This is a genomic window from Clostridium pacaense, from assembly GCF_020709765.2.
In the GTDB taxonomy this organism is placed as follows: domain Bacteria; phylum Bacillota; class Clostridia; order Lachnospirales; family Lachnospiraceae; genus Enterocloster; species Enterocloster hominis.
The window spans coordinates 173,015-230,685 of record NZ_JAJFEB020000008.1 but is presented as its reverse complement, the minus strand read 5'-3'; the positions used below and the strand labels follow the sequence as shown (position 1 = coordinate 230,685).

The 57,671-nt window shown below is 48.1% G+C and carries 49 protein-coding genes (1 of these 49 cut by a window edge); 40 read left to right on the top strand and 9 right to left on the bottom strand.

Features of this window, described 5'->3' with window-relative positions; translation table 11 throughout:
* Positions 1-183: 183 nt before the first annotated feature.
* A complete protein-coding gene (locus tag LK536_RS45055; protein WP_227796189.1) occupies positions 184-1,740 on the bottom strand; it encodes a PRD domain-containing protein in 1,557 nt (518 codons plus the stop codon).
* Between the two features lie 203 nt (positions 1,741-1,943).
* Between LK536_RS45055 and LK536_RS45050 the strand changes: the two genes are divergently transcribed.
* From LK536_RS45050 to LK536_RS44980, 15 genes are all read left to right on the top strand, one after another.
* Positions 1,944-3,524: a PTS transporter subunit EIIC gene (locus LK536_RS45050; RefSeq protein ID WP_227796190.1), complete on the top strand. Its 1,581-nt coding sequence runs from the start codon at positions 1,944-1,946 to the stop codon at positions 3,522-3,524.
* Positions 3,525-3,532: 8 nt separating this feature from the next.
* The gene (locus tag LK536_RS45045) at positions 3,533-4,912 is read left to right on the top strand and encodes a class-II fumarase/aspartase family protein (RefSeq protein ID WP_227796191.1); all 1,380 of its coding nucleotides are present in this window, start codon (positions 3,533-3,535) and stop codon (positions 4,910-4,912) included.
* Complete coding sequence (locus LK536_RS45040) at positions 4,899-5,366, top strand: PTS sugar transporter subunit IIA (RefSeq protein ID WP_227796192.1); 468 nt, start codon at positions 4,899-4,901, stop codon at positions 5,364-5,366. The genes LK536_RS45045 and LK536_RS45040 overlap by 14 nt, the downstream gene beginning before the upstream one ends.
* 21 nt (positions 5,367-5,387) lie before the next feature.
* Complete coding sequence (locus LK536_RS45035) at positions 5,388-6,155, top strand: HAD family hydrolase (protein WP_227796193.1); 768 nt, start codon at positions 5,388-5,390, stop codon at positions 6,153-6,155.
* Positions 6,145-7,509, top strand: coding sequence for a class II fumarate hydratase (fumC, locus tag LK536_RS45030; protein ID WP_227796194.1), 1,365 nt, complete (start codon positions 6,145-6,147; stop codon positions 7,507-7,509). The genes LK536_RS45035 and fumC overlap by 11 nt, the downstream gene beginning before the upstream one ends.
* Positions 7,510-7,524: 15 nt before the next feature.
* Positions 7,525-8,688, top strand: a complete 1,164-nt coding sequence (locus LK536_RS45025) for an NAD(P)-dependent malic enzyme (protein ID WP_227796195.1) — start codon at positions 7,525-7,527, stop codon at positions 8,686-8,688.
* A 299-nt stretch (positions 8,689-8,987) separates the two neighbouring features.
* A complete protein-coding gene (locus tag LK536_RS45020; protein ID WP_227796196.1) occupies positions 8,988-9,455 on the top strand; it encodes a PTS sugar transporter subunit IIA in 468 nt (155 codons plus the stop codon).
* On the top strand, positions 9,452-9,736 hold the full coding sequence (gatB, locus tag LK536_RS45015) for a PTS galactitol transporter subunit IIB (protein WP_227796197.1): 285 nt from the start codon (positions 9,452-9,454) through the stop codon (positions 9,734-9,736). The genes LK536_RS45020 and gatB overlap by 4 nt, the downstream gene beginning before the upstream one ends.
* A 35-nt stretch (positions 9,737-9,771) precedes the next feature.
* Positions 9,772-11,124: a PTS galactitol transporter subunit IIC gene (locus tag LK536_RS45010; protein ID WP_227796198.1), complete on the top strand. Its 1,353-nt coding sequence runs from the start codon at positions 9,772-9,774 to the stop codon at positions 11,122-11,124.
* 102 nt (positions 11,125-11,226) lie between these two features.
* A complete protein-coding gene (locus LK536_RS45005; protein WP_227796199.1) occupies positions 11,227-11,853 on the top strand; it encodes an HAD family hydrolase in 627 nt (208 codons plus the stop codon).
* A gap of 75 nt (positions 11,854-11,928) precedes the next feature.
* Positions 11,929-14,022: a BglG family transcription antiterminator gene (locus LK536_RS45000; protein WP_227796200.1), complete on the top strand. Its 2,094-nt coding sequence runs from the start codon at positions 11,929-11,931 to the stop codon at positions 14,020-14,022.
* 128 nt (positions 14,023-14,150) lie between these two features.
* Entirely contained in the window at positions 14,151-15,209 is a 1,059-nt protein-coding gene (locus tag LK536_RS44995) for a galactitol-1-phosphate 5-dehydrogenase (protein ID WP_227796201.1), read from the top strand.
* A 2-nt stretch (positions 15,210-15,211) separates the two neighbouring features.
* Positions 15,212-16,165, top strand: coding sequence for a 1-phosphofructokinase (gene pfkB / locus LK536_RS44990; RefSeq protein WP_227796202.1), 954 nt, complete (start codon positions 15,212-15,214; stop codon positions 16,163-16,165).
* 23 nt (positions 16,166-16,188) lie between these two features.
* Positions 16,189-17,043, top strand: a complete 855-nt coding sequence (gene gatY / locus LK536_RS44985) for a tagatose-bisphosphate aldolase subunit GatY (RefSeq protein WP_227796203.1) — start codon at positions 16,189-16,191, stop codon at positions 17,041-17,043.
* Between the two features lie 17 nt (positions 17,044-17,060).
* Positions 17,061-17,942, top strand: a complete 882-nt coding sequence (locus LK536_RS44980; protein ID WP_227796204.1) for an aldose 1-epimerase family protein — start codon at positions 17,061-17,063, stop codon at positions 17,940-17,942.
* Positions 17,943-18,025: 83 nt separating this feature from the next.
* Here LK536_RS44980 and LK536_RS44975 read toward each other — a convergent pair whose 3' ends face one another.
* Entirely contained in the window at positions 18,026-19,132 is a 1,107-nt protein-coding gene (locus LK536_RS44975) for a DNA alkylation repair protein (protein WP_227796205.1), read from the bottom strand.
* A 433-nt stretch (positions 19,133-19,565) separates the two neighbouring features.
* On the opposite strand from LK536_RS44975, the gene LK536_RS44970 reads away from it, so the two are divergent.
* Positions 19,566-21,902, top strand: a complete 2,337-nt coding sequence (locus tag LK536_RS44970) for a PAS domain-containing hybrid sensor histidine kinase/response regulator (protein ID WP_227796206.1) — start codon at positions 19,566-19,568, stop codon at positions 21,900-21,902.
* A gap of 314 nt (positions 21,903-22,216) precedes the next feature.
* Here the strand turns inward: LK536_RS44970 and LK536_RS44965 are convergent, their stop codons facing one another.
* On the bottom strand, positions 22,217-22,990 hold the full coding sequence (locus LK536_RS44965; RefSeq protein WP_227796207.1) for a LytTR family transcriptional regulator DNA-binding domain-containing protein: 774 nt from the start codon (positions 22,988-22,990) through the stop codon (positions 22,217-22,219).
* A 199-nt stretch (positions 22,991-23,189) separates the two neighbouring features.
* On the opposite strand from LK536_RS44965, the gene LK536_RS44960 reads away from it, so the two are divergent.
* The gene (locus tag LK536_RS44960; protein WP_227796208.1) at positions 23,190-24,287 is read left to right on the top strand and encodes a GGDEF domain-containing protein; all 1,098 of its coding nucleotides are present in this window, start codon (positions 23,190-23,192) and stop codon (positions 24,285-24,287) included.
* Between the two features lie 274 nt (positions 24,288-24,561).
* Here the strand turns inward: LK536_RS44960 and LK536_RS44955 are convergent, their stop codons facing one another.
* From LK536_RS44955 to LK536_RS44935, 5 genes are read right to left on the bottom strand one after another with little or no spacing between them, the layout of a single operon-like run.
* Positions 24,562-25,923: a DUF4340 domain-containing protein gene (locus tag LK536_RS44955; protein WP_165443057.1), complete on the bottom strand. Its 1,362-nt coding sequence runs from the start codon at positions 25,921-25,923 to the stop codon at positions 24,562-24,564.
* The gene (locus LK536_RS44950) at positions 25,920-27,284 is read right to left on the bottom strand and encodes a GldG family protein (RefSeq protein ID WP_227796209.1); all 1,365 of its coding nucleotides are present in this window, start codon (positions 27,282-27,284) and stop codon (positions 25,920-25,922) included. Before LK536_RS44950 ends, LK536_RS44955 begins: the two co-directional genes overlap by 4 nt.
* Positions 27,285-27,296: 12 nt before the next feature.
* Positions 27,297-28,001, bottom strand: coding sequence for an ABC transporter permease (locus tag LK536_RS44945; RefSeq protein ID WP_227796210.1), 705 nt, complete (start codon positions 27,999-28,001; stop codon positions 27,297-27,299).
* On the bottom strand, positions 27,982-28,953 hold the full coding sequence (locus LK536_RS44940) for an ABC transporter ATP-binding protein (protein WP_227796211.1): 972 nt from the start codon (positions 28,951-28,953) through the stop codon (positions 27,982-27,984). The genes LK536_RS44945 and LK536_RS44940 overlap by 20 nt, the downstream gene beginning before the upstream one ends.
* Positions 28,946-29,851 (bottom strand): AraC family transcriptional regulator, encoded by a 906-nt coding sequence (locus LK536_RS44935; RefSeq protein ID WP_227796212.1) that lies wholly within the window; start codon positions 29,849-29,851, stop codon positions 28,946-28,948. Before LK536_RS44935 ends, LK536_RS44940 begins: the two co-directional genes overlap by 8 nt.
* Positions 29,852-29,971: 120 nt before the next feature.
* On the opposite strand from LK536_RS44935, the gene LK536_RS44930 reads away from it, so the two are divergent.
* From LK536_RS44930 to LK536_RS44865, 14 genes are all read left to right on the top strand, one after another.
* On the top strand, positions 29,972-31,084 hold the full coding sequence (locus tag LK536_RS44930; protein WP_008719061.1) for a mannonate dehydratase: 1,113 nt from the start codon (positions 29,972-29,974) through the stop codon (positions 31,082-31,084).
* On the top strand, positions 31,077-31,847 hold the full coding sequence (locus LK536_RS44925; RefSeq protein WP_227796213.1) for an SDR family NAD(P)-dependent oxidoreductase: 771 nt from the start codon (positions 31,077-31,079) through the stop codon (positions 31,845-31,847). The genes LK536_RS44930 and LK536_RS44925 overlap by 8 nt, the downstream gene beginning before the upstream one ends.
* 52 nt (positions 31,848-31,899) lie before the next feature.
* Positions 31,900-32,976 (top strand): C4-dicarboxylate TRAP transporter substrate-binding protein, encoded by a 1,077-nt coding sequence (locus LK536_RS44920; protein WP_025485964.1) that lies wholly within the window; start codon positions 31,900-31,902, stop codon positions 32,974-32,976.
* A 109-nt stretch (positions 32,977-33,085) separates the two neighbouring features.
* Positions 33,086-33,586, top strand: coding sequence for a TRAP transporter small permease (locus tag LK536_RS44915; RefSeq protein ID WP_008719056.1), 501 nt, complete (start codon positions 33,086-33,088; stop codon positions 33,584-33,586).
* Complete coding sequence (locus LK536_RS44910) at positions 33,586-34,875, top strand: TRAP transporter large permease (RefSeq protein WP_025485965.1); 1,290 nt, start codon at positions 33,586-33,588, stop codon at positions 34,873-34,875. Before LK536_RS44915 ends, LK536_RS44910 begins: the two co-directional genes overlap by 1 nt.
* 18 nt (positions 34,876-34,893) lie before the next feature.
* The gene (gene uxaC / locus LK536_RS44905) at positions 34,894-36,291 is read left to right on the top strand and encodes a glucuronate isomerase (protein WP_008719052.1); all 1,398 of its coding nucleotides are present in this window, start codon (positions 34,894-34,896) and stop codon (positions 36,289-36,291) included.
* A gap of 28 nt (positions 36,292-36,319) precedes the next feature.
* The gene (locus LK536_RS44900) at positions 36,320-36,982 is read left to right on the top strand and encodes an RraA family protein (protein WP_025485967.1); all 663 of its coding nucleotides are present in this window, start codon (positions 36,320-36,322) and stop codon (positions 36,980-36,982) included.
* Between the two features lie 268 nt (positions 36,983-37,250).
* Positions 37,251-38,234 carry a LacI family DNA-binding transcriptional regulator gene (locus LK536_RS44895; RefSeq protein WP_008719049.1) on the top strand — a complete coding sequence of 328 codons (984 nt, stop codon included), beginning with the start codon at positions 37,251-37,253 and terminating at the stop codon, positions 38,232-38,234.
* A 262-nt stretch (positions 38,235-38,496) separates the two neighbouring features.
* Complete coding sequence (locus LK536_RS44890; protein WP_227796214.1) at positions 38,497-39,729, top strand: ABC transporter substrate-binding protein; 1,233 nt, start codon at positions 38,497-38,499, stop codon at positions 39,727-39,729.
* Between the two features lie 126 nt (positions 39,730-39,855).
* Positions 39,856-40,650, top strand: coding sequence for an ABC transporter permease subunit (locus tag LK536_RS44885; RefSeq protein ID WP_506092165.1), 795 nt, complete (start codon positions 39,856-39,858; stop codon positions 40,648-40,650).
* 23 nt (positions 40,651-40,673) lie between these two features.
* Positions 40,674-41,504, top strand: coding sequence for a carbohydrate ABC transporter permease (locus tag LK536_RS44880; protein ID WP_227796216.1), 831 nt, complete (start codon positions 40,674-40,676; stop codon positions 41,502-41,504).
* A gap of 13 nt (positions 41,505-41,517) precedes the next feature.
* Entirely contained in the window at positions 41,518-43,011 is a 1,494-nt protein-coding gene (locus tag LK536_RS44875) for a glycoside hydrolase family 32 protein (protein ID WP_227796217.1), read from the top strand.
* Positions 43,012-43,052: 41 nt separating this feature from the next.
* Positions 43,053-44,582: a right-handed parallel beta-helix repeat-containing protein gene (locus tag LK536_RS44870; protein ID WP_227796218.1), complete on the top strand. Its 1,530-nt coding sequence runs from the start codon at positions 43,053-43,055 to the stop codon at positions 44,580-44,582.
* 46 nt (positions 44,583-44,628) lie between these two features.
* On the top strand, positions 44,629-45,606 hold the full coding sequence (locus LK536_RS44865) for a carbohydrate kinase family protein (RefSeq protein ID WP_227796219.1): 978 nt from the start codon (positions 44,629-44,631) through the stop codon (positions 45,604-45,606).
* Positions 45,607-45,648: 42 nt separating this feature from the next.
* Here the strand turns inward: LK536_RS44865 and LK536_RS44860 are convergent, their stop codons facing one another.
* The gene (locus LK536_RS44860; RefSeq protein WP_227796220.1) at positions 45,649-46,455 is read right to left on the bottom strand and encodes a helix-turn-helix transcriptional regulator; all 807 of its coding nucleotides are present in this window, start codon (positions 46,453-46,455) and stop codon (positions 45,649-45,651) included.
* A gap of 225 nt (positions 46,456-46,680) precedes the next feature.
* Between LK536_RS44860 and aguA the strand changes: the two genes are divergently transcribed.
* From aguA to LK536_RS44815, 9 genes are all read left to right on the top strand, one after another.
* On the top strand, positions 46,681-47,787 hold the full coding sequence (gene aguA, locus LK536_RS44855) for an agmatine deiminase (RefSeq protein WP_227796221.1): 1,107 nt from the start codon (positions 46,681-46,683) through the stop codon (positions 47,785-47,787).
* 15 nt (positions 47,788-47,802) lie between these two features.
* The gene (locus LK536_RS44850; protein WP_227796222.1) at positions 47,803-49,203 is read left to right on the top strand and encodes an MATE family efflux transporter; all 1,401 of its coding nucleotides are present in this window, start codon (positions 47,803-47,805) and stop codon (positions 49,201-49,203) included.
* A 22-nt stretch (positions 49,204-49,225) separates the two neighbouring features.
* Positions 49,226-50,734, top strand: a complete 1,509-nt coding sequence (locus LK536_RS44845) for an amidohydrolase (RefSeq protein WP_227796223.1) — start codon at positions 49,226-49,228, stop codon at positions 50,732-50,734.
* 58 nt (positions 50,735-50,792) lie between these two features.
* The gene (gene ptcA / locus LK536_RS44840) at positions 50,793-51,821 is read left to right on the top strand and encodes a putrescine carbamoyltransferase (RefSeq protein WP_034577690.1); all 1,029 of its coding nucleotides are present in this window, start codon (positions 50,793-50,795) and stop codon (positions 51,819-51,821) included.
* Between the two features lie 17 nt (positions 51,822-51,838).
* On the top strand, positions 51,839-52,780 hold the full coding sequence (gene arcC, locus LK536_RS44835; RefSeq protein WP_130789683.1) for a carbamate kinase: 942 nt from the start codon (positions 51,839-51,841) through the stop codon (positions 52,778-52,780).
* A gap of 337 nt (positions 52,781-53,117) precedes the next feature.
* Positions 53,118-53,903 (top strand): helix-turn-helix domain-containing protein, encoded by a 786-nt coding sequence (locus LK536_RS44830; protein WP_506092164.1) that lies wholly within the window; start codon positions 53,118-53,120, stop codon positions 53,901-53,903.
* A gap of 65 nt (positions 53,904-53,968) precedes the next feature.
* Positions 53,969-55,537, top strand: coding sequence for a GH39 family glycosyl hydrolase (locus LK536_RS44825; RefSeq protein WP_227796309.1), 1,569 nt, complete (start codon positions 53,969-53,971; stop codon positions 55,535-55,537).
* Positions 55,538-55,757: 220 nt separating this feature from the next.
* Positions 55,758-57,080 carry an MFS transporter gene (locus LK536_RS44820; RefSeq protein ID WP_227796225.1) on the top strand — a complete coding sequence of 441 codons (1,323 nt, stop codon included), beginning with the start codon at positions 55,758-55,760 and terminating at the stop codon, positions 57,078-57,080.
* Between the two features lie 15 nt (positions 57,081-57,095).
* Positions 57,096-57,671 carry the 5' portion of an alpha/beta hydrolase gene (locus tag LK536_RS44815; RefSeq protein ID WP_227796226.1) on the top strand. The gene runs 228 nt beyond the window's last position, so only the first 576 of its 804 coding nucleotides appear in the window; it begins with the start codon at positions 57,096-57,098; the stop codon falls past the right edge of the window.

Sequence of the window (57,671 nt, the reverse complement as noted above, 5' to 3'; positions counted from 1 at the left end):
CCATCCTGAGCAGCCAGGCACAGGAGAAAAGCCGGGCCATCAGCACCAACGTCAAGTATTTCTATCAGGACCAGCCCGGCTGTGCTGCTGCTTCGGCCAATGTGAAACTGGAAGAACTTAAAAATAGATGTATTGGCTCTGGGAGATGGCTCTCCTGGGGCCTTTTTGTACAGATTACTAAAATTACTCCAGAAAGAAGTCATCATATTCCTGGAGCAGATATTGTTTCAGTTGTTCTTTATCCATGTTCCGGATTTCTTCAATAAAATATGCCGTCTTTATCTTACGTTTGGAAGTAGAGAAGCCCAGGCTGAAAAGGAGTTCAATATCTTCTTTTGTCAGATAGAAATGCAGCTTTAGGCAGGGATAGTCCAGTTCCGCCAACATCGAGGCAATACGGTTGGAGAATACGATGAGATAATCATATTCCATTTGTTCAACCAGATATATTTCATTAATATTAATGATACCGGCCAGCAGTACATCTACCTGGAGCTTTAGCTTTTCCATGAAGAAACCTACTTTCTCCACAGATGAATTGGTTACGATGACCAGGCGCTTTTGATTGCGGCCCCGAAGCTTATTCCGATTGATGTATTTCCGGAAGATAAGGGTCAGAGTTGAGGTCTGAAAATGGCTGAGCGTTATACCATAGGATTGTTCAAAGGGTATGGACGCTTTGCGCACCACGTCATAGAGATGATTGTATTGCTGCCGTGTTTCTTCCAGTTTATTGTCATAAAACGAGAAATGATATGCGTTTCGGATGATACATTTATGGAGGTAGGCAAATACATCCTCGGGAACATTGTGGTCATCACTGATCCATGTGAGGATTTGTTTCTGTACCCGCCTTATCATTTCGAGGGAAATTGACAGAAGCTGTTCATCGTCAGGGGGCAGGACACGGGTAGTGAAATCCAGGGAGGAAATCAACTGGTCAAGGAATTCATCTTCCTGCGGAGATTCCAGGAGGTGGTGAGCCGTGACCGTTACGGGCAGGGAGACGGGTACTTCAAGGAGATGCCCCGCGTTCAGCCGGAAATAGGAGCAGCTTACATAAATATACAGGAATTTTACGGAGGTGTAGGATATCCTGTAATGAAAGGTTCCGGTGAGATGCTGCAAAAGTGATTTTGCTTGCTGTATATCTTCCTGTGCTTTCACAATATAATATTCGGCAATCATGGACTGCCATGGATTATTGGCTTTTCGCAGGGTCAGGTTGAAATCCCGGTCTACTTCGATATAGTTATGCAGGATATTGCATACGCACATACGGAACCGTATCTCGCTTCCTGCTATGGAGATTCCTGTTTTGGGGATGACCTGTGTCATAAGTCCCTGTTCCCGCAGCCATTGAGACAGCGCCCTGCTGTCCTTTTTTTTGGTAGACATGCTGATATGGAGGGAATCGTAGAGCCGCGACAGGTTGATGGCAGGATTTAAAAAACCATAGACGGCCATGATATCCAGCCGCTCATCCTGTGATGGAACGTAGTCATCCAGTGACAGGGACTGGATAAAATCCATGTAGGCCTGATAGCTCATCTGAAATACGGCACAGTTATTTTCTATCAGAATTACCTTGTTTGGAGGAAGATATTCATTTACCGCAGAAATACTGCGTTTGATGCTGCTGACACTTCTTCCAAGGGAGCGGGCACAGTCTGCCAGCGTAATAGAATGCTTTTCCTGAATCAGGGATGCAGTCTGCAGATCGTTAAAATGTATTCCCATGGTATGTTCCTCCTTGGTATGTACATAAATGCTGTCGTATCTGATTCCAGTATACCACAAACGCTTGATTTTAAGGGGTATTTTTTGAACTTAAACCAGTCGGAAATATAGCCTTGAAGGCCCATGAAGGCTATTGTATAGTATAATTAATCCCTGGCCAGGGCAGTGATTCTGATAATAAGTGATGATTTGGAGGTGGATGTATGAGTAAGAAAAAATCTTCTGGAACGTTTAAGGATGGAATCCAGACATTCGGGCGGTCCCTGCTGCTGCCCATTGCCCTGCTGGCGCCCATTGGCATGCTGATGGGACTTAGCAATGCCCTGTGCCAGAGTTATATGCTGGATAAGTTCCCATTACTGGCCAATGGAACCTTTCAGGCTGTTATAAAAAGCCTGAAGACAATTACAAGTATGATATTTGACAATATTCCGATTCTGTTTGCCATGGGGGTTTCCTATGGGATGGCGAAACATGAAAAAGGAATCGCGGTATTTGCATCAGTGGTAGGGTATCTGACATTAAATATCACGATGAATGTTTACCTCACCTTGACAGGCACCATGGCGGATCCCTCTGTCATGAGCCAGGCCGGACAGGGGGTGGTCCTGGGGGTGCAGACCGTAAGGCTGGATGCCATGGGAGGATTGTTGGCAGGTTTGATTGCCGCATGGGCCGCGGACCGGTTTTATAAGGTAGAGTTTCCGCTGGCTTTCGCGTTTTTCGGCGGTAAGAAGTCCGTACCGATTTTAACGGTACTGTTCATGATTCCGGTTGGCTTTATCGTCCCGGTTATCTGGACCCTGTTCACTAAATTTCTGATTAGTATATCGTTTGTTTTTATGAATGACTATTTTGGGGTTGGCGCTTACTGGGTTGCCCACCGGGCGCTCATACCGTTCGGGCTTCATCATGTGCTGGCGGCTATCCTCCGCTTTACAGAGGCTGGAGGAACTTACATGATTCACGGACAGGAGTATGTGGGAATTCTGCCTGCGCTGAATGAAATCCTCTTTAACCTTGGGCCGTCGGATCCCGCCTGGGCTGAATTTATGCCGAAATTATGCGGATATATGGGTGGCGGTCATATGCTTACCACGCTGTTTAGGGTACCTGCGATCGGCCTTGCCATGTATAAGACGGCATTTGCAAAGAATAAGAAGATTGCAAAAGGTGTTATCGTGACCGTTGTTTTGACTGCGTTTCTTGGAAATATTACAGAGCCGCTGGAATTCTCATTCCTGTTTATTGCCCCGCAGCTCTATGTGGTTTATTGTCTGCTGTGTGGCGTTATGGCGCTTCCTCTGCAGCTTTTACAGGTGTCAATCGGCTACATAAGAGGAACCATCTTTGATTTTGGGATTTTTGGCCTGTTATATGAGAATACACACTGGGTTCAGCTGGTGATTCTGGGTATTGTGAATTTCATCGTGTTTTATTTCGTGTTTAAATTTGCCATTGAAAAGTTCAACCTGGAGACGCCAGGGCGTGAATCGTTTGAACTGAGCGAGTCGGCCGGCACGCTGTTAAAGGAAAAGAAATATCCGGAGATTGCGGAAATCGTGCTGGAAGGCCTGGGCGGAAAGGATAATATAGTGAAGGTGGAGAACTGCATTTCAAGGCTTAGGGTGGATCTCAACAATCCGGAAAAGGTAGATCAGATAAAACTGAAGGAATCCGGATGCGCGGGTATTTTCTTCCCATCAAGCAACCATATCCATGTGGTGTTCGGTCCTCATGTGGAGTTTGTGAGGAACGCGGTTGATAAATTGATGAAGGGATAAGTGATAGGATGAGAGCACTGTACGATTCAAAAAGTAAAGGAAATGACAGGGGAATCAAGGCTCTGCTTACCAGTGAGGCCAGGCTTGAATCCTGGCTGGCCGTGGAGGCGGCCCTTGCAGAGAGCCAAGCGGAGGAGGGATTTATTCCCAGGGAAGCGGCAGAGGATATCATAGAGAACGCAAAGCTTCATAAACTTGATCTTGCTGAGATGGAACGGATTAAGGATAAGGTAGGCCATGGCTTTGTCCCATTTGTTAAGGTTCTGGTTCAGGCATGTGGGTCCGTGGGCGGTAAATATGTCCATTACGGAGTCACCACACAAAATATCCAGCAAACTGCTCAGTTGTACTTAGTTTACAAAGTTCACAGGATATATAAGTCATTCATTTCAGATATCCTGGAACATCTGTCGCTTCTGGCCCGTACCCACGCGGATACCGTGATGGCCGGGCGCACCCATGGACGCCACGCCACCCCCATCACTTATGGCTATAAGGTTTCCGTATGGATCAGTGAACTGTTGAATGCCGCGGAGCGTCTGGAGGAATGTGAAAAACGTGTATTCCAGGTCATGATGGGTGGAGCCGTGGGAACCTTCAGCGCCATGGGAGAGGTGGGGCAGCGTGTCCAGGAAAGGGTGGCAAAAAAGCTGGGGATGTACTCCATGGCTGTTCCATCCAGGAGTATTTTCAGCCATAAGGAAGAGTATATTATGAATCTGGCGCTCTTATGCAATGCCCTGCACAAGATGGCGGAGGAAGTATATTACACCGGCCTGGAGGAATTTGGGGAGGTTAGTGAAGCCTTTCAGGAAGGAACAATAGGGAGTTCTACCATGCCGCAGAAAATCAACCCCAAGCTGGCAAAGGGAATCATTGCTAATTCCCAGAAGCTGTACTCTATGGTTGCCACGGGGTTATTCTGCGGAGTAAGAATGTTTGAGGGAGATTCCAGCTCCTATATGCTTTTTGATGGGATGCTGGAGGAGGCGGTGGAACTGACGGCGGAGGTGCTGATGCGCGCCGAAGAGCTGACGCGTACCCTTCATGTGGATAAAGAGCGTATGTACCGTAACGTGATGCTTAATAAGGGGCTGGACAACAGCGAGTGTGTTATGATGCAGATTGCCTCAAAGCTTGGAAAGGATAAAGCCCATGAACTGATGTATGGCAAGGCCATGGAGGTGGAACTGGAGGGGAAGGATTTCCTTACGGTTTTAAAAGAGGATCCGGTCCTGTCGGAATGCTTTACCGGGCAGGAACTGGAAGCGATGATTAAACCGGAACATTATACAGGTCTTGCCGCGGATATTGCCAGGGCTTCGGCAGCGCGCGCGCTGGAGATGGCTGCAAAGATTAAGGAGGAGAATAAGGATGGGGTTATTTAACCGTAAGAAGAAAGAGGAATTTATATCGCCGATGAAAGGAAAGCTGCTTTCCATGGAACAGGTTCCGGACCCGGCATTTGCCCAGAAAATCATGGGAGATGGAGTTGCCATTGAACTCACCGGCAAAGAGGTGGTTGCGCCTTTCAGCGGAACCGTGGCAGCGGCGTTTCCCACCGGGCACGCATTTGGCATCCGAACCGGGGATGGGATGGAAATTCTGCTTCACATCGGCATTGACACTGTGAATCTGGAAGGCAGGGGGTTTGAGGTGGCTGTCCGGGCCGGAGATACTGTAAAGCAGGGAGACCTCCTTGTGAAAGTGGATACGGATTATATAAAGAGCCAGGGCAAGTCTGTGGTCTCACCCATTATATTCACCAGTGGTGAACAGGTGAAGCAGCTAAAGACAGGTATGGTTGATACTGGAGAGGAACATATTATAAAAATCATGTGACATGTCTGGGTTGGGGGTGAGATGGTGAAACTGCTGGTTTCGGATTTTGACCGCACTTTGTATGTTGGGTCGTGTATTTCCCGCAGAACTCTTTTGGCTGTCAGAACATGGATGGAACAGGGAAACCTATTTGCCGTGGCAACGGGCAGGGATGAGGAGTCAATCCGCTGCAAACTGGGGAACTATGGGCTGGAAGCGGATTATCTGATCTGCAACAACGGAGCCAGGATTGCGGCGTGGAAGGGAGATCTGTTGTTTCATGACGAGATAGACATACGAACCGTGAGGGAGATTGTGGCGGATTTGGAGAGGCGTTATGATACGACTCTTGCCCTGACCATAGGGAAACACAGAATACAGGTGGGGAAATGCGGTGACACAGTTTTGTACCCGGAATTGGAAATCTGTGTCAGACCGGAAGATTGCGCAAAAATCCAGGGAGGCGTCTTGCAGATACATAAGAGGTTTGAGGACCGCACCAGGGCGGCGGGGGCGGCTGATATGCTTATGAAGTCTTATCCTGATGTTTCGGCCATGGCGAACGAATGGAATCTGGATATTGTCAGGAACGGAGTGGATAAGGCCCAGGCTATCATATATCTGCTGTCAGAGACAGCGTTAGAAACGGATGTGGTGGTGATTGGAGATTCCCTGAATGATGTGGGAATGATCCGTAGGTTTAAAGGATACACCCTGGAGCATGCCGGAGAAGAAGTAAGGCTGCAGGCGGCGCATGTATGCAGGGACGTGGCCGCCTGTATTGAACAGGAGACAGAATATGGAATATAGAATTGAAACGGATTCAATGGGGGAGATACGGGTGCCGGCAGATGCCTGCTGGGGAGCACAGACAGAACGTAGCCGTAATCATTTCAAAATTAGTACTGAGAAGATGCCGGAGGAAATCATCAGGGCCTTTGCTATATTAAAGAAAGCATCGGCCAGGGCCAATTATTCTCTGGGACGCCTGGATGACAGGAGATACGGACTGATAGCCAGGGTATGTGATGAAATTCTTAACGGCAGGCTGGCGGACCAGTTTCCGTTATCTGTATGGCAGACAGGAAGCGGTACCCAGACCAATATGAATTTGAATGAAGTGATTGCCAACCGTGGAAACGCACTGGTGAAAGAGCGGCTGCTTCATCCCAACGACCATTGCAACATGTCTCAGAGCTCCAATGACACGTTCCCCACAGCCATGCATATCGCGGCTGTTACAGGGATTGAGGAAGGGCTTTTCCCGGCACTGGACCAATTGGTACGGATTTTTAAAGGGCTGGAGCAGGAGAATAAGGATGTGATTAAGACCGGCAGGACCCATCTGCAGGATGCAGTCCCCATGTGGTTTTCGCAGGAAATCAGCGGTTGGAGGCATATGGTTGAAAAGGACCGGGATATGATAGAAAAAAGCATGGATGGGTTAAGGGAACTGGCTATTGGCGGGACTGCTGTGGGAACCGGACTGAATGCGCCGCCCGGATTTGATACGGCAGCAGCAGGGGCGATATCGGAACTGACCGGAACCAGGTTTTGCGCGGCAGAAAATAAGTTCCATGCCCTTACCAGCAAGGATGCCCTTGTATTTACCCATGGCGGTTTAAAAGCCCTGGCGGCTGATATGATGAAGATTGCCAATGATATAAGGTGGCTTGCCAGCGGGCCGCGCTGTGGTCTTGGAGAGATAAAGATACCGGAAAATGAACCCGGAAGTTCCATTATGCCCGGAAAGGTCAATCCTACCCAGTGCGAGGCCGTAACCATGGTGTCCGTCCAGGTAATGGCCAATGATGTAGCGGTGGGTATGGCGGCGTCACAGGGAAACTTCGAGCTTAACGTGTTCATGCCAGTCTGCATCCATAATTTTATGCAGTCGGTCAGGCTGCTTACGGATTCCATCCATTCATTTTCTATCCATTGCGCCATCGGCATTAAGGCAGACAGGGAGAAAATGAAAGAAAATGTAAACAGGTCCCTGATGCTGGTAACCTGCCTTAATCCTTACATTGGATATGAAAATGGCGCCCGTACTGCAAAGAAGGCATATGAGGAAGATATTTCGTTAAAGGAAGCATGTTTAAGCCTGAGATATCTGACAGAAGAATCATTCGATGAGATTGTCCGGCCGGAAACAATGTGCTGACAGTGGGAGGGATATATGGATTATAGGGAATTAAGTTTAAAGCTGCATGAGGAACATAAAGGCAAGATTGAGGTGGCTTCAAAGGTTCCGTTGAGAGACAGGGAGGATTTAAGCATTGCCTACACCCCGGGTGTGTCGGAGCCGTGCAGGAGGATTGCGGCTGACAGGAAGGAAGCGTACAGGTATACTTCAAAAGGAAATACGGTGGCGGTTGTGACGGACGGAACCGCGGTCCTGGGACTGGGGGATATTGGGCCCGAGGCTGGGCTTCCAGTGATGGAGGGAAAGGCAATTCTGTTCAAAGCGTTCGGAAATGTGGATGCATTTCCAATCTGCCTTGATACAAAGGACACGGAGGAAATCATACGGACTGTAAAGTTAATCGCTCCGGGGTTCGGAGGAATCAATCTGGAGGATATATCCGCTCCGCGGTGCTTTGAAATTGAGCGGCGGCTTCGGGATGAACTGGATATTCCTGTTTTTCACGATGATCAGCATGGAACAGCGATTGTAGTGTGCGCGGGTCTCATTAATGCTTCTAAAATGGTTGGAAAAGACAGGAAGAAACTGCGGGTAGTCATCAGCGGAGCAGGCTCCGCCGGAATATCCATCTGCCGCCTGATGATGAAATTCGGGATTCGTGATGTGGTTCTTGTAGACAGGCAGGGGGCTGTCTGCCCGGGGGAGGATTGGATGAACATGGAACAATGCCAAATGGCGGAAATCACCAATCCTCACAGGGAAAAAGGGGAGCTTTCCGATATTATAAAAGGAAAGGATGTCCTGATTGGTGTTTCAGCGCCTGGAATTGTGACGGCAGACATGGTAAGTACTATGGCGGATGACGCTATTGTGTTTGCCATGGCAAACCCGGTTCCAGAGATCATGCCGGAGGAAGCGAGGAAGGGAGGGGCCAGGGTGATTGCCACAGGAAGAAGTGATTACCCGAACCAGATTAATAATGTACTGGTATTTCCAGGTATCTTCCGCGGCGCCCTGGACGCCAGGGTGAGCGATATAACGGAAGAAATGAAGATGGCGGCGGCAGAGGCAATCGCGTCCATTGTCAGTGATGAGGCACTGGATGAGGAGTATATCATTCCCGATGTTTTTGATAGAAGAGTAGCTGACGCTGTTGCGGCCGCGGTTATGGAGGCGGCGAAGAGAACAGTGCGGTAGTTTAGATAACAAGCCCCGGAAGATGACTTTCAGGGGCTTTTGTTGATTTTCATGCATGATATATATTTGCACGTGTAACTGAAAACCGGCGGCGGGAAGGGCTTATCCAGGTCCTTGATAAAAGTAGGAAAGGTGTGAAAAACGGGCTGATAGCCCGTTTTTTCTTACTATATATTTCTTTTCAAAAATCCATGAAACAGTTTTGACTGTTTTATTTTTTTGGAAGATGATAAGATTATGTCATCAGAAAGAGATAAGATAAACAGATACAGATAAGAAACACAGAGAGGAGTGGCAAGATGATTTGGAATGAGTTGGACAGCAGGCTGATTACCGTTTCCATGGATGTGGATTCTAAGGATGGGATTATGGAAAACATGGGCAGCCGGTTTGTAGAGCTGGGATATTGCAGGTCCAGTTACATTCAGGCGCTTAAGGACAGGGAGATGGAGTTCCCTACAGGCATCGATATTGATGGTGTGGGGGTTGCCATGCCTCATACAGATGTCAGCCATGTGAACCGGGCGGGGATTGGCATTGCAACACTGAAAAAGCCGGTTGCCTTTGTCCATATGGCGACGGATGATACGCCGGTTCCGGTCAGGGTGGTATTTATGCTGGCGGTGGATGATCCGCAAAAGCATCTGGAAAAGATACAGGATATACTGGCTGTAATACAGGATAAAAAAACACTGGAAATAATCATGACGGCAGAAAGACCGGAAGATGTAATCAATATCATAAAAGAGAAGGAGAATGGAAAATGAAAAAGAAAGTAATCGTAGCATGCGGCGGGGCAGTGGCAACTTCAACAATCGCAGCGAACAAGGTGGTGGAACTGGGGAAGAAGAACGGTATCGATATTGATATCTGCCAGGTAAGGATATCTGAGATAGAGTCCAACCTTTCGGGGGCAAGTCTGATTGTCACCACATCCAAGGTTAAGAGGGATTATGGGGTCCCGCTGATTACCGGAATGCCATTTATCTCGGGAATCGGCGTGGACAAGACAGAAAAGGCAATCCTTGATGTCCTGAAGGCTGATTGAAGGACATACTGCCAGTTTGTGCACAGGAGGGAATTATGGGAATTTTTGGAGATATGATTCAGTACATAATTGACATGGGAGCTTCTGTCATGCTCCCAATTGTAATCGCGATATTAAGTATGATTGTAGGGGTAAAGGCAGGGAAGGCAATCCGCTCCGGACTTATGATTGGTGTTGGTTTTGTAGGGCTTTCCCTGATTGTGGACATGATGAACGCCCAGTTAGGACCGGCGGCCAAAGCCATGTCGGAGAATTTCGGCCTTACCCTGAGCGTGGTGGATATCGGATGGCCGGGCGCATCCCCCATGACCTGGGCCTCCAACATCGCCACCGTGGCCATCCCCATCGCCATTGCTGTGAACCTGGTCATGCTGTTCCTGAAGCTGACAAAGACAGTCAATATAGATATATGGAATATCTGGCACATGACCTTTACAGGAGCCATCGCCTATACGGTTACGGGAAGCTTTGCAATCGGCATCCTGGGCGTGGTGGTACACGCGGCTGTTTCATACAAATTCGGTGATTTGTGGGCACCCCTGATGGAAGATTATTTTGAACTTGACGGCATCACGGTTCCTCATGGTACGGCGGCGTATATGGCTCCGGTTGCCTGTGTGTTTGAGTATTTTCTGGATAAGATACCGGGAATCAATAAGATTGACATTTCCGCGGATACACTCCAGGAAAAGGTGGGAGTACTGGGAGAACCCATTGTCATCGGAGGCCTTTTGGGCGCAATCGTGGGATTCCTGGCCGGATACAGTCCGCAGGAAGCGCTGCCTCTGGGTATCAAGATGTCAGCTGTCATGGTGCTGATGCCTAAGGTGGTAAAATGTATCATGGACGGTCTGCTTCCTTTATCAGAGAGGGCGAAGCAGCTGTTATCAGAAAAATTTGGGGACTCGGATTTTTATATCGGTCTGGATCCGGCCATCCTGCTGGGAGATGCCCAGGTGGTCACCACAGGGCTCATCTTCATCCCCTTGACGATACTCATTGCAGTTATCGTTCCGGGAAATAATGTACTGCCTTTTGGTGATTTGGCTACCATCGGATTTTTCATTGCCATTGCATGTGCGGTACATAAGGGAAATATATTCAGGACTCTTATATCAGGCAGCGCCATTATGTATATGACCATTTGGATTGCCAATCAGACCATACCGTGGGTGACAAAGTTAGCCGAGACAACCAACATGACCAACGGCGTGAACCAACTGGCGGCGCTGGACCAGGGCGGCTGCCCCATCACTTACATATTCACACAGATTTTTGAGCGCAGCAATCTGATAGGAATGGCAGTGATTGCAGCCATCTATGCCATATGTATGGTATTTGCAGTCAGGCTGTCCAGGCAGAGGGCCAACGCATTGGATGCAGGGTAAAGAAATAGAATGATGGAAACAGGTAAGAAGGGGATGAAAAATCTGCTTCTTATCTGTATCGTTTGGAAAAATGAAATACAGCTATGCTTCAGGGGAGATTTGATGAAAAGATATGTGATATTTGATATAGACGGCACACTAAACCGGACGGATTTATATGCAGTGGAGGCATACCAGAAAGCGCTTGCCAAGAGAAACTGGAATATTGGGCGGGAAGAAATCATTTCCTGTATCGGTTTGAGCCCATCAGCAATCGTTAACAGGCTGTTCGGCAGTCTGGAAAATGATGAACTGGAAACCTGGAGAAGGGATATCCGGGAGTATGAATCTATACTGATGAAAGACAGAGCCAGGCCCTTTGACGGCGTGGAACAGACTTTGGCCGCGCTTAAGCAGGCGGGATACGGGCTTGCCATCTGCTCCAATGCATTTGCAGGTCACATAGAATCTGTACTGACCGCCATCGGACTTTGTCAGTATTTTGATACAATCGGTTCGTTGAATCTGGGGGCGGATAAGATAGAGGTAATCAGGAAATTGTCACACCACACAGGATGGGATAAGGCATGCATGGTGGGAGACCGCATATTTGACATCCAGGCTGCAAGGGCCAATGGTATTCCCTTCATCGGATGCGAATATGGTTATGCTCCGGAGGAGATACAGGATGCGGATGTTGTCGTACGGGAAGCGGCAGAAATCTATGGTGCGGTGGAAACATTGATTTGAATGCAGATGGGATTGGCGCTGATATGGGATGCTGATTAATATCCATATGGCTAATTGTAATTAGAGGGGGATACAATGAACAAACGGACAAAGGATATTGTGGGTGAACTGCTGAAGACGGAAAAGCCTCTGACCATCGCTGGTCTGGCAAAGAAATTCAAGGTGTCGGAACGCACCATCCGTAACGATTTAAACAGTATTAATGACTGGCTTGACCAGAATGGTTTAAGCCTGATCACACTGGGAAGCAGCGGCAGGATTGACTATAAACCGGAGATGGAGGAGGTACAGAAATTTGTACTGGAAAATGATTTCTACTCCTACAAGCTCTCCAAAGAGGAGCGGAAGATGCTGATGGCCGCCATCCTGGTTTCCTCCTCCCAATACACAACCCTGGCCAGTATGGCGGATTTGCTGTTTGTCAGCCGTGTTACGGTCATCAATGATCTGGATGAAGTAAAGCGGCTCATATCAGATCAGGGGCTGCAGGTGATTTCCCATTCCAACAAGGGACTGCGCGTGGAAGGGCCGGAGAGCAGAAAACGCAGGATGCTCCTTCTTATGAACCGTTCCCAAAGGGAGTTCGGACAGCTGGATTTCGCGGGAACTACCCTGAGCCACCTCATGGGGGCACAGGGGGAGGAACAGGAAATCATTCGGAAAATCATCAGTGAACAGGAACATGCAAATAAGAGCTTTTTGACAGATGATTCCTTCCATGAGCTGATGGTGTACCTTGGTATCCTGCTGAAACGGGTACGGCAGGGTGAGTTTGTGGAGCCGCAGAAGGATATCCATAATGTACGTTACCCCATGGCGGCCGGAATCCTCAGATACCTGTCCCAATACTGCCAGGTTGTGGTGACGGAGGAAGAAGTCCGTTACCTTGGGACACTGCTGGCCAGCCTGCGGTATCTGAAAAAAGACGACTTTAACAGTGATATTGTAAAGACCCAGCTTATAACCAGACAGTTCATAGAGGCAGTATCCAGAACACTGGAACTGGATTTTAATGATGACTATGTGTTTTATGAAAATTTGTCCAACCATCTCCAGTCCATTTTTGAGTCCTCGGATATCCTTTTCAGGGAAAATCCGGTGCTTCGGCAAATCCTGGATAAAAACAGGCAGATTGAGGCAGCGGTGGATACGAATAAGGATATTATTGAGAAGTATATACGCAGGCCCTTAAGCGGGGTGGAACTTACCTATATTGCGGTGCATATCTGCGCGGCCATTGAGCGGAAAAAGAACCGGGAGGTTGCCTTCCATGTGATTCTGGTCTGCCATGGAGGAATTGGGACTTCCCAGCTCCTGCTGGAACGCCTGAAGAAGTATTTTAATTTCCATATTGTGGATGTGATGTCGGCTCATGAAGTGAAGAGGATTAATAAAGACCAGGCTGATATGGTGATTTCTACGGTCCGCCTTCCGGACTGTGAACTTGACTGCGTGGTGGTGACTCCTTCCCTGGATGATACGGACTACCTGAAGGTGGGCCGTCTGATTGACGATATAAGGAGCCGCAAGAACCTGCCGCCCAGGATGGAGAAACGGGAAATCACGGCAAAGGGGCTTATGAACCGGTTGAAACCCCTTATCCGGGATTATAAGGACGGGAATGTGGAAATCCTTCTGGAAAAGATAGAGGATGCGGTGAACCAGTATTTCTGCGTAGAGGAGGATCATGGCGTCCAGTTCGCTCCCCTGCTTCATCATCTGCTGACAGCGGACCGGATCAGGCTGGATGTGGAATGCGGCGACTGGAGGGAAGCCGTGCGTGCATCTGCGGAATGTCTGTTGAGGGATGGAGTCATTGAAGGGCGGTACATAGATGCCATGATACACAACATAGAGGAGAATGGTCCATATGTGGTGATAAGTCCCGGATTTGCGATGCCTCATGATGCGGTGGATGCAGGTTCCCTGAAGGTGGGGATGAACCTGATCCGGCTAAAGGAACCGGTCTTGTTCGGGGATGAGGAATCGGTGCCGGTGCGGTTTGTATGCTGTTTAAGCGCCGTGGACCATGACCGCCATCTGAAGGCGTTCTTCCACCTGGTGAACCTGCTGCAGGATCCGCAGTTTAAAGAAATGCTGGAACAGGCCGGATCCAGTGCAGAGGCTGCTGACGGCATCCGGAAGTTCGAATATATGCTGGATGACTGAAAATGAATGTGAAGCGTGAGGATGGTAAAAAATCCTGCAAATTTGTGTGAAATACATTTGACTGTTTTTGACCGTGGCCCTTTGTTATGATTAAGTCATAAAAGAGAGAAAGGAACGGTGAAACAAGAATGAAAGCAGGAGTTGTACATGCAAAAAACGATATCCGTTTTGAAGAAACCGGGACCCCAAAGCCGAAAAAAGGACAGGTGAAAATCAAGGTCAAATATACCGGAATCTGCGGCTCGGATGTGCCCCGGGTAAACGGGGATGCCTGCCACTTCTTTCCCAATGTCCTGGGGCATGAATTTTCCGGAACAGTAGTTGAGACGGGGGATGGAGTGGAATCACTTAAGGCAGGCGACCGGGTTGCAGGCGTGCCGCTGGTGCCGTGCATGAAGTGTGAGGACTGTCTTAAGGGAGATTATTCCCTGTGCAGGCACTACAGCTTCATTGGCTCCAGGGAGTTTGGAAGCTTTGCAGAGTATGTGGTGGTGCCTGAGAAGAACGCGGTAAAGTTCGGTGAGGACGTAAGCTTTGAACAGGGAGCCTTCTTTGAACCGGCCACGGTTGCCCTTCATGGACTGATGCGCTTGGATTATAAGGGCGGAAAGACGGTAGCCATACTTGGGGGCGGGACCATCGGACTGTTTACGATGCAGTGGGCAAAGATATTCGGCGCGTCTAAGGTGGTTGTATTCGATATCACACCGGAACGTCTGGAACTTGCAAAAAAACTGGGGGCGGACGCTGTGGTGGATACCAGGGAAGAGGATTACCTGAAAAAAGCCATGGATCTTACCGGAGGAACTGGTTATGATTATGTGTATGAAACAGCCGGAAACACAGTTACAATCAAGATGGCATTTGGGCTGGCTGCCAACAAGGCAGGTGTATGCCTGATTGGAACGCCTACCAGGGAACTGTCATTCAGTGTTGCCGAGTGGGAGAACATGAACCGGAAGGAATTCATGCTTACAGGGTCATGGATGTCCTACAGCGCTCCGTTCCCGGGAAAGGAGTGGGAACTGGCGGCCTACTATTTCCAGACTGGCCAACTGAAATTCGATGATTCCCTCATCTTTAAAAAGGTGCCGTTAGATCGGATCGCGGAGGCTTTTGAGATGTATAAGGTGCCAGGAACAGTGAAGGGAAAGATACTGGTTGACAGTGAGCAGAAGGAGGCGTAAGGATGATCATAACGCTTACGCTGAACGCAGCGGTAGATAAAGCATACCATATATCCGGCGTGGTGGAACCGGGGACCGTCATGAGGGTACATACATGCAGGAACACGGCAGGGGGAAAGGGACTTAATGTGGCCAGGGTTATTAAGCTCTGCGGTGAGGATGTAATGCCGTCAGGCCTGGCAGGAGGAAAAACCGGGGCGCTTTTGGAACAGCTGACCTATCAGGACGGATTAAACGGAAGATTTGTCCATGTAGATGCAGAGACCAGATGCTGCATTAATATTCTGGACGAGAAAAACCAATCCACTGAGTTTCTGGAGCCGGGAGAGATGGTCACTGCCCAGGAGATGGAGCGCTTCATGCAGGAGTTTGAAAAAATCTGCACGGATGCAGAGGTAGTAACCATGTCCGGAAGCGTTCCCCGGGGAGTCAGGAAGGATATATACCGGATTCTGGTAGAACGGGTGAAAAGCTGGGGGAAAAAGGTCATCCTGGACACCAGCGGAGAACTGCTAAAGGAAGGGATTGAGGCCGCTCCGGATATGATAAAACCGAACCAGGAGGAACTTTCCATGCTTCTTGGGCGGCCGGTGACAACCCTCGACGATGTAAAAGCCGCGGCTATGGAGCTTTACAATAAGGGAATCGGACATGTGGTTGTTTCACTGGGGAGGGATGGAGCGCTTCTGGTATGTGACCAGGGGATTTTACATGGAATACCACCCAGGATTAAGGCCGTGAATACAGTTGGGTGTGGAGATTCCATGGTAGGGGCGTTTGCGGTTGCCTTCCGCAGGGGGTATGGGCCGAAGGAAAGCCTGAAATATGCGGTTGCCGTGTCGGCCGCCAATGCCCTGAGTGATCAGACCGGTCATTTTGAACCGGAGGAACTGGAGCGGATTTATCCTGGTGTCAGAATACAGGACCTGACAGTTTCAGAATCATTGAGTGATTGAAAATAGCAGGAGGACGAGAGATTATGCCATTGGTTACAACAAAAAAGATGCTTCTGGATGCCCAGGAAGGACAATATGCCGTAGGCGCGTTTAACGTAGAAAACATGGAAATGGTCATGGCCGTCATTGAAGCGGCGGAGGAGCTTCATTCACCGGTCATCATGCAGACCACCCCATCCACCGTGAAGTACGCAGGACTGGATTATTACCTTGCGAATGTAAAGGCCGCCGCTGAACGCGCCAGTATCCCGGTGGCGCTTCACCTGGACCATGGTTCCAGCTATGGGCTGGCCATGCAGGCCCTGCGTATAGGCTATACATCCATTATGATTGATGGATCACATGAAAGCTTTGAGGATAATATTGCGGTAACAAAGTCCGTGGCCGATGCGTGCGCACCGTCGGGAATCCCGGTGGAAGCGGAGCTTGGCAAGGTAGGGGGAAAGGAAGACGACCTGGATGGAGGCGAAGGTGATGGTTATACAGATCCGGAGCAGGCAAGGGAATTTGTAGAGCGCACCGGTGCGACATCATTGGCAGTTGCCATCGGCACGGCCCATGGCCTTTACAAAGGGGAACCAAAGCTGGATCAGGAGCGGCTGTCGGAAATCCGCAGGGTGGTATCAGTGCCGCTTGTACTTCACGGGGCGTCCGGAGTCCCGGATGAAGCGGTCAGGGAGTCAATCCGCCGCGGAATCTGCAAGGTTAATTATGCCACGGAACTGCGTATTGCTTACAGCAATGGTGTGAAAGGCGTATTAAATCATAATCCGGATACCATTGATCCCAAAAAATACGGGATGGCGGGCAAGGAGCATGTAAAAGCATTTGTCATGGAAAAAATGAAAAACTGCGGTTGTGCCGGAAAAGCAGTATAGGCATCAAGGGAGCGCATATGAAGTGGACATTGAATAATTTTTATCTTAATGTGGAATTTTCTGATGTGGGTGGCGCCCTGTCCTCCATTAAGGACCAGGATGGGACCGAGTATCTGTGGGAAGGCGATGCCCGGTACTGGAGCGGACAGGCGCCGGTATTGTTCCCAATCTGCGGCAGTTTAAGAAAGGATGAGGCATGGCTTTTAAACGGGGATAGGGTCCATATGCCCCGGCATGGAATCGTGAGAAAGAAAAAGTTTACCTGCGATTTCTGTAATGAGGATACCCTCCAGTTTTCCATAAAAAGCGATGAAGCCATGTATGACATGTTTCCTTATCATTTTAAATTGATTATTTCCTACCGTCTGTCGGGAAAGAAAATAACGGTCCGGTATACAATCATCAATGAGGATACCAGGGAAATGCCTTTTTTCATAGGAGGCCATCCGGGCTTTAAGTGTCCCATCCTGCCGGAAGAACAGTTTGAGGATTACCAGATTGAGTTTGAACATGAGGAGACACTTGATATACCGGAACCGGTAACGGAAACAGGATTGATCCATATCAATCAAAGGAAACCTCTGGTTCACCGATCGCGGGTCCTTCCTCTGACCCATGAACTGTTCTATGAGGACGCGCTGATACTGGACCGGCTTCTTTCAAGACGGGTAAGGCTGTGCCACAGGTACGACAAAAGGGGAGTTGAAATAGATTTCCGGGAGTTTCCATACCTGATACTGTGGTCTGCCGCCAATGACGGTCCGTTTGTGGCCATGGAGCCGTGGAGTGGTCTGTCCACCTGTGATGACGAGGATGACTTATTTGAACACAAAAGAGGAATGCAGAAGGCTGCTCCAGGGGAGCTGAAGCAGCTGGAATTCTCAATTACGGTACTTTAATAGGCGGTATGAACCGTCACCAGGCTGGGGATTGATATGGCGGCTGGGGTGGGGGACACTTTGATAGTCTGTCGCGGGGGTGGCTATTTAGCGGCCAATACTTCAAAATCCAGTTTAGTTTGTTCAACACCATTGACAATAAGGACAAGGGAGTGGATTCCGGGGTAATGCTTCCTTGAACTTAAATCTGTAAAAGAATGTGTTTTTCTAAAAGCCTTTACTTGATTTGAAATCAATGAAGTTTCGGATATCTGAAATATTTTTCGGGTTTGCCCGCCATTGGCTTTCACATAATGGATGCCATACTCCAACCGCACCTTAGTTGCTTTGTCCGCCCTGACCTTAAAGGAAAAAAGCATATCCTCTCCGATGGAAACGGACGCAGCCCCCAGTGCAAAGTCGTAAACATCCACACAACTGGCATCTGCGACCCCAAAGATACCCAGTACATCCTTGTTGCCCTTTTTTAGAAGTGTCCTACACCCGTGTTTAACAATCCAATCAGTATATCCGTTTTTACCATACCAATCCATTGCGATTTGTGCAACAAGGTCAGGATGTGTTTTAGAAATATCGTTTAGATTATTGGCTACGCTTTTACGGACATACAGCGACGGATCTACTTTCAGCTGCTCTAAAATACCAAGCACTAAAGACGGGTCTTTTTTAAACCTGGTAAGTGCCTGACCCCATGGTAACGCAGGACGGCAGCCCTCACTGGCAAGCCGCCGGACATGCTCATTGCCATGCCCCGCCCATACGGACATCTGCGCCATCATACGCCCTTCATGTTTTATGATAAATGGCCTGACAGCAAACTCAGCGGTTGAGTATTGGGTATACCTCTCCAATGCAGCGATTGATAAATCCCAATGGCACTCATCCTGCCCGTAGACCTCAACAAAATCCGGGAAGTAAATTAAAGAATTGTCATTAAACCCCGCAGGGTAACCCGCAACAACCTGATTAAGGATAGCAAGTGCCTGTTCATAATCAGAAGGCAGATATTTTCCTAAATTTATGGCAATTTGCCGCATACGGCCTTTCAGCGCCAGGGCATCCCATGTATCATCCATGATGCTGCCTATAAAATCACAATCCAGAAACGAAGGATAAACAGCCTTAACGCGCAAAGCCAGTTCATGAATGGAATGATAATTATAATATTTGTCTTTCATTAATTCAGGCATCCGCTTCCTCCTTATTCTTAAGTATATTTTCTCCGCCAAAGGTGAATCTGTTTATATTTTAAAACTGAGCCTCATAAAAGTCAAACAGAGGGTGACATAGATAAAAGCGGTTACTCCACATATTCAGGACATGATTTTTACGGCATGTGGATATGGATTTCCGGCAGGATGCAGGAGTGTGGTCAGGGCATGGAATGTTTTCCCGGATACATTGTGAAAATATAGATTTTGTGCTATGATTAAAAAATTAAGAAAGTTTCTGCGCGGTTATGGGATTAGATATGTGACGTTGTAGTTAGTGTGGATGAATCTGTAAATAGGACTGGACGCGCAGCTATTATTTTGCTGTTCGAATAGCGGCAGAACAGCATGGAAGGGAATCATACAGATGGAATGGGATTTTCTAAATGCGGGTGTTGAGGAACAGGATTTAATGAGTATGTTGCAGGTCAGTGCCTGTAAAAATCTGTTGGATGAGCATTTTACTCTTGTACAGGCGAACGAGTCTTATTACAATTTAATTGGGTATACGAGGGAAGAGTATGAGACGCTCTATCAGAATCAGTGTGACCGGTATTATGCGGAAGATGAACCGGAGTGGAACAAGATACAAAAAATCATAGCAGAAGCCTTTGAGGCACACCAGACCGGATACAAACATCTGTCGCGCATGAGGAGAAAAAACGGGGCATTCATCTGGGTCAAGCTGATGGGGACTTTCTCCAGTGAATCCATCGGAGGATATGCGGTGGTAAACACAATAATCATGGATGTCAGCGATATCATGCAGACCCGTTCAGAGCATTCAGCGGATTATGATGATATTCCTGGACTTGTGGCGAGATACCGGGTTCCTAAAAACCTGGATCTCGAGATTCTTGGGGCGAACAATCGCTTCATGCAGTTCTTTGGGGACGATATCATGGAGCGCGGGAATACGCTATATCGGAGGAATCTGGAAAAGAACCTGCCTGTCTTGTTGGCTCACCGGAGCGAACTTTTGAATGGGGAACCGGTTTCCCTTGTGGCCCGGATGTACGGACAGCATGGAGAAGATGTCTGGCTTCAGACAAGCATGGTCTGTGTCGGGTGGCAGGGGGATGACCCCATTTACCTCACTATTTTTATTGATATTACCAACGAGACAGAACTGCGCGAGATGCAGAAAAAGCTGGAGCGGCAGGCGGAGGAATTAAAAGTATCATTGCAGTTAACTGAACAGGCGAGCCGGGCAAAATCGAACTTCTTTTCAAATATGTCCCATGACATCCGCACGCCCATGAATGCGATTATCGGAATGGCTAATATTGCGCGGTCCCATTTGGGCGATGATGAGAAGGTGGACAACTGCCTGAAAAAGCTACTCCTCTCCAGCAGGCATCTTCTGGGGCTTATCAATGATGTACTGGACATGAGCCGTATTGAGAGCGGGAAAATGACGGTCAGTCCGGCGCCGTTGTTTCTGCCGGAACTTTTGGAAAACGTAGTGGCAATCATGCAGCCTGACATAAAGGCGGCAGAACAACAGTTTTCAATCCATCTGAAAGGAATCATGCACGAATGGTTCTGTGCCGATGCCCTGCGGATGCGGCAGATTTTTATCAATATTTTATCAAACGCATCCAAATTCACTCCAGCACAAGGCAGTATCACAGTAGAGGTGGAGGAAGTCGGCAGTGAAGACCCGGGTACGGCTATCCTGCGTTTTTCATTTTCCGATACTGGAATCGGCATGAAGGAGGAATTCCTTGAGCATCTGTTTGAGTCGTTTTCAAGGGAACGGGACAGCCGTGTGGACAAAACGGAAGGGACCGGTCTTGGGATGGCAATTACCAAAAAGCTGGTGGAGTTGCTGGACGGGACCATCGAGGTCCACAGCCAGCCCGGGAAAGGATCCCTTTTCCAGGTCACGCTGCCGCTTCCGATTGTGGAAGCTCCGGACGATGGTGTATTCCCTGATTTGAATATCATGGTTGTGGACGATGACCATATGATTGGGGAGTATCTGGAGTCGGCTTTTAGGGAGCGCGGCGTCTGCGTGGGGAGGGCGGAATCAGGAGAGGAATCCATCGCAATGCTTGAAGCGGCCCGTCAGGAAGGCAGGAATTACGATGTGGTATTTTTAGATTGGAAAATGCCGAAAATGGACGGAACCCACACAGCGAAAGAAATCCGCTCCAGATTTGGCAGCAAAATACCAATCCTGATTGTCTCCGCTTACGACTGGGAGGATATTGAAGCTGAAGCCACGGCATGCGGTGTGGATGGTTTCATCTCAAAGCCATTGTTTTACTCCACGGTCTGCCAGGCGCTTAAAAAGTATGTGCTGGGAGAAAAAAACGGGTCTTTCCAGCAGGGGCGGGAAGAGCACCTCATGTTTACTGGCCGGCGTTTCCTGTTGGTGGAAGATAATGAACTGAACCGTGAAATCGCAATGGAACTTCTGAGGGAGGAGGGGGCCCAGATGGAGTATGCGGTTAACGGCGCGGATGGGATTAAAATGTTTGAACAGTCGCAGGAATACTTCTATGATTTAATCCTGATGGATGTGCGTATGCCGGTCATGGATGGATATGAGGCAACGAGGAGGATACGCGGCATGGAAAGAGGGGATGCAAAAAGTGTACCGATTCTAGCAATGACCGCAGACGCGTTTGCGGAGGATGTAGCCAGGACGAAGCAGTGCGGGATGAATGGGCATCTAACGAAGCCGTTGGAAGTACAGACGCTGAACCAGGAAATACGCAGGGCGTTGCAAAGCTGCCTTTAGGCGGAAAGGCTTGTCTAAGTCTTTGGCAGCTGGTCTGTATTTCTGCTGACTGCATGGCAGGTGCAAACGGAACCACCAAATTCTGGCTTGGGATTCTGAATAGATTGAAAAACCGTGACCGGGAACAGGGCAAACTGTAATTCCCGGCCATTTTATTCATCCGGCGTTCGTGGTATTACCAGAACCCACATCCGTGTTCATGAGGCTGGATGTGGGCAGTGCCCACAATCCGGTCTATACATATCTAATTCATATCAAAGGAGATCCGTATTAGGAAGCCTTTTGCTGACGGCTGGCGTTACGGTATCTTCATGTCAGTCATTACAATTCTTCATCATCCATTGTTTAAGATCCATATACCACTCCTTCCCAATAGGAAGTTTTGTTCCGTCTAAGAGCGTGGCCTGGTAGCGGCAGATTTCCCGAAGATGGGAAGAATTTACAAGATAGCTTTTGTGTATCCGAAGAAAGGGAGGGGACGTCAGCTTCTTCAAAGTGGTACGGCAGGAAAAGAAACCTGAGGTGGTAAAAATCTGACACACATTGTTATCAGCTTTAATATATCGTATCTCCTCTGGCAGCAGGTAGTGGATGCTTCCGGTTAAACTGCGGAAAGCCTGTTTTTTTGCCTCCGTGGTGTGTATCGGGGGACGGGAACAGGATGGCAATTCAAATATCCTGGACTGTGCGTCTGACTGTGACATGGGTTTTGCGTGGTTTGCATTGGCATGGAGCAACAGGAGACGGTCATTCTTTTGGCGCCAGACAAGCGTAAAGTGGATTCTCGAAACCTGCCTATTGATGGTTGCCGTGAAGCGCCCATATGTTATCCATAGACGGCGTTCATGGGATAATAATGCATACTCTTCTTCTGTAATACTTATGGGGAGCTGTTCTTGTATTTCTTCCTTTACACTTTCCAGAAAAGCGGTAATCCCTTTCATGTAAAGCGGTTCATAATCGCCCACCCAGACAAAGTCCCCGTCCAGCATTTCCAAAAACGGATTAATCTGTTTACTGATGAAATAGTGAATGGCCTCTTTTGTCCTATCAATAACCTCCTGTTCAGTATAGCGATGGTATTTCACTCCGTTTCCTCCTGTGCTGTGATTTCGTATTTTTATTATAATCCAATGTTGCTTAGATTGCAATTGAATGAAAGCAATAAAATTCCGTTTACAAATAATAATTACCGTTTACATATAACATTGACGATTTAAAAAAGCAGTGGTAAAATAAAGATAATGTTTTTTGTTCCGGCACAGTGGGAATGGAGCGTGAGCGCGAATGAAGCAGTCATTATGGGAAGGGACAGATCTTAACATTAAGACATCATTATCAAAGGAACAGTTACAGCAGGAAAATCAACGATTAAAGGCATTGTCAGAATTAGACGGACTGACAGGAATATATAACCGCATAACGATTGAACGGAAAATCAATGAGGCATTGGCCGCAAAACATAGCGGTGCCATGCTGCTCTTTGATTTGAATAATTTTAAAGATGTCAATGACCAGTATGGGCATATTGCAGGTGATGAACTGTTGCAGAATGTAGCTTATATACTGAAAAAAACAATGGGGAATAATATGGTGGCCCGCACCGGTGGGGATGAGTTTGTCATATTTTATCCCAATACCCTGGATATGGAAGAACTTGAACAGAAAAGACAGATGTTACAAAAACGGTTGGGACAGATAAAGATAAAAAACTCGAAACACTTTACATTGTCAGCGTCCTTCGGTGACGCTGTTTATATGGAGCGGGATGATTACATAAAGATGTTCAGCCGGGCTGACAAGTTATTGCTGCAAAATAAACAGGCACTTCACCATGTCCGTGCGCCGAAATCTCAAATGGCTGATCGGTTGAACAAAAGGGTTGAAATGGATACGAAACTCATTCGGTATGATTTACAGGAAAGTACTCCTGTGGAAGGGGCTTATTATCTGAGCTATGAGGTGTTTCAAGGCATATACCGCTTCCTGGAACGTGCCTTATGCCGTCAGGGTCATAAGGATGATTTGAAATCCTTTTATGTTATCTTATTTACACTGACAGAAAAGGAAGGGGGGATCCTGAAACCAGAGTACCGGGAGCAGGAGATGCTCTTGCTGAAGACCCAGATTCATGATAGTTTGCGGAGAAATGATGTATTTGTGCAGTACAGCAGTTGTCAATATCTGGTATTAGTGTCCGATGCGGATGCTGCAGGGGTAGAATTGATTTCAAGACGTGTTAAGGAACGGTTTTATGGAAATCAGCCAAAAAATACAGCGGATGTTATTTTACAACACAGCTTTCCATTACAGGCAAGCGAAACAAGGGGCAGCCAATCCGATTCAACGGCAGTTGGGACGGATGAGGCTGAGAAAAAAAGTTGAATTAACTGTTTTTCCGGCCCTTTGTCAATCGTTGGGGTGGGATTTGTCAAAATCCCGCCCCAGTTTTATGATATCTTGGCATGTGCATTAGTCAAACCGCATACCGCCAAATATATGAATCAATTCTGACTGGTTTTTCAAATGAAGCTTTTTAAGAAGGGCCGACTTTTGGTTATAGATTGTTTTTGGGGTTGACTTAAGTTTAATATCCCCGCCCAGCATCATTTTGAAAACAGAGTGTTCCGCGTCAGACAGATCAGAGAGTATGAGGGCGTTAATCATCAAATGATTTTCCAGTAAAGGCCTCAAAATAGGTTACGATATCCCGCAGTACGGAAGTATAGGTAAGAAAATCAATGTTCCCGTTTACCGATATGGCACACAGACGGTCTGAGACCGGAAGGAACTCTAGAATATCAGTCTGCCCATTGCGGAGGGTAAACGTCAGTGCCATGAAGGGGGCGGTGTTTACTATATCAGAGGATTCCATCAGGCCGGCAGCGGGGATGGCAGTGATGTGTTTATGGAAATCCGCCAGCATCTGGTAATCATAAACCTGGTTCCCTGCCCTGCCTTCCAGATAAATGCCGTCGCCTGAGATTTGGATTTCCTGCGATTCCCCATTCTTTGAGATGGTTAAGGAGGAAATATCAGCCAGATTTCTGGAATACACGGAATTACTTAAGAATTCCATATAGTCCTGTGTCATGAAGCTTACAAGCCCTGCGGGAATGCTGCAGATTTGTGAAGTTTGCCTGGACATACAGTACCAACGGTCGCCGTCAGCAGGTGAAAAGTAAGAGACGTATTCGTTTCCGTCAATTACGGCCGTCAGGGTTATGGATGGATGGTCCAAACCATATTCACTTGGTGATGCAAAATCAGACAGGAAAGTATCTGGAACCAGTTTTAGAAATGGTTCCATTATTTTTTTATAAGCAGTCTGCCAGTCCAGAGGAAGCTGTACCGGTTCTGACAGGTGATAGAGGCTTCCGGAATCATCGGCGCCCCGGAGGATGGACCACGTGCGCCCGTCACAGGTTACCTGCAGCTTTTCAAGCTTTTCAAGCTGGTCCGCTGCAAGCGGGGGATATAAATCTAAAATCCTGAGCTGGGAAAGGGACTGGGTTAACATGGAGGTATCATCCGGGCTGATAAGATAAACGGTGTCATCATGTTCCGTCTTTGCATAACAGGAGCCATCGATTGGATTCTTATTACCAAGATAGAACCGCATGGTTTCCCCCTGGGCGGGAATCAGACTGATGGATGAAGAGGGGGTATCAAGTCCATATTGGGATAAAGAGTAATCTGTATCCTGTGAGGGGTGAATGATCCGCAATGCGGACAGATGGCATATTTTGTATACAAGGGCAGAAAGCTTTTGCTGGGAGTAACCATCTGACGCCTGATTAAGGAGTTCAATTCCGGTCGGATGCAGAATCAATCCGATTGAATCAGTGGAGTGGTTGATGGCAATGGCATTGATGCTGCTTACAGGGAAATCTGTTATAGGCGGTAGTTCAGGGCTGTCCAGGTGGCCCTGGCTGGAATGGAACAAGAGAAACAGCAGCAGGAAGACAAGGCCTATGGACAGGCCGGACAATACATGATTCCATTTTTTGATTGTACTCATAGATGTTTCCTCCGCCTGCGGATGCATATACCGGTTATGAAAACACTGGCTGGAAGGACCATGATGAATACAGCAGTCATAACAGCCCCCTGATAGGATAATACGGTTATGGGCTTCTGGTCCAGGGATTTTACCGGTATGTTCAGTTGAAAATCAGTTTCAGTACACCAGTTTACGGCCTGTAAAAGAAAGTCACGGTTAGCAGTGCTGGGTGAATCCATCTGGAAATCGTTATAAATTCCTTTGCTGCCGATGACTATCATCCGGGCGGTATTACCGGCTGACAATTGCTTTTCAGCAGAGAGCGCGAGGGTAAAAGGGCCATTTCCTCCGCTCTTTTGGGTGTTTTTAACCGTTGCATTGGGTGAAGAATAAAGTATTTTGGATGTAGTCACAGTACCTTGCCGGATGAAAAGCTGGTTTAATGGCGTACAGACAGGGAGGATGGGGTAGATACGGGAGTTCCCTAATGTCTGGTTTATGGGATGGGAAGCATAGACAGGTACGATATGGGTTGCATTTGCATCCGCATTAAGCCTGGAATCCTCTATTATCCCATTGGTTGTCCCAATCCCCCATTCTTCCAGATAACCGGAGAGTGTGGGAAGAAGTTCAGCGGTATCTGGTGGAAGGAAGGCCAGAATCCGGCCTCCGCATGTAAGGTACTGCTCTAATTTCCCAATCTCCATATCGGAAAAGTCCCTGGATGGTGCGGCGAGAATAAACAGGGAGGTATCCTCCTGAATATCCTGAAGGGATAGCGCTGTATGGTCAATATAGTAGTTATTCTGTTCAAAAAGGTTGATGAGGGCATCGGAGGGCTTTTCGCCATGTCCGTCAGAAAAACTGACAATTCCAACCTGCTCCCGTGAAACATAGAGTATGGCACTGGTCAGCATCTGTTCGGCGGCTATGCCGGTAACTGTCCCGGAAGGGCCGGTCGTAAACATATCCTCAAGCGCAAGGACCTTTGTTGCAGAGGGACCGGAGACAACCATATTGTCCATGGCGGCACTATATCCTTTGTTTTTTAAATCCTCTGCAATGGCAGGGTTTATATAAGGGTCTATATATCCTACCTCCAGATTGGAACCGGCGGTATCATACCGGTCCAGGATTTCGCGCATAATTGGCAGAAAGGCTTCCCTGGAATTTAATACGGTTATGGTAACGGGTGATGTCAGGGATGAAACTGTGTCCTTCGTGGTATCGGTCAGATGGTAGAAATGGCTGGCTGTCATATCAAGCCTGAGTCCGAATTGTTTTTCAGCATGGTCAGCGGCTATGTTAGACAGTATCATAACTGCGGCTGCCAGTAATGCTGCACTTTTGATATAAAAGGCCGATGTGAATGGTTTCATTTCATTCCCCTCCTAGCAGATGCGGCGCCGTTCCTGCATCAATATGGTAAAAAAGAGAAACAGGAAAGCAATGCTGATGTAATAGGTGACAGAGGTCAAGGACAGGAGTCCCATGGAAAATTCCACAAATTTCGATGATAAGGACAGATAGGAAGCCAGCGCCTTGAGGGGGGATGAGGACAGGAAGGTTCCTATATATCCGATGAGCCATAACCCCATAAGGATGCTGTAGCTGATGACCCCGGCCACCACCTGGCTGTCAGTGACGGAACTTATGAACAGACCAATGGATATGAAGGCCGATGCGGCCAAAATAGTTCCGGCCAGGCTGCCTGACAGGAGATAAGGGTCAAATTGTCCATAGGCGGCAAGAATTGCGCCATATATCAGGCTGACAGACTGTCCGATGGCAAAGACCGTGAGGACAGCCAGGAATTTCCCTGTTACAATTCCAGGGCCGGATACGGGAGAGGACATTAAAAGCTGGTTGGTTCCTGTTTTCTGTTCCTCTGCAAAAGAACGCATGGTCAGCATGGGAAGAAGGAACATGCCCACTTGGACCATGGATGAAAAATAATTTTTCATATCCCCGTTACCTGACAGCAGGTTTCCAGTCACAAAGTAATATCCGCTGATCATCAGGAATATGGACAGATAAACATAACCGGACATGGTATGGAAATATCCGCCCAGCTCTTTACGATAAATTGCTTTCATGGGAAGCCTCCTTATGACGTCTGTCCTGGGTAAGCTGCAGAAATACCTGTTCCAGCCCTTGCTCTAATGGTTTCAGTACATAGATGGATGCCCCGGCTTCCTGGATCAGCAAAGGAAGTTTCTGATAGAAAAGGCTTTCATCATCAGGGGAGAGGATATAATCCCATCTTCCTTCCAGGACAGACCCGCAGCTTTCCACATTCCATAGGCCGCATTCATGGGCCAGACGGGGAAGGAGTATCTTCGGGAGCGCAGAAGTACACAGGTAAATACGGCTGGCGGAATCTCCGGTATGAAGCAGCCTTTCCGGTGTATCATCAGCAACCAGATGGCCGTTGCTTAGTATGATGATACGGCTGCAGACAGCCGTAATCTCGGAAAGGATATGGGAACTGAGTATGATGGTACGCTCTTTTCCCAGTTCTGATATGACATTGCGCAGCTCGATAATCTGTCCGGGATCCATCCCGACCGTCGGCTCGTCCAGAATGATGAGGGGAGGATTGCCGAGAATGGCCTGGGCAAACCCCACCCTCTGGCGATAGCCCTTTGAAAGGTTTTCAATCAGACGGTGTCTGACACCCGTTATATTCAGTTTCCTGCATGCATCATCCACTGCATCAGGACAGTCAGCAGCGGGGATAGCCCGGAGCCGTGACGCGAATGTCAACTGTTCTTCTACCGTCATGTCAGGATAAACAGGAGGAATCTCAGGAAGATATCCAAGCTTTCCTTTGGCTTGTTCCGGATCTGTTGCAATATCGGCCCCATCTATCAGGACCTGTCCCGAGGATGCGGCCAGGCATCCGGTCATGATGCCCATGGTTGTGGATTTTCCGGAACCGTTATGGCCTAAGAGACCTACTATTTCTCCGCGGCCCACGGAAAAGCTGATATCCTCAATTGCCATGGATTTCCCATAATATTTTGTGAGGGATTGAACTTCAAGCATTATCTGCAGTACTCCTTTGCTCATTATCAGATTGTGTTAACGGCTGCTCAGGTAATATGGAGGGATGATACTGTGAACAAAACTGTTTTGGCGAGATTCCATAAGTATTACGGAAGGTGTGGTAAAAACGGCTGGGACTGCAAAAACCAGATTCGTATGCAATATCTGTCACGGAATAGTCTGAGTGCAGAAGCAGGTTGATGGCGTAATTGAGCCTCTGCCTGTTCAGGTAAAACGTTGGCGCCATGTCAAAACAGCGTTTAAAGGTACGGCAGATATGTTCCTTACTATATCCGGTGTGTTCACAGAAGAAATCCAGCCCCTCGCTGCGGTGTTCACCAGTCTGCCACAGGGTAAGGGCGGAAGCCAGCCATTGGGGAATGGACTGGTGGATATGATTGGAATGTAAAGAGGGCAGGAAATAGTGGGTAACCACATCAAAGAGTATGCTACGCAGGGTAGTCCTGATTTTTTCACATTCATTGGGGGGAATGGTGTTAAGCAGCTGCATCTTTTCCTGGATATTTAAAAGCTCCGGTCGGCTTAGCTGGACAGGAGGAACGTAGGGCAGCTGTTTTAAACCATCCCGTTCTTTTTCATTGCATAGGTAGTCAAACAGTGCGTCAATCGTTGCGGAGGGAAACGCCAGATTGATATGGGCATTGTCCTTCCCTGACTTGGAATGGATATCACCGGGACGGATTAACGCCATCCCTCCGGGCTGCAGGGTGAAACGGTTCCCGCATATCTGCAGGTTCAGGTTTCTGTAAGTTACAAGGACAATCTCATAGAAATCATGGACCTGAGGATATTGGGAAGGGTCAAGCTGTGTATGGAAGCGGTAGTGTGACTCGGTGCGGGGGTCTATGAGATTTATATCATTGATAATATTCAACATAAAATATACTCCTGTTTTTTGTTATATATCAATATATAGCACAAATTTGATAAAATGCAAGAGGTATTTTTAAAGGCTTTGCGGTATACTTGGGACATAACGGAGAAAGGGGACGGATATATGGCTGAGATTAAACTGGGATTGGGATTATACCGCCATATGCTGACAGATGAATACTTTGCCTTTGCCAGGCAATGTGGCTGTACCCATCTGATTGTCCATCTGGCTGATTACTATTCAAATCAGATTGTCACGGCAACAAATGATAAAGTGAATTACGGGGAGGCAAAGGCCCTGGAAGGGATTTGGGAGGAAGACTCGATGATTGCCCTTCAGGAAAAAGCGGGGCAGCACGGCCTGACTATTTATGGGATTGAGAATTTCAGTCCGGCGGACTGGTATGATGTCCTGCTGGATGGCCCGGAAAGGGCGCGTCAGATGGAACATCTTAAGGAAATCATATGCAATGCGGGGAAGGCAGGAATTCATTCCTTTGGATATAATTTCAGTCTGGCAGGCGTATGGGGGCACCAGAAAGAACGCTCATGCCGCGGCGGGGCGTATGGGACATGTTTCGACGCATCCAGGATTAAGGTGGATTCACCAATTCCAAAAGGAGAAATCTGGAATATGACCTATGCCAAATCCGACGGCAGCGCTATTGCTCCGGTTTCTTCCGAAGAACTTTGGGACAGGCTGGAACGTTTCCTTAGGGAGATACTTCCCGTAGCTGAAGAGGCAGGGGTGGAGATGGCCCTGCATCCGGATGATCCGCCATTTGAAGGGTTGAGACAGACGCCCCGGCTGGTATATCAGCCTGAGCTATATCAGAAGGTAATTGATATCAGCAGCAGCCCATCCAACAAATTGGAATTCTGTATGGGCAGTATCCAGGAGATGACCCATGGAAATATCTACGATGCCATAAGGCAATATGGCGGGCAAAAGCGTATCAGCTATATACATTTTAGGAATGTAAAAGGGAAAGTCCCTAAATACAATGAAGTATTTGTCGACGACGGGGACATTGATATGCTTAAAGCACTGGCCCTGTTGGAACAGTGCGGATTCGATGGTGTAATCGTGCCGGACCATACGCCGGAAATATTATGCGGTGCGCCATGGCATGCGGGAATGGCATTTGCACTGGGATATATGAGGTCTGCCATGCAGATGATGGAACGGGGACTGATGATGCATGTACTGGAAGAAGGTGAGGGGAGACATGAATGACGGAATGATGGAAGCATTTGGACTGAAAGGCCATGTTGCACTTATCACGGGAGGGGGAAGCGGTCTGGGACTGGCCATGGCAGAGTGTCTTGCGGCAGCGGGCGCCCAGGTGGTGATAGCAGGACGGCGCAGGCAGGTATTGGATGAAGCCTGTGCCCATCTGGGTGACAGCGCTGCCGGCATTGAATATGATGTGACGGATACTGGCAGGGCAGGGGAAATCATAAAGGAAATCGTAAACCGTTATGGAAGGCTGGATATCCTGATTAACAATGCGGGGGTACATTGCAAAAAGGCTGTGGAGGATGTGACAAGAGAGGATCTGCAGTCCGTACTGGATGTCCATCTCTTCGGCGCTTACGCCCTTACCCAGGCGGCGATTCCATACATGAGGGCGAATAAGCAGGGGAGTGTCATTTTCATCTCGTCCATGTCCGCGGTTATGGGAATGACGAATGTAACTGCCTATTCCGCAGCAAAGGCAGCTGTCCTGGGGCTGGTAAAAACCATATCAGGAGAAGTTGCAAAAGACGGCATAAGGGTCAATGCAATTGTACCGGGCTTTATTGATACGCCTATGTTCCATCAGGCAACAGACAAAGACCCGGAGCGCCAGAAAAAGATTCTGGGCCATACGCCCATGGAATGCTATGGATTGCCAAAGGATGTTGGATGGGCGGCAGTATATCTTTCAGGAGCGGCTTCCAGATTTGTGACAGGAACAGCGCTGATGGTTGACGGGGGATGTTCAATCGGTTTCTGATTTTATTTAGAAAACGATGCAAATTTATCATAACAAACAAGGAGGAAAAAAAGTGAAAAAGAGAATGGTGATGGTTCTTATGGCGGCAATGACAGTATCCATGTTATCCGGATGCGGTTCAAAGGGAACAGGCGCGCCTGCAGCAGGGGAGGCCAGGACAGAGGCGGCAGATGCAGGTGACAAAAAAGGAGACGATACAAAAACAGAAGCGCCTGAAGCGGTTGAAAAAGTATCCATTAAGTTTGGGAATACCCAGGGGGAAGAGGATATCCAGACCAAATCGCTTCATGAGGTAGCAGACCGGTTGTCAAAGGCTTCAGGAGGTGGGTTCACGGCTGAAGTCTACGGAAGTTCAGCCTTAGGGGATACGGATGATTTAACAGAACAGGCGATGCAGGGAGCTGCTATCCTTACCATATCCGATCCCAGCCGTCTCGCATCCTTTGTAAAAGATTACGGTATGCTTCAGATGCCGTATCTTTTAGATGATTATACCCAGCTGGATAAAATCATGGAAACGGATTTATATGCTAAGTGGGAACAGGAATTCTCAGATCAGGGAATCTGGCTGGTTACATCCAACTGGTTTTCAGGTACCAGAAACTTCTGCCTGAACAAAGAAGTGAAAAAACCGGAGGATCTGTCAGGGCAGCGTATCCGGACCATTGGAAATGAATTGTGTACGTCTTCCGTGGATGCCATGGGAGCAGTTGCAACGCCTATGAGCTGGAGCGAAGTGTACACTTCCATTCAGCAGAAGGCATTGGATGGTGCGGAGGTTCAGACCCCATCCTTCTATGCCACACGCCTGTGGGAAGTATGCAGCTATATTAATAAAACAGAGCATTTCCAGCTCATTGGTTCTGCTGTCACCGGGACAAAGTTCAGGGATTCCCTGTCAGATGAATATAGGGAACTGTTTACCGATACCTTTAAGGAGGTGGGCACTGAATATCAGACAAAATGCGCCGACTTATCAGAGCAGTATGAGAAGGAAATGGTTGAAAAATATGGCGTTACCATTAATGATGATGTGGATGTCGAGGCATTTAAGGCGGCAACCGCCCCTGTATATGATAAGCTTGGATATAAGGAAGTAAGGGAGCAGCTGATGGCTGAGATGAAGTAGGAACCGGTAAGGCCGGTAACATACCGGCGGGCGGAGCCCTGGAAAATGTGGAAAGCATGGATTTTTCAGGCTCCGCCTTTTGTTTCTGCTTAATTATGGAGGGATACAGATGAAAAAATTATACCGGGGTTTTTGTAAACTGGAGGAAATCATAAGCTGTGTATTTTTCTTTAGCATGGTGCTGCTGGTATTTCTGTCAGCCATTGCCAGGCTGATCCAGCATCCGTTGGCCTGGAGCATTGATGTGTCGCAGCTGCTTTTGGCCTGGACCGCATTCCTGGGAGCCGATGTGGCGTTCAGGCGGGGAAAACTGGTGGGCCTGGACCTGCTCACAAGAAAGATGCCCCATAGGGTTCAGGATGGCCTGACGCTTGTGATTCAGGTCCTTATCCTGATTGCATTTATCATTTTCATTATTTTTGGGTTCAGACTTAGTGCAGATAGCTGGAAGCGCGCATTTCAGACGCTTCCAATCAGTTATTCCTATGTTACACTGAGCCTTCCGGTTTCTTCTGTATTCATGACAGTGACAGCCATCCTTAAAATCAGGGAAACCGTGAAGCGCCTGACCGGCAGGGGAGCAGCAGGCATGGAAGGGGGAAATGCATAATGTCAGTGCTATTAGTATCATTTTTGTTTCTGCTTGTAATAGGAATGCCCGTTGCTTTTGTAATAGGAATATCGGGCCTGGCATTTTTTGCCGTGACACCGGACATTCCATTTTCCATAACGGTTCAGAGAATTGTAGCCCAGACCCAGTCCTATTCCTTCCTGGCAGTCCCGTTTTTTATTTTTGCCGGGAATTTGATGAACGAGTCAGGAATCACCAAGCGTATCCTTAAGTTTGCTTCCCTTCTTACACGGCGCATGTATGGCGGTATGGCACAGGTGTCGGTTGTCATGAGCACAATGATGGGAGGGGTCTCGGGGTCCGCCACGGCAGATGCCGCGATGGAGACAAGGATTCTGGGCCCGGAAATGATGAAACGCGGATATAGCAAAGGATATATTACAGCAGTTAACTGTCTGACTGGCCTGATAACAGCGACCATACCTCCCAGCCTTGGATTGATCCTATATGGTTTTATCGGCGAGGTTTCAATCGGACGGCTGTTTTGTGCAGGAATAGTACCAGGCGTCATCATGATGTTTGTATTAATGCTGACAGTGAAGATTACATCCACCAAAAAGGGATTTGAGAAGCCAGGTCCAGAGATACCGAGGATTACATGGGGGGAGGTATGGCATGGACTGCGGGAATCCATCTGGGCGCTGATGTTTCCTGTCATCCTGATTGTAGGAATCCGCTTCGGGGTCTGTACGCCTTCTGAGGCAGGAGCCTTTGCTGTTATCTATGCAATCCTGGTTGGGGCATTTGTATATCACGAGTTTACGGTTAAGGGATTTATAGGGGCGCTGAGGACCTCCCTTATGGATACTGCGGCGGTAATGCTGATTATCACACTGTCAGGTCCTTTCAGCTATGCGGTTACGTATGTAAACCTGCCGCAGAAGCTGGCGTCAGTTATTTTTGGAATTACAGAGAATCCACAGATTCTTGTTATCGTAATCCTGATTTTCCTGTTTGTTGCCGGGATGTTCCTGGACAGTAACGTGAATTTCCTGCTTTTGACGCCTATTTTCCTTCCAATGGTAACAAAACTGGGAGTTGATCCGGTACACTTTGGAGTACTGATGGCCACCATCGTTACCATGGGGGTGATGACTCCGCCCGTGGGATCCGCCTTATATACGGTATGCGGGATACTGGACTGTCCCATAGAGGAATATACAAAAGAAGCCCTGCCCTTCTTTCTGGCAATCATGCTTGAGATGATTGTCCTGGTATTCTTCCCGCAGATTGTGCTGTTCCTGCCCAATCTTGTATATGGCGTCTGATGAATGAGGAGGAGTGGTATGAGGAGATTCATGGATGAAGATTTTATGCTTTATAATGATACGGCTAAGAGACTGTATCACCGATATGCGCAAACCCTGCCCATATTCGACTATCACTGCCATCTGAGCGCAAGGGAAATCTATGAGAACAGGCCAGCGGATAATATTGCCCAGTTATGGCTGGGGGGTGACCATTATAAGTGGAGGGCCATGAGGGCCAATGGAATCAGCGAAGAACGGATTACAGGAAGCGCCAGTGATTATGAGAAGTTTGAGGCCTATGCAGAAACGCTGCCATATGCAGCGGGGAATCCCCTGTATCATTGGAGCCATCTGGAATTGCAGCGGTATTTTCATATTGATAAGGTATTAGGACCGTCAACCTGCCGGGAAATATGGGAGGAGGCCAATGCGGCCATACAGTCAGGCGGTTTTACACCCAGAAGATTGATTATGTCATCCAATGTTTATGGTATGTGTACCACAGAGGACCCGGCCGATTCGCTGGAGTATCATAGGAAGCTGGCAGAGGAGGGCTTTCCTGTAAAAGTACTTCCTGCAATGAGGCCTGACAGTGCGCTGGAGATAGAAAAGAAACCGTGGCGTGATTATATGAGAAAGCTTGGCAGCGTGTCCGGTGTGGAGATACGCAGCTTTCAAGATTTGAAAAATGCGTTAGAAATCAGGATGGATGCATTCGGTGCAAGTGGATGTGTGGCGGCAGACCATGGGTTTGAACGGTTTATGTGGGCGCCGGTTCCTGAAGCTGCGGCAGAGGAGATTTTTAGGAGGGCAATTGAAGGAGAAGACTTGGGGCAGGAGGAAGTGGATGCCTATAAGTCAGCACTGATGGTCTGGCTGGGCCGGGAATACAGCCGGAGGAAATGGGCAATGGAACTTCATATGGGACCGGTCCGTTCACGCAATACCAGGATGGTAGCCTGTGTAGGGGAAGCCACGGGATTTGACTCAATCGGGGATCATCCCTTGGCGGTTCCCCTGGCCGCCTATATGGATGAATTGGAAAAAACACGGCAGCTTCCGAAAACCATCCTGTTTTCCATCAATAACCGGGACAATATGGTTCTGGCAACCATGGCCGGTAATTTCCAGGATAGCAGTGTTCCATCCAAGATTCAGATGGGAACAGCCTGGTGGTTCCAGGATCACCGTGACGGGATGGAAGAGCAGATGAAGAATCTTGCCAACGAAGGGCTGTTGGGCAGGTTTATCGGAATGCTGACAGACAGCAGAAGCTTCCTGTCCTATCCGCGTCATGAATATTTCCGCCGTATTTTGTGCAATTTAGTTGGAAATTGGGTGGAAATGGGAGAATTTCCGGAGGATGAGGACATACTGAAAAAAATGATTTCAGATATCAGCTTTTACAATGCGAAAGCATATTTTGATGTATGAATACATGGTTTAAAACGGAGGATATCAGATGAAAAGCTGGAATAACGAGGAAGATATGTTCAGCCTCATGAAGGAAAAACTGTATACCCCGGTAGTGGGGGACATCCTGGACGTGATGGGATATACACATCAGTTCCTGCCGCAGTATATACGGCCGCTGAAGGAGCATATGAAACTGGCGGGGAAGGCGTGTACGGTTTTGGAATGCGATGTGTTCAGCCCGCAGAAAAAACCATTTGGCCTGCTGACGGAAGCCCTGGACCAGCTGGAAAAGAATGAGATATATATTGCCACCGGCGCGCATAACAGCGCTTTATGGGGAGAACTTTTGACAGCAGCAGCAAAAATGAGGGGAGCGTCCGGGGCAGTACTCGATGGCTGCCATAGGGATACACCACAGGTCCTTGCGCAGGATTTTCCTGTCTTTAGTCAAGGATGCTGGGCGCAGGACTCCAGTATCCGTACATATGTGTTGGAGTTCAGATGCCCGGTTGAAATCGGACAGGTGACGGTTATGGACGGGGATATTATATTTGGGGATATAGATGGCGTTCTTGTAATCCCCAGGCAGGTACATGAGGAAGTGATTGAAAAAGCACTGGAAAAAGCTGCTGGTGAAAAGAGGGTCCGTAAGGCGATTGAGGAAGGAATGTCGGCCACGGAAGCATTTGCACATTTTGGGATATTATAAATTTGAAACTCAAGGCCCTGGGAGAGAAACCTCCTGGGGTTTTTGTCAAATTTGAAGGCTGTTAAGAAATTAGGATTTTGGAGGAAAAGATAAAAGAATCCTAGGAACCGCCACATGCCTGATCCTGACCAGGCGAGGGCAGGACCGTGCGGTTTGCCAGGTCCGCCGTGGATTTGTAGACGGATCATATTTTGAGGCCCTGGAAGATTTAATTGACTTTTAATCAAAAGCAATTAAAATGTAAGTAAGAGACAGAGGAGGTGAATATATGGCAAGTATGAGGGATGTTGCCAAGCTGGCTAATGTAGGTCTTGGAACGGTATCCAGAATGTTGAATGACAGCGGATATGTTTCGGATGAGACACGCAGCAGAATCGAAGCAGCCATGAAGACATTGGATTATACGCCGAACGAGCTTGCAAGGAATCTGTATCATAAGAGGACGGGAATCATAGCGGTCCTTGTGCCAAATGCATCCAATCCGTTCTTTGCGGAATTCGTTGACCATGTGGAGTCTGAACTATATAAGGCCGGCTTTAAGATGATGCTCTGCACCACGGAAAAGGAATTTAATGCGGAGTTGGAATATCTGGATATGCTGAACCGGCATATCGTGGATGGTGTCATTACAGGAGCCCATTCACTGGCAGTGGAAGAGTACAGGAAAATCCATAAACCGATTGTTGCATTGGACAGGTATCTGGGTGAGGATATCCCTGTTATCGCAGTGAACCACAAAGAGGGCGGAAGGCTTGCAGCGAAGACACTGATTGATAACGGATGCAGGAAGGTGCTTCATTTCCGCGGCAAGGTAACGGTGGAATCACCATATCATGACAGGCATTTTGAATTTGCCCGTATCATGAAGGAGAATGGGATATATACGTATGATTATGAACTGGGCAGGAACCGTCTGGATTCAGAATATTACAAGAAAGCCGTGAAAGACGTATTCGCAAAGGGAATCGAATTTGACGGTGTATTTGGCGTGGACAGACCGGTCATCGAATGCATGAATGAAACCATAAGAAGACACCGCAGGGTCCCGGAGGATGTGAAGTTCGTGGCATATGACGGCACTTTCATCACGGAGATGGTGGAGCCGTCCCTTACGGCAATCGTCCAGCCGATTGAAGAACTTGCAAAAGAGTCTGTGCGGCTTGTCTGTAACCTGGTAAATGGAAAAGTTTATAAAAATAAGCAGGTAAGCCTCGAAGTGGAGTTGCGCAAAGGAGGGTCAACTATAGTATGAATGTTAAAAGTGCACAAAACGGCCTGGATATTTTCTTGTATTATAAACAAAGTGAAGCCTGAAGTGAAAAATAGTATTGACTTATGCAAAACAGGGCGTATAATGTGTTTATAGAAAGCAGTTGCCTTATTTTTTTTCACAAACATGGAACGGGTTCCATTTCCGGAAAACAAATAAGGCACATAATTTTTCACAAATGTGGAACGGGTTCCACCTGGGTAAAAAGTCATTCATCATTAAATCAAAACAGAGGAGGAGAACAATGAAAAAGAAGATTCTCAGTATCATGCTTGCAGCAGCAATGGCAGGGACAATGGTAGTTGGATGCGGCTCAAACAACAGCGCAGGCGGGTCCAGGAAAGCAGATAAGAACAGCATCACGATTCTGGTGGAAAGCGGTTCCCCCGCAGAAGCCCTTGCAAAAGAGACAGCAGAGGCATTTAAGGAAGAAACCGGGTGCGAGGTAATCATCGATGCGGTGGCTTACACGGGAATGTATGACAAACTTTCCACGGAGATTAAAGCCAAGCAGGCGGCACATGACGTGGCCTGTATGGATGTGGTCTGGCTGGCAGCCTTTGCAGACGCCATAGAAGCGGTGAATGATGCGGATACAAGTGATTTTCTTCCCACCTTACAGGAGAGCGGGACCATCGACGGCAATCTCCTTGGATATCCCATGTGGGTGAATGCGAAGATACTGATTTACAGAAAAGACCTTATTCCGGAGGAGAAGGTCCCAACCACATGGGAGGAGTACCAGACCCTTGCCAGGGAACTGAAGACAGACGACATGAGCGGCACCACTGTTTTCGGCAGCGGTTCCGACGCCGTATGTTCATTCCTGGATTTCGCATGCCAGGCAGGCGCCGAAGGACTGGTGTTTGATAAGGACGGCAATGTGAACATTACGGACCAGGCATATGTGGACGCACTGAATTTCATGGTTGGGAATGCAGGTGCAGATTATACACCGGCAGATTCACTGGCAACGGCTGCCACGGAGTCCCAGGAACTTTTTACCAACGGAAAAACCGCAATGCAGCTCAACTGGAGCCATCAGTACCCGGCCGCAGTAAAGGCCCTTGGGGCGGATAAGGTAGGCTGTGCGCCGATGATTGGCGGCAGCGCGGGCATTGGGGCAACAACAGGCCCCTGGTATGAATGTGTCATGAAGAATTCCGAAAATAAGGAGATGGCTAAAAAATACGTTGAATTCATGTATGGCCACAATGCAGACTACATGAATCTCACCTTAAAGATTGCCGGAAGGACCTCCGTATATGAAGAAGCCGGAAAGGAAGCTGGCAATGAGCATACAGCAGCGGTCCTTGAAACATTAAGCGCGCCGCAGTCACAGGCAAGACCCATGGTGACTACGTGGTCACAGATTGAAGAGGTTCTCATTGGCGTTGTAGAGTCCAGTTTAGGCGGGGCAGATGTAAACGCCACATTGGAGGCGGCAAAGACTGAAATTGAATCAATTGGCAGATAAATTGGCAGATAGTCTTTTAAAAGGTGGTAAATGGGAATGAGATTGATTTCAAGAAAAACTTTATTATTATTCTTCCTGCCGGGTGCACTTTTTATGGGCGCATTTCTCATATATCCAATCATTACAATGGTAATTGACAGTTTCTATGAAATCGGGATTACAGGCAGTAAATCATTGGTCGGCCTGGATAATTATATCCGCGCATTTACCGCTGGAGGTTTTTTAAAACAGTTAAGGAATACCTTGATTTATATTGTAGTAGCCGTTGGTGTTGAGACAGTGGTTGGTTTACTGTTTGCCCTATTTTTTGAATTGGATTATAAAGGAAGTAAAATCATCCGTTCATTCATGATGGCGCCTCTGATGATAGCGCCGTTGGTGGCCGGCCTTACCTGGAAATTAATGATGAGCTCCAGCTTTGGCATCATCAACGAGCTTTTGACGAGGATTGGGATTTTATCAAGCAGCAGCGATATTCTCTGGCTGGCAGACGAAAGATGGTCCTTACTTGCATGCTGCATTGCGGATATCTGGCTCACGACACCGTTTATGATGCTGATGATACTGGCCGGATTGCAGGGGCTGGATACCAGCATGTTAGAAGCCGCCAGAATAGACGGGGCAGGTATGCTTGCGCAGGTATTTACGATTAAGCTTCCCGTAATCAAACCGGTTTTACTGACTGCCCTGTCAGTGAGGATCATTGACGCCGCCAGAACCTTTGACATTATCTGGGCAATGACGGAAGGCGGTCCCAACCGCTCTTCAGAAACAATCAGCATCATTATCTACAAGACCCTGACCCGGTATAATGACACCGGTTATGCAAGTGCGATGGCAGTGGTATTTATTGCAGTCTTAGTCATATTCACACTGGTATTCATGCAGAGCTTGTGGAACCCGAAGAAGCAGGGCCGCTAACGGTTGGCAGGAGGTGTAAAAAAGTGGTAAAAAAAGGTGAGATTGGGAAAATGCTGGGAATCAGTTTGTCCGTAATCCTTACTGTGTGCTGGCTTTTCCCATACATATATGTCATTTGTTGTTCATTTAAACCCGGAACAGAAGTGATTGCAGTTCCGCCAAGCTTTTTCCCAAAGGTATTTTCCGTTGAAAGCTTCTCGGATCTGCTCCAAAGGATGGATGCGCTGAAATATCTGTTAAACAGTTTGAGTGTTTCGCTGGCAAGCACCATCATCGCATTGTTCCTGGGCTCCCTTGCGGCATATGCAATCCAGCGTTCGGGTGCGAAGCTATCCATTGTATTGGTGGTTCTGGTCCTGTGCTTAAAGATGATCCCTACTTCAAGCATCGTAGTGCCGATTTATGAACTGATTTGTAATCTGGGCCTATATGATACAAGGATTGCGTTGGTTATTGTGTATGCCGCCATTAACATGCCCTTTGTCATGTGGACCATGTTAAGCTTTTATGAGGGGATCCCCACAACGCTGGATGAGGCTGCATTTGTGGACGGCGCAAGCAGTTTACAGACATTTAGCAAGGTCATCCTGCCAATCTGTAAGCCGGGATTGGCCACGGCATTCATATTTACCTTGTTCCTTGCATGGAATGATTTCCTCATTGCGTTACTGCTGACCAGCACGGATGCAAAGACATTCACGGTTGGATTGGCAGGATTCCTGTCGGCATACAATTTGGATTTGGGACCCATGTGTGCAGGAGCATTTTTGTTCAGTTTCCCGGTGATGATCATCTCCCTTGCAGCCCAGAAGTATATTGTGCAGGGAATGACGGCCGGGGCAGTAAAAGGTTAAGCGGAGGAGTCTTATGTCGAAAGAATTAATGCTGCAGAATATTGAAAAGGCCCAGCATGAGATAGACAGTAAAAAGAATATTGTGAAAAATGGAAAAATGCGCCAGCGCTATCATTTCATGGCGCAGACCGGATGGCTGAACGACCCCAATGGATTGATTTATTTCCGTGGGAAATATCACATCTTTTATCAGTATAATCCATATGAGGGATTCTGGGGCAGTATCCACTGGGGACATGCAATCAGTGACGATATGATGCACTGGGAGTATCTGCCATTGGCATTGGCGCCCAGTGAGACATATGATGACCATCCCCGGGGCGGATGCTTTTCCGGCAGTGCGGCCCAGCATGATGGCAAGCTGTTCCTGATGTATACGGGGGCTGCCAATGAAGGCGATGGGGTTGGGCAGACACAGTGCATTGCATACAGCGAGGACGGGATTCATTTTGAAAAATATGAGGGAAACCCGGTCCTGACAGCCCCAAAGGGTGTTCCGGTGAATCAGTTCAGGGACTCAAAGGTATGGAAGCATGGGGATACTTATTATATGGTATGCGGCGCAAGCCGGGACCATAAGGCGCAGGCGCTGCTTTACCGGTCGGATGACATGTTCCACTGGACCTTTTTCAACGTACTGGCCGAGAGCCGCGGGGAATGGGGGCATATGTGGGAATGCCCGGACTTTTATCCCATGGGTGATAAATATGTCCTGATGTTTTCGCCCATGGGTGTGGGTGAACATACCTCTGTGTATCTGGTGGGGGATTTTGATTATCAGACAGGCAGGTTCAGTCATTATATAAGCGGTGAGGTTGATTGGGGATTTGACTATTATGCGCCCCAGTCCTTCCTGGCGCCGGATGGAAGGCGGATCATCATAGGATGGGCCAATGAATGGGAGTGGATGCCGTTATGGAAGGACTGGGGACCGACGTACAAGGAAGGCTGGTGCGGTTTTTTCAATATTCCAAGGGAAGTCAGGATGATGGAGAATGGAACATTGCAGTTCCTTCCGGTTGCCGAGACAGAAATCTTAAGGCAGGATCCGATATACCAGGATATGTTTGTGGTAACAGAGACAGAGGCCGAACTGAAAGCCGGGGACGGCGTGGCATTTGAACTGAAGATGAAGATTGACCTTGAGGAAACAGATGCAGATATGCTGGAATTAATCCTGCGCAGCGGTGAGGGAAAAAAGACAGTCTGCCTGTTTGATTTTAAAAATGCGCAGATGTCTGTGGACAGGAATGCATCCGATGGGTGGAGCAGGGGCGTTTCCAGAAGCACAATGTTCCTGAAAGGAAAAAAGGAATTGGATATCCATATCCTATCAGACCAGAGTTCCCTTGAAATTTTTGCCAATGAGTATCAGGACAATCATGCCAATAATATTTTTGCCGGAAACGCACAGAACCGGATTTTAATCCGTACATATGGCGGCAGGGCAGTAATACGGGAGTATGAGTCCTATGGAATGAAGGATTGTTTTAGGGGAAATGATTAGAAGCGGATTAGATTGAGTATGGATGATACGGAGGGAATGATATGGCTGGCATAAATTATTATGACGTAACAGAATGGACGGTTGGCAATCCATATAAGGATATTGGGGAAGTAATCAACAGCATCATTGCAGATATCAAAAGAAGGCAACGGGATTCTGATAATGACGGAGGCGGAAAGCCGGGGGCAGTGATTTATATCCCGCCGGGTGATTATCATCTTGCCACCCAGGTGGTCATCGACATCAGCTATCTGAAAATCATGGGGTCTGGACATGGTTTTACATCTTCAAGCATACGTTTCAACACGCCGGAGGCTGAATGGGCAGATTGGCATGAGCTGTGGCCGGGCGGAAGCCGCATACTTGTGGATATTTCCCCAACGGAGGATGACAGGGAATGGACGGGAGCCGCATTTTATGTGGAGCGCAGCGGGAATCCCAGAATCAGTTCCGTGGAGTTTGCTGATTTCTGCATTGACGGCCTTCATTTTGTGGATGATGGTTCAGGAAAAGCAGACCCGGAAAATACATATACAAATGGAAAAACAGGTATCTATATCGCAAGCGCTCAGGACTCCTTCCGTATTACGGGCATGGGGATTGTGTATTTAGAGCACGGAATCACCAGTTACCACGCGGATGCACTGACAATACATGATAATTTCATAGCTGAATGCGGCAACTGTATCGAACTGCGCGGTTCGGGGCAGGCATCAAAAATAACCGATAACCTCATAGGGGCCGGGTATAAAGGGTATTCAATCTATGCCCAGAATTTTGGAGGACTTCTGGTCACGGCCAACAATATTTTTCCCCGTGGCACAAGCAGTGTCCACTTTGCAGGCGTGATGCGTTCCAGTGTTACAGGTAACCGCTTCCATTCATTTTATCCGGGAATGCTGGTATTTAAGGATGGATGTTCGGAAAACCTGGTTTCTGCCAATCATTTTTTACGGGACCATGAACCATGGGCCCCGATGCAGGGATATGATAATGGTTTGGATGACCTGTACGGTCTCCTGTATATCAGCGGTAACCATAATTCCATCATTGCCAATCATATTTCAGAAACCATAGATACCCGGTATATTAAACCGTCCGGTGCAGCACCTGTAATCATACGCGTTGTTTCGGGCAAGGGGAATTATATTTCAGATAATCATATTGTTGCCACCACTGAAGGGCCGGAGATACAGGCCGCAGAAGGGCCAGAGGGCCAGGCCGCAGAAGGGCCGGAGGGCCAGGACGCAGAAGGGCCGGAGGTACAGGCCGCAGAAGGGCCGGAGGTACAGGCCGCAGAAGGGCCAGAGGTACAGACTGCAGAAACACAGGAGGGCCAGGACACGCAGATACCGGGGACGCAGGCCCCGGAAGCCGGCTCCTGTTTCTCCGCACAGGTGGGGGCGCTGCTGACGGCCGGTGAATTGCGGGAACTTGAGGTGATAACCGTGCTGGTGGAAAGCGCGGCGTTTCAAAATACGGTTCTTGATTCAGGAAGTGACGCACAGGTCATTATGGATAGGACGGTAAATGCATTCAGGGCTACTCCGACGCCAGGAAGGAATGGTTAAACACGCTTCAGGTAAATAAATGATATTTTCCACAGGAGGCATATATATGACAGAAAGAAAATATGACATAACGGCGTTGGGGGAACTGCTGATTGATTTCACTGAAAATGGAATCAGCCAACAGGGCAACGTGCTGTTGGAAGCGAATCCGGGCGGCGCACCCTGCAATGTGCTGGCGATGCTGGCAAAGCTTGGTAAAAAATCAGCATTTATCGGAAAGGTAGGGCAGGACCGGTTTGGCAGTCTTCTGAAGGAAGCCATTGAGTCCGTGGGGATTCATGCAGAGGGATTGATAATGGACAAAGAAGTGCATACCACACTGGCATTTGTACATACATATCCGGATGGTGACAGGGACTTTTCTTTTTACCGTAATCCAGGAGCCGATATGATGCTTAAAAGGGAAGAAGTTCCCTGCGACATAATCATGAATTCCAGGATATTCCATTTTGGCTCCCTGTCCTTTACCCATGCGGGAGTCAGGGAAGCTTCCATGTATGCCATTCAATGTGCAAAAGAAGCGGGCGCCCTGGTTTCATTTGACCCCAATCTCCGGGAACCTTTGTGGAATGATTTAAAGGATGCTAAAGAAGCCATTGGGTATGGCATGGCTTGCTGTGATATCCTGAAGATATCTGATAACGAACTGATATTCATGACAGGTGAGACAGATTATGATAAGGGCGCTTTCATCCTTCAGGAGAAATACAAGATACCGCTTGTATGTGTGACCCTCGGAAAAGAGGGAAGCAGGGCGTACTATAAAGGCATGAAGATTATAGGGAAGCCCTTTGTCCAGGAAAATACGATTGAGACAACCGGTGCCGGCGATACATTTACCGGATGTATGCTGGACATGGTTCTGGAGAAGGGGCTGGATTGTCTTACGGAGAGGGATATCCGCCGGATGCTCTTATTTGCCAATGCGGGAGCTTCCCTGGTTACGACGAAGCGCGGGGCGTTAAAGGTAATGCCGGATAGGGAGGAGATAGAGGAACTGCTGGAAAAAATTGGGAATAATTAGACATTAAAGTCCCCGGAGGAGATTCCTTCCGGGGTTTTTGATTTAACCTCCCCAATCCATCCTCTCATTAATATCCACCAGCATGGATGCCTGATTATAATAATTTGTCATAAGCTGGGAGCGGTTGACCACGTCAAGCTTCCGGTACAGATTATTAATATGTTTCTTAACGGTATTTTCCGAGATGAAGAGTTTTTCACCAATCTGCTGATTGCTGATGCCGGAAATGATCAGCTCCATGATTTCCTCCTCCCTCTCCGTCAGGCCGTACCGCTTCATCCGGCTTTTGTCGGTTTCTTTATCATTCTTTTTTAATCCATTTGGAAAACGCATGGAAAAGCTGGCGGACAGGTGGCGGTTCAGGATTTTCAGGATTTCTATTTCCCGTTCGCCGAAGTCGCTGGTATCACGGCTTCTGAACAGCGTGATTGAACCGAACATGATCTGGTGTTCAACAATTGTGCTCCCCATGCTGTAGTAGACACCCATGGGTTCCATCCACCGCTTGTAAATCAGGGAATTTTCCCGGACAGGATTGCTGACGATATCTGAGTCGCTGTAGATGATGGGCTGGTCGGTATTGAAAATCCATGCCACATAATCCGAGAACTGATACTGTTTATAATATGAAGTAATCTGCTCCACCGTCATATTTACGGATACCGGGTGGAAGAAATAGAACTGTCTGTCTTTACAGCTGCACAGATCAAAAAAGGACTTCTGGTTTGGGATCAGTCCGTCCAAATCTTCCATAAACTGTCTTTGCATCGCATCCAGTGCCTCAGTGGTATGGATTTTCAGGATACAGTCATCTAACTTTCTCCAGTCTTCCTCTGTCAAAGTCACCATAATTCCCCTCTCCCATTCTGATATGCCTATTTTAGCATATAGAAACGGGAAATACAATCAAGGGGGGAGTAGACGGACGTAAGGTTTATAGAACGAAAGTGTTATGGCAGGTAGTAATTTTCGTGGTACTGCCTCCGGGTAATTGTACCTTTCATATAAATCCCGTATGATGGGATTACCGAATATATTTGGAAGTGATTTAAATTAGACAGGAGGGGATTTATCATGAAAATAATTCATAGTACGCCAAAGAAGGACGGGTTCCGTATGCCGGGAGAGTTTGAACCACGTAGACAGGACTTTTTAATCTGGCCTGAGAGAACGGATACATGGAGGAACGGGGGCAAACCGGCCCAGCAGGTATTGGTGGATGTGGCAAAGGAAATCATAAAATACGATAAGCTGACCGTATTCTGTTCATCCGGTCAGTATGAGAATGCCAGGGCGCGTCTCCCGGAAGCGGTGCGGGTGGTGGAGATGTCTACGGACGACGCCTGGGCCCAGGACAAAGGGCCTTTCTATGTCATCAATGATAAAGGGGATATGCGCGGCGTCACATGGGGATGGAATGCCTACGGCGGACTGGAGGGCGGACTTTATTTCCCATGGAAGTATGATTCGGAATTTGCAGCCAAGCTTCTGGACCTGGAAGACTATGACCGGTATGATGCCAGGAAAATGGTGCTGGAGGGGGGCGCCACCCAGGTCGATGGCCAGGGAACCCTGATCATCACGGAAAACAGTGTCTTAAACAGGAACAGGAATCCTCATATGGCTAAGGAACAGGTGGAGGAATACCTGAAGGAATATATGAATCTTGAAAAAGTCATCTGGTTAAAGGACGGCATGGCATTTGACGAGACAGACGGACATGTGGACGATGTGTGTTTCTTTGTCAGGCCGGGGGTGGTGGCCCTCTCATGGACCGATGATGTTAATAACCCCCATTATAAACCGTTAAAGGAGGCTTATGATATCCTGAGCAGTGAAACGGATGCCAGGGGACGCAGGTTGGAGATCCATAAGATTCCCCTTCCGGATATATTACATATTACTGAGGAGGAAAATGCCGGAATCGATATCTGTGAAGCCGCGGCGTCCAGGGTTGCAGGACTTCCGCTGGCAGTCACTTATATTAACTGTTATTTCATGAACCATGCGTTGCTTGTTCCACAGTACGGGGATCCCATGGACCAGGTTGCATGCGACCTGTATGCCAAATTGATGCCTGACAGGCAGATCATTAAAATCTGGACCAGGGAATGGTCCCTTTGCGGAGGCAATATCCACTGCATGGCGTTACAGCAGCCGGATCCCGCCCCCAGACAATAGAAAGGAGGTCCATCCATGTCATATGCAGAGGAAGCTGTTACCGTGGCCGGTGCCGTTGAATATTCCGAGGAAGAACGGGAAATGGGCACGAAGGACATTAAGTCCTTATTCATTCATTACAGCGTAGTCACATTTTGGGGGATGCTGGCCCAGGCTGTCATGGTCATTGCGGAGGGAATCATCATCGGCAACGCCTTAGGACGCAGCGGCCTTGCCACCATTTCCATTGTCATGCCCATTGAGACCTTAAACCTTGCCTTGGGAACAGGGCTTGGCATTGGCATCAGCAGCCTTGCGGCGATTAAACTGGGGGACGGGGATGAGGAAGGCGCCAGGAAAACCTTCTCCACGGTCTTTTGGTTCATGGCTGTCATGATGACCGTCTTTTCAGCCCTGGTATTTTTTAATGCCAGGACCGTGGCTGCTTTTTTGGGAGCGCCTGCGGAGCTGGTTAATGAATGTGTGATTTTCATCAGGGCATTCATGTTCGGCCTTCCGTTCTGTGTGCTGGGACAGATTCTCGGTTCTGTACTCCGGGTGGACGAAAAACCGGGTATCGCCTCCTTTGCCATGGGCGCAGCGTCCATGACTGCCCTGGCAATCCTGTACTATGGGGTCATGGTGCTGAAAATCGGCATCCTTGGGGCAGGTATCTATTATGGCTGTACCCTGGGGCTTAGTTTCATGGCAATACTTTACTTTTTGTTTAATAGAGATACAATATTTAAAATACGTCTTTCCGATTTGAAGATTGACTTTTCACTGGTGGCGGCATCCTTTAAGATCGCACTTCCGTATCTGGGGTTTCAGGCAGCCATCTTCATCTCCACCCTGGTCATCAACCATCTGCTGGGAAGATATGGTTCAGACCTTGAACTGGCTGCCTTTGGCATCATCAATTCCTATATTGCCTATACGGTCATGATTTTCTCCCAGACCATGGCAAATGGCCTTCAGCCCATTGCCAGCTTCAACTATGGGGCAGGAAAACCCGGACGTCTTTTGGAACTGCTCCGGTCGGGAATCCGGATCCATCTTCTGGTGCTGATTGTGGTGAGTCTCCCGGTGGTGATTTTTGCGCCGGCCATCATACGGCTGTTTGCAGGAGGCGACGCAGAGCTGATTGTGACAGGCGCCCGCGCCATACGCCTGTTTACATGTCTGACCAGTCTTGGTATGACTGCATATTTTATTTCCTGTTATTACCAGTCGGTGGAAAAAGTCAGGATTTCCATCATTATCGGCATAAGCCGGTATGTGGTGGTGATTCCACTGATGTTCCTGCTCTCATCCGTGTTTGGGGTCATGGGGGTCTGGTACAGCCAGTTCCTGTCGGATTTACTGGCATTTTGCCTGGCAATTGGTTTCATAGTGAAGGAGGCCGGGAATTTAAAAGCGCAGCAGTCCGGGCTATAGTTTCTGAAAGGAGTTATGAACAATGAAATATGATCTGGTAATCAACGCAAAGAAAATCATTACCATGGATGAATCGAATCCAACAGCAACCTGGGTGGCCGTTAATCAGGGGAAAATTGCAGCCATCGGCTCCGGCTGTCCGGTTCCGGAGGGTGTCTCTGTCCTGAATCTGCCGGACAGCACAATCGTTACCGGTCTCATTGATTCCCATATCCACGCTTCGCTTTCCGCTGTCACGGCCAGCGCCGTTAATCTTGTCAATGCAAAGAGTGCGGCTGAGGTCCTGGAACTGGTGGAGGAACGCTGTGCTTCCTCTGAGGATGATTTAGTCCTGGCATCCGGTTACCTGCCTGTGATGATGGAGGGCGGTAATGTTCCCACACGCACGGACATCGACCGGATTTCCCATGGAAAGAAAGTCATGATCCTGAATCTGGACGGACATGGAAGCACCCTGAACACAAGGGCACTGAGCCAGCTGGTATTCCCTGAGGACCTGGACGGGGTGCATTATGACACGGGCATCATTAATTCCGATACGGCCCAGTTCATCGCGCTGATGGATATCATGGACACCATTGACGAGGAACATCTGGAAGGGATGATGGATGATTTCATCGCCAGTGCATTAAGCCTGGGGATTACGGGTTTCCATGGGCTGGAAGGGCAGTTTGTCCGCAATAATAAGGATATCCGTATCTGGCAGAAAAAACAGGATTCCATGCCCATACATATGGTTATCTATCCACAGATATGGCGCTATGAAGATGCAGAGGAGTTCCATCTCCCGCGCCATGGCGGATGCCTTACCCTGGACGGGGCCGATGTACAGTGGACAATGGCCCTTAGCCGGCCATATGACAACCGGCCGGAAACACGGGGATTCCTTTATCACACGGATGAGGAGCTGTACCATATTGTGTCCAAAGCCCATGCGGATGGCAGGCAATGCAGTTTCCATGCCATGGGGGACCGGGCCATTGACCAGATCCTCTATATCTACCAGAGGGTAATCAAGGAACAGGGGGACAAGGGCCTGCGTCACCGCATAGAACATTTTACCCTGCCAACGGACGAACAGATCCAGATGGCTGTTGATTTAGGGCTGGTCATTTCCGCACAGCCGGAATACCTCTACCTTTATGATTTTCCCGGCGGACACCTGGAACAGTATTTTGGCAAGGAGCGGACCGCCCGCATGGAATGTTATAAGACCTGGATTGATTCCGGCCTGGTATTTGCCGGAGGTTCCGACTCGCCAATCAACGGTTTGAATCCGTTGTCGGGAATCCACTCCCTTGTGAACAGCTCCCATCCGGGGAGAAGGATGAGCGTGACGGAGGCAATCAGGTGCTATACCTGGAACTGTGCGTATGCGGCGTTTGAGGAGAAGGAACGGGGAAGTACGGAGGTTGGCAAATATGCAGATTTTACGGTCCTTGACCGGGATCCATACGAGGAGCCGGATGATATTGTCAACTTTAAGGTACAGATGACCATTGTGGATGGCAAGGTTGTCTATGAGGCTTAATGCAGTGGTTAAACCGATAGAGGAATAAATGAATGATGAATCAGGAGGAAATGGCGATATGTATGCAAATGGGGTGAGACATTTTATTGACACGCAGGATTTGACGAAAGAGGAAATCCTGGACATTGTAAATCTTTCCCTGGAGATAAAAAGAAGCATCAGGGACGGTTATTATCCGCCGCTGATGAAAAACAGGACGCTGGGAATGATTTTCCAGCAATCCTCCACCAGGACGCGGGTTTCGTTTGAAACCGCCATGGAACAGATGGGCGGACATGCCCAGTACCTGGGGCCTGGCATGATACAGCTGGGCGGCCATGAGACCATAGGGGATACGGGCAAGGTGCTGTCCCAGCTGATTGATGTGGTCATGGCCCGCGTCATTGAACATAAGACGGTTGTGGAACTGGCCCAATCCTGTTCCATACCGGTCTTAAACGGCATGTCTGATTATAACCATCCCACCCAGGAAATCGGCGACATGTGTACAATCATGGAGAACCTGCCAAGAGGTAAGAAATTAGAGGAATGCAAGGTTGTGTTCGTGGGTGACGGGACACAGGTATGCGCCTCCCTTGGCTTCATTACCACCAAGCTTGGAATGCATTTTGTCCACTATGGACCAAAGGCACATCAGTTAAATGAGCAGTATAAGGATATCCTGGAAGGAAACTGCAGGGTTTCAGGCGGGACCTGGGAAGTTACCGACAACAGGGATTCGGTGCGGGGAGCGGATTTTATCTATACGGACGTATGGTATGGACTGTATGAGAATGAGATGCCGAGGGAAGAACGGGTCCGCGTATTCCATGATTATCAGGTCAACCGGGAATTGATGTCACTGGGGAACATCGGATGTAAATTCATGCACTGCCTGCCTGCGACCAGGGGTGAGGATGTAACGGACGAGGTAGCTGATTCGGATTCCTCCCTGTGCTGGGAGGAGGCGGGGAACCGTCTGACCGCCATGCGGGGACTGCTGGTATATTTTACCCAGTACCAGAGGGAAAATGTAGCTGGAGAGCTTAAACGGATGGCTGCAAAGGAGTCATTGGAAAACTTTATGGGTGGAAGAGGAATCAGCTGATTGCATAAGGAGAAGATATGCCGAGAATCGTCATAGCGCTGGGCGGCAATGCCCTTCAGTCTAAAAACAGCCAGCCCACGGCAGAGGGCCAGCTGGAAGTGGTGAAGAAGACATGCGGATATATTGCGGATATCTGCTGTAAAGGATATGAGATTGCGATTGTACATGGAAACGGCCCGCAGGTGGGGAGGATATTGCTTGCATCCGAAGCAGCCAGGGATGTGACGCCTGCAATGCCCTTTGATGTATGCGGCGCCATGTCCCAGGGGTTTATCGGTTACCATATCCAGCAGTCCTTAAAATATGAATTAAATAAAAGGAACATGAATTACCCGGTGCTATCCGTGACCACACAGATCGTGGTGGATAAGGACGACCCTGCTTTTTCAAATCCCACGAAGCCCATCGGACCTTTTTATACAAAGGAAGAGGCAGAGGCACTGGAGGCGGAAAAAGGATACAGGATGAAAGAGGACGCCGGGAGGGGATTCAGAAGGGTGGTTGCCTCACCCATTCCCAGAAGGATTGTGGAGATTGATGCAATTAAGGATTTATGGGAATCCTCCATCGTGATTTCATGCGGCGGGGGAGGGATTCCGGTGATTGAGAATATGGATGGGACACTGGAGGGGGTGGCGGCTGTCATTGATAAGGACCATGCGGCCGAATTGCTGGCCGAACGGGTGGATGCCGACATTCTGATGATATTGACAGAAGTGGAAAAGGTAGCTGTCAACTGGGGAAAACAGGACCAGAAAAACCTTGACCATCTGAACTTAAAGGATGGGATGGAATACATCCGGGATAACCAGTTTGCTCCCGGAAGCATGCTTCCTAAGGTGGAGGCCGCCATGAAATTTGTCCGCAGGTATCCGGACAGGAAGGCAATCATCACCAGCCTGGATACGGCGATAGAGGCGTTGGAAGGGATGGATGGCACAACGGTTACGTTTGCTTAAGGGCTGGAAGACTTTAATCATATTTGGATGTAATTAAAATTGAAGATGGTTTATCTGCAGACAGTATAGCCGTTATGACTATGCTGTTTTGCTTTAATTGGAGTAAAATCCTGTTAATATTGGAACATAATATGATATACTGTTTTTGAAAATGTGTTATTTTCCTATTTGTTTTAACTTCTGGCCATGGCCCGGCAATACCATGGACGGGTTGGTATGGTGCAGCTGTTTGGGGGCATGTCCGGTAACAATACAAAGAAGAACGGGGTGAATCGGGGTGAAACAGAAGAAAAACAGAGATAAGCAAACGGGGGTTCCAATCCCTGTTTCACTGTATATGGATGAGGGGATGGAGGATGGAAGCTTCTGGCACTGCTGTGACGAAATGCTTCATATGGTGCTGGCGCTTCAGGGGACTGTTTTTATCACCAACGGGGATATGGAAGAAAGGCTTTCGGAAGGGGAGCTGGTGGTGCTTAACCGGTATACCCCATTTGCGGTCAGGAAGGACAGAGGGGGAGTATTCCTTGTGTTCAAGCTGGATACGGCTTATTTCAACCGTTTTTATACGGACTTTTCCGATAATATTTACAAAAGACACGGGCTGCTGGGAGATATCAGGCTGCGGGGAATGCTTGCGGAGGTGGTTTGGAATCTGCAGACAGGAGGAACGGAGTACCGGATGCTCCTGGAGGCAGGAATCTTTCAGATTGGCCTGGAACTGGTGAAGTATTATTCAGATGAAAAGTGGAAGAATGGAAAAGAAAACAGGAACCACATTAAACGCATTGCGGCCTACATCGGGGAGCATTACCGGGAGCCCATCCTTTTGGGCGAGTTAGCCGGTCATGTACACCTGAATGAACAGTATCTGTCCAGACATTTTTCAAACCTGATGGGGATTACCATTTCAGAATATATTACGTCCCAGCGGCTGTATCACTCGCTGGAACTTCTGAAGTATACACAGGAAACGATTTTGGAAGTGGCGCTGCAGTGCGGCTTTGCAAATGCGAAATCTTATTATAAGGCATTCAGGAAACATTTTAACAGGACGCCTGCGGAGTACCGGCAGGAGCAGCAAAGGGGGACCGGGGATTTGGACGGGGGCCGCAGCAGCTAAGCGGGAAGCCGCAGAAAGCGCTGCGCAGACAGGCATTGGAAACACTGTATGGGTACAGGGGACAGGTGACGGCACGTACGCCTTCAGAAACCATACACATTGATACCGCACAGGATAATGGATGCTTGAATAAGGTGTGGAACCGGATCCTGGCATTTGGGAAGGCGGCGGACGGCTTAAATGAGGAGACCCGGAACCAGCTGCGCATGGTGCAGCAGGAAATACCCTTTCAATATGTAAGATTCCATGGCATTCTTTCTGATGAGATGCGGATTTACCATGAAGATGAGGATGGAATCCCTTATTACAATTTTAACTATGCCGATGAACTATTGGATTTTTTACAGGAAATCGGCCTGAAGCCGTTCATGGAACTGGGATTCATGCCGGATAAGCTGTCAGCTGAACGCAAGTATATGTTTGCCTGGCGCGCCAATATCGGTAAACCTAAGGATATCATCAAGTGGGAGAATCTCATACAGGCCTTTTTGCTGCACTTGATTACACGGTATGGAAGGGATGAGGTGCGGACCTGGTATTTTGAAATCTGGAATGATCCGGACCTGATTTCCAAGCTGGATCCATCCCCTGAAAAATCAGGATATCCATTTTTGAAATCCACCTATGAAAGCATCAAGAAGGTAGACAGGGAACTTACCGTGGGTGGAATGAATACCTTTGCGGTGCTTATGACTCCTGAGATTGTCAGGGCATATATGCAATACATCAAGAGGGAAACGATAAAACTGGACTTCCTTTCCTTCAGCCTTTACGGTGTCCGGAATGAGGATGCGGTCTGGAAAGCATGGGAAGACGATGCGCTTACGAACCATACCACAGATTTCCTGCTTCCCCAAAGGATGATTGGGGATCTGTACTTTGCGGATATTGAGGAAAGCGGACAGATATTTGAACGGCTGGGACAACAGATACGGCAGTATGGTTTTCAGGGTGAACTGATTATTAATGAATGGAATCTGGTTCCGGATCCCAGGGAGGTCATTAACGATACGTGTTTCAAGGGAGCCTATTTTGCGGCAGGTATGCTGCAGATCAGCAGACAGGCTGATGCGGCGGCATACTGGACATTCAGTGATATCTTTGAGGAGGTCGCCTTTAAGGAAGAACTTTTTCATGGGGGTATCGGCTTTATCACCAGAAACGGCCTGAAGAAGCCGGTATACTATGTCTATGAACTGATGAATATGCTGCGGGACACCGTGGCTGCGTGGGGAGACTGCTTTGTTGCCACAAAATCAGAGGATGGGAGCGTGACCGTCCTGTTATTTAACTATTGCAGGCTGAAAAATTATCAGTTCAGACAGATTGAAAAGGAAGACAGGTACCATTATTTTGAGGAGGCAGACAAAGAAGTCCTGCTGAAACTTAAAGGGATGAATGGATATTACATCCGTAATACTTACCGGGTGAACCGGGAAGAAGGCTCTGTCTATGACGCATGGATCCGGATGGGGGCGCCCCGGTCCCTGAAACCGGACGGACTTCGGTTCTTGAAAAATAAGTCCCTGTACCACTTTGATACCCGGGAAGTTTATCTGACGGATCTGGCTGTGGTTCCTGTGCATCTGGAATCCCACGAAGTGATGCTGATGGAATGGCTGCCGGTACGTTGACCGGATAGCTGCGGAAATTGTTTATAATTACTATTTTTATACCCTATTTTGACTTTTCTTTAAGGAAAAGAAAAATAGGGTATTTTTTTAGGATTTTTCGTCAAAAAGACAGGGTGTTTATTGAAAAACCAAGTCAAAAATGGAAATGTGCCATTTTCGGATATGAGATAAAATTACAGACACAAAAGTAATTACTTAAAACGGAAAAGGAGAGAATGGTATGATTCAAAATCGTGAAACGACAACTGTCCAAAGAGGAACCTATTATTGCTATTTCCTGGGGCAGAACATGCTGTATTTTATCGTAAGCTCTTTTGCGATGCTGTATTTTACAGACTACATGGGGGTGTCCGCAGCGGCAATCGGTACGATTTTCCTGGCAGCGCGGATCTGGGATGCGGTTAACGATCCCATGTTTGGTATTGTTGTTGACAAGGTGAACCGGAAACCGGGAAAGTATAAGTTCTGGATTAATATTGCATCGCTGGTACTGCCTGTGATAACACTGCTGGTATTCTGCGTGCCGGATATATCCGCCACAGGAAAACTTGTCTACATTACCATAACCTATGTTCTGTGGGGCATGACCTATACGGTCAGCGATGTCCCGGGGTTTGGGATATCCACGGCTATTTCCAATAATGTGGATGAACGGAATTCCATGCTGGCCAACAGCAGGCTCTTTGCCGTGGGAGGTTTGCTGGTCATTTCCGCTGTAATCATGAAGCTGGTTTCCGGCATTGGCTGGATTGGTGCGGCGGCTGTAATTGCAGTGGCGGGTGGTATTCTGATGAACCTTATGCGTCCGGTCGTCCATGAGAAATACCAGGTGGCGGACACCGGGGTCACAATCAGACGTATTGTCGATTATGTCCTGCATAACAAATATCTCCTGATTTATTATCTGGGGATTACCCTTATGTTTTCATGTAATACAATTACAGTGGTAAGCAATTATTTTGCAATTTATAATCTTGGAAGCGAAGACTATATTGCATTGATGATGATAATATCCATTGTACCTATGCTTGCGGCGGCTGTGATTGCCCCTCCGCTGATCCGGAGATTCGGAAAATATGCCGTGACAATGGCAAGTTGTGCGGTGGGTGTCATCATATATGGCGGATTTTACATGATTGGCTATGGAAGTATTGTCATGGTGGTCATCTGTATGGGAATCGGAGGACTGGCCATCGGAATGACCAATGTGATGTATCCGATGATTACAGCGGACTGTATCGAATATGGGACCTATGTGACAGGGGAGAGGGCGACCGGGATTTCCTTTTCCATCCAGACATTTACTACAAAGCTAGGCCAGGCCGTGGCCGCAAGCCTCGGGGCGTTCCTGCTGACAGCCAGCGGCTATGTCCCCAATGTGGCCCAGGAGGCGCATACGCTGAAGGGGATTTTTTCAATGATAACGTTACTGCCGGCGCTTGGGATGCTTGGCATGATGGTTATCTTCGGACTGTTCTATAAAGTACGTGAGAAAGATGTGGAACTGTATATCAATACAAATGCACAAAATTATAAGGAATAGAAAGGGGAATGTGGCATGGCATTATTACACTGTAACTTTTTTTCAGAAACTTTATTAAAGGGAGAGAACCTGTATGTAATTATTCCGACTCCCGACTCGGATGAGCTTTTAAACAACAAAAAAGTATCCTACTTTAAAGCGGGGGCAAAATATCAGACCTTGTATCTCCTGCATGGCGGTTATGGGGATTACGCGGACTGGGTGAGATTTACCAGTATCGAGAAATATGCCCAGGAACACAAGATAGCCGTGGTGATGGCTTCAGCCGGAAACAGTTTTTATCAGGATTTAAAGAGCGGCAGATATTTCACCTATATCAGCGAGGAGGTACCTAAAATTGCCAGGGCGCTGTTCCCGCTTTCTGAGAAAAGGGAAGACAACTTCGTAGCAGGCCTGTCCATGGGAGGATACGGGGCTTATAAGCTGGCATTTTCCCATCCGGAGCGCTATGCCTGCGCCGCGAGCCTGTCCGGCGCACTGGATATCTTTGGGACAATGGACATGCAGATGAATGGGGAAGGTAATCCGATAATGGATGCGATTAAGGATGATTTGAAGGACATTGCGGGGACAGACAGCGATTTAATGTCC

Excerpts from the sequence above, each read along its gene's own strand:
- LK536_RS45055 (WP_227796189.1), bottom strand. The coding sequence starts at position 1,740 with ATGGGAATACATTTTAACGATCTGCAGACTGCATCCCTGATTCAGGAA.
- LK536_RS45050 (WP_227796190.1), top strand. The coding sequence starts at position 1,944 with ATGAGTAAGAAAAAATCTTCTGGAACGTTTAAGGATGGAATCCAGACA.
- LK536_RS45045 (WP_227796191.1), top strand. The coding sequence starts at position 3,533 with ATGAGAGCACTGTACGATTCAAAAAGTAAAGGAAATGACAGGGGAATC.
- LK536_RS45040 (WP_227796192.1), top strand. The coding sequence starts at position 4,899 with ATGGGGTTATTTAACCGTAAGAAGAAAGAGGAATTTATATCGCCGATG.
- LK536_RS45035 (WP_227796193.1), top strand. The coding sequence starts at position 5,388 with ATGGTGAAACTGCTGGTTTCGGATTTTGACCGCACTTTGTATGTTGGG.
- fumC (WP_227796194.1), top strand. The coding sequence starts at position 6,145 with ATGGAATATAGAATTGAAACGGATTCAATGGGGGAGATACGGGTGCCG.
- LK536_RS45025 (WP_227796195.1), top strand. The coding sequence starts at position 7,525 with ATGGATTATAGGGAATTAAGTTTAAAGCTGCATGAGGAACATAAAGGC.
- LK536_RS45020 (WP_227796196.1), top strand. The coding sequence starts at position 8,988 with ATGATTTGGAATGAGTTGGACAGCAGGCTGATTACCGTTTCCATGGAT.
- gatB (WP_227796197.1), top strand. The coding sequence starts at position 9,452 with ATGAAAAAGAAAGTAATCGTAGCATGCGGCGGGGCAGTGGCAACTTCA.
- LK536_RS45010 (WP_227796198.1), top strand. The coding sequence starts at position 9,772 with ATGGGAATTTTTGGAGATATGATTCAGTACATAATTGACATGGGAGCT.
- LK536_RS45005 (WP_227796199.1), top strand. The coding sequence starts at position 11,227 with ATGAAAAGATATGTGATATTTGATATAGACGGCACACTAAACCGGACG.
- LK536_RS45000 (WP_227796200.1), top strand. The coding sequence starts at position 11,929 with ATGAACAAACGGACAAAGGATATTGTGGGTGAACTGCTGAAGACGGAA.
- LK536_RS44995 (WP_227796201.1), top strand. The coding sequence starts at position 14,151 with ATGAAAGCAGGAGTTGTACATGCAAAAAACGATATCCGTTTTGAAGAA.
- pfkB (WP_227796202.1), top strand. The coding sequence starts at position 15,212 with ATGATCATAACGCTTACGCTGAACGCAGCGGTAGATAAAGCATACCAT.
- gatY (WP_227796203.1), top strand. The coding sequence starts at position 16,189 with ATGCCATTGGTTACAACAAAAAAGATGCTTCTGGATGCCCAGGAAGGA.
- LK536_RS44980 (WP_227796204.1), top strand. The coding sequence starts at position 17,061 with ATGAAGTGGACATTGAATAATTTTTATCTTAATGTGGAATTTTCTGAT.
- LK536_RS44975 (WP_227796205.1), bottom strand. The coding sequence starts at position 19,132 with ATGCCTGAATTAATGAAAGACAAATATTATAATTATCATTCCATTCAT.
- LK536_RS44970 (WP_227796206.1), top strand. The coding sequence starts at position 19,566 with ATGAGTATGTTGCAGGTCAGTGCCTGTAAAAATCTGTTGGATGAGCAT.
- LK536_RS44960 (WP_227796208.1), top strand. The coding sequence starts at position 23,190 with ATGAAGCAGTCATTATGGGAAGGGACAGATCTTAACATTAAGACATCA.
- LK536_RS44955 (WP_165443057.1), bottom strand. The coding sequence starts at position 25,923 with ATGAGTACAATCAAAAAATGGAATCATGTATTGTCCGGCCTGTCCATA.
- LK536_RS44950 (WP_227796209.1), bottom strand. The coding sequence starts at position 27,284 with ATGAAACCATTCACATCGGCCTTTTATATCAAAAGTGCAGCATTACTG.
- LK536_RS44945 (WP_227796210.1), bottom strand. The coding sequence starts at position 28,001 with ATGAAAGCAATTTATCGTAAAGAGCTGGGCGGATATTTCCATACCATG.
- LK536_RS44940 (WP_227796211.1), bottom strand. The coding sequence starts at position 28,953 with ATGCTTGAAGTTCAATCCCTCACAAAATATTATGGGAAATCCATGGCA.
- LK536_RS44935 (WP_227796212.1), bottom strand. The coding sequence starts at position 29,851 with ATGTTGAATATTATCAATGATATAAATCTCATAGACCCCCGCACCGAG.
- LK536_RS44930 (WP_008719061.1), top strand. The coding sequence starts at position 29,972 with ATGGCTGAGATTAAACTGGGATTGGGATTATACCGCCATATGCTGACA.
- LK536_RS44925 (WP_227796213.1), top strand. The coding sequence starts at position 31,077 with ATGAATGACGGAATGATGGAAGCATTTGGACTGAAAGGCCATGTTGCA.
- LK536_RS44915 (WP_008719056.1), top strand. The coding sequence starts at position 33,086 with ATGAAAAAATTATACCGGGGTTTTTGTAAACTGGAGGAAATCATAAGC.
- LK536_RS44910 (WP_025485965.1), top strand. The coding sequence starts at position 33,586 with ATGTCAGTGCTATTAGTATCATTTTTGTTTCTGCTTGTAATAGGAATG.
- uxaC (WP_008719052.1), top strand. The coding sequence starts at position 34,894 with ATGAGGAGATTCATGGATGAAGATTTTATGCTTTATAATGATACGGCT.
- LK536_RS44900 (WP_025485967.1), top strand. The coding sequence starts at position 36,320 with ATGAAAAGCTGGAATAACGAGGAAGATATGTTCAGCCTCATGAAGGAA.
- LK536_RS44895 (WP_008719049.1), top strand. The coding sequence starts at position 37,251 with ATGGCAAGTATGAGGGATGTTGCCAAGCTGGCTAATGTAGGTCTTGGA.
- LK536_RS44890 (WP_227796214.1), top strand. The coding sequence starts at position 38,497 with ATGAAAAAGAAGATTCTCAGTATCATGCTTGCAGCAGCAATGGCAGGG.
- LK536_RS44885 (WP_506092165.1), top strand. The coding sequence starts at position 39,856 with ATGGTAATTGACAGTTTCTATGAAATCGGGATTACAGGCAGTAAATCA.
- LK536_RS44875 (WP_227796217.1), top strand. The coding sequence starts at position 41,518 with ATGTCGAAAGAATTAATGCTGCAGAATATTGAAAAGGCCCAGCATGAG.
- LK536_RS44870 (WP_227796218.1), top strand. The coding sequence starts at position 43,053 with ATGGCTGGCATAAATTATTATGACGTAACAGAATGGACGGTTGGCAAT.
- LK536_RS44865 (WP_227796219.1), top strand. The coding sequence starts at position 44,629 with ATGACAGAAAGAAAATATGACATAACGGCGTTGGGGGAACTGCTGATT.
- LK536_RS44860 (WP_227796220.1), bottom strand. The coding sequence starts at position 46,455 with ATGGTGACTTTGACAGAGGAAGACTGGAGAAAGTTAGATGACTGTATC.
- aguA (WP_227796221.1), top strand. The coding sequence starts at position 46,681 with ATGAAAATAATTCATAGTACGCCAAAGAAGGACGGGTTCCGTATGCCG.
- LK536_RS44850 (WP_227796222.1), top strand. The coding sequence starts at position 47,803 with ATGTCATATGCAGAGGAAGCTGTTACCGTGGCCGGTGCCGTTGAATAT.
- LK536_RS44845 (WP_227796223.1), top strand. The coding sequence starts at position 49,226 with ATGAAATATGATCTGGTAATCAACGCAAAGAAAATCATTACCATGGAT.
- ptcA (WP_034577690.1), top strand. The coding sequence starts at position 50,793 with ATGTATGCAAATGGGGTGAGACATTTTATTGACACGCAGGATTTGACG.
- arcC (WP_130789683.1), top strand. The coding sequence starts at position 51,839 with ATGCCGAGAATCGTCATAGCGCTGGGCGGCAATGCCCTTCAGTCTAAA.
- LK536_RS44830 (WP_506092164.1), top strand. The coding sequence starts at position 53,118 with ATGGATGAGGGGATGGAGGATGGAAGCTTCTGGCACTGCTGTGACGAA.
- LK536_RS44820 (WP_227796225.1), top strand. The coding sequence starts at position 55,758 with ATGATTCAAAATCGTGAAACGACAACTGTCCAAAGAGGAACCTATTAT.